Origin of the sequence: Paenibacillus sp. GCM10027630 (genome assembly GCF_042676305.1) — a bacterium.
GTDB lineage: Bacteria > Bacillota > Bacilli > Paenibacillales > NBRC-103111 > Paenibacillus_S.
On record NZ_JBHTGY010000015.1, the window covers coordinates 173,015 to 230,685 of the forward strand.

The window sequence follows — 57,671 nt, forward strand, 5'->3', positions numbered from 1 at the left end:
CGCTTCATATGCACCTTCCTGGGCTGCTTGTCTCTGTAGCGTTTGAACTGCTTGAGCCGGGAAAAGCTCCGCATTGGAGGGAAGCAATCGCTCTGCGGACGCACGCCGCCTCACAGACCCACGTTGTTCTGCGCCCTCTCTGCCTCCCACCATGTGAGAGCTGCTCCCAAACGCTGCTTCTTCAGCGCCTATAGTCTTTCTTACGGCTGCGTTCGGTTCCGTCAGCCCAAGCTTCCTAATGCGTGTAGGAGAATCACCGTGTTCATCTTGCCGCTTCTTCTGACTCAGCGGTGCCCTCGCTCGCTCCACTGTGTGCTGCTGCTGCCATGTCCTAAGCAGCATTAATGCTAGAGGGGAAGCCCCCGCAATCATCCCTTGAGCCGCAAGCAGGTTTAGAGTCCCTGCCCCTTGGCGATGCTCACTGCTTCTTTGCGTAAGCTTCGTTCCTGTTGAATCAAGTGGAGCTATAGGCTGCACCATTGAACTACTCTGCTTCAAAGCATAACGTCTAATTCCATTCGTCCTGTTTGGTTGTCCTATGGTATTATTTTCAACGGCCATACTGCTTTTGGGAACTGTTCTAAATAAAGAAAAATCAGCATCCTGTCGATCATTTCTTAAATCCGTGCCAGGTAATATACTTCTTTGAATATAAGCTCCGGGCTGTTCCTCCCGCACTAATTCTTTACGTTCAAGCAACAACTCCCGGTAAGTCCCAGAGGTACGAAAGTCTCTATTATCCATTGCTTGCTTGGACTGTACGCTGTTATGAAAATGAACTCGTGAAGCAAGCCCGCCCTTCAGCTTCTTTTGCATCAGCAAGCGGCCAAACCTGCCCTCGGGGAACTTCCCTTGCAGAACCTTCCCACTTACCGACTCGATATCGAACGTAAGCTTCTGTGAAGGCACATTGGTAATACTTTTATACATATCTGATAAACGTTTAATCCATTGCAGGTTATATTCAAGCCGGCTCGACGGCACCCGTGCTTGCCGCACTCCAAGCAGGTCATCGTCTTCCGATGTACGTTGCTTTTGCTCTGGCTGCCGGTTTATTTTCGTCGCGCCTGCATTATGCTCATGTTTCAAAGGTACTTGCTCAATAACTGGCTTATCCCAGTCTATTTGACGTCTCTCAGGTACTGCAATTGCTTGTTCATTGCTTTTCATTCCATTGATGCCTTGCTCGCTTATCCGATTGTTCAGTTGTTCGTTGATGGCTTCAGCGCGTTTGGCCTGCAGCTGCATGACTTCGGTATGTAACGATGCGCCCCTGCTAAAAGGCAAAAGATTAGCAAACTGGCGCTGAACAATCAAACTCTTTGAAGATCGTGGAAACAAGGTGCTTCCTCTGGCTTCCTGTCGTTCTGCTATTCCGTGATTGTCATCGAAATCTAACATTTTAAGCCTAGGTATCCTAAGTTGATCCGCTTTCTTTGAACCATCATTCCATATCTGATCACTATACCAGCTTAGTTTGGACATGCCGCTCTTCACTCTAGATGATTCACTTTGTTTCCAGTAAACCCGACCCTGTGACATTGTATCAGCTTGTTCGGTTTGTTTCGTATCCTTAATACTTCCATTCCTGACTCGCTTCGGTAGTGATTCTTCCTCGGCCAATCCTTGAACTATTGGTCCATTTCGCCGGAATGTTAGCAACATACGGTTAGTGTGATGCTTATTAGAAGCCCACCGCAGTAAACCCTTTGCTCCTGCATTGCTTAGCCCAGGAAACGGTTCTTCTTGCATCATTTCAACTTGCTCTTGTTCTTGCTCTTGCCCTTGCCCTTGTTCTTGCTCTTGCATTAGCTTCTGCTCTCGCTCTTGCTCTTGCTCTTGCCCTTGCTTCTGCACTTGCTCATGCTCTTGCTTTTGCCCTTGCTCTTGTTCTTGCTTTTGCCCTTGCTCTTGTTCTTGCTTTTGCCCTTGCTCTTGTTCTTGCTTTTGCTTCTGCTCTTGTTCTTGCTTTTGCTTCTGCTCTTGTTCTTGCTTTTGCTTCTGCTCTTGTTCTTGCTTTTGCTTCTGCACTTGCTCTTGCACTTGCTCTTGCACTTGCTCTTGCACTTGCTCTTGCACTTGCTCTTGCACTTGCTCTTGCACTTGCTCTTGCACTTGCTCTTGCACTTGCTTCTGCACTAGCTCCTGCTTCTGCTCTTGCCTTTGCTCTTGCTTCTGCTCTTGCTCATGCTTCTGCTCTTGCCCTTGCTTCTGCACAAGCTCCTGCTCTTGCTTTTGCTCCTGCCTTTGCTCTTGCCCTTGCTTCTGCACTAGCTCTTGCTCTTGCTCTTGCCTTTGCCTCTGCTCTTGCCTCTGCTCTTGCTCTTGCTTCTGCACTAGCTCCTGCTCTTGTCCTTGCTTCTGCTCTTGCCTATGCACTAGCTCTTGCTTCTGCACAAGCTCCTGCTCTCGCCTTGGCTCTAGCCCTTGCTTCTGCCCTTGCTTCCGCTCCTGTACTTGCCCCTGCAAAAGCTCCCACGCATGTACATGGTCCTTCGCTACCCCTTGCTGCGTTCCTTGGCCAGGATTGCTTTTACCCAAGTTCTGCTCAACCTTTAGCACCAATTGCGGGTTTATTCTGCTGACTGATGCTGCAGCCCTTGAATCGTCTGTTCTAAGCTGAACGTGCGATGAGGATTGTAAAGAGCCAAGTCCACCTGCTGTTATACCGGCAGCTTCAATCCGGGTATTGCGATCCGAGCTTTTCCGCCCTTCCGCAGCTCCACCGTACTGCTGAATCCATTTCTCCAAACGGTATATGGTTTCACTATGCGTTACTGTATGCTTCGTATTTACACGACGCAGCTGATCAAGCTGAGTTTGCAGCTGGGCTACCCTTTGCCGCCATTCAGCATCCTTATTGGTCTGATCTTCTCCCGACAGTGCATCAAGCTCACGAAAGATCAATGAAATCCGGCCTAAATAATCATGGCGCCGAAAACCGTACTTACCCATAATACCATCCGCAAACTGCCTGTTGTGCAGCGCTGTATGGTTCATGTTCTGCTTAACCGTATGGGGGATATGCTTTTGTCGTAATCTCATGCTAGTCCCCCTGCCGATTATTTTTTGAAGATTGTCTTCAAGCCTTTATGTACGATTTCGATAGCTTCTATAGCAACGCCCGTGCTGGAGGCATTCATCTCTGGGCCGATCCATTTCACCGGGTACGACTCAAAAAAATTCCATCGGCAAATTTCTTTGCCCGCAGGGTTGTTTAAAATAATCGACCCGCTTTTTCGCTTGATTTTCCCGCTAATAACGCCTTCGTACCAATCCCACAGTTCGCTAGCCTGGGTGATTCCCCGCTTCAGCACAATGCGCTGATACTTGGTTTGCTTCGGCAGATAATGAACATAGTCGTTCACGCCGCCTTCATTATACGGCATCACTTCTGTTTCCGCTTGCAGCCCCGTTACCTCCGAGAAGCCACCGACAAGCAAGCCATCCAATTCCACTATAAAGCGGAATGCCGGGCTGACTGCGTATTTTTTAGACGGTATACTCATCTGCTTGCTCACCTCTTATTAAATACGTCGAACGGATTATCTCTGGGCTTATCTTCATTCATACTGCGGTTAATCCGTGAGATTTCCTCACACCACTTCCGGCGCTCCCGATGCTCCATCAACATGATTTCATCATGAGGCCAGTGAAAATAATAAGCGATGAACCCGGCCTCCTCGTAAATCTTATCAATGGGATAACCTGCTACGCCTCCTCCATCCCGGCGATAAAAGAAACATCCACATCGAATTCATGCTCGCATTTAGGGCAAGATGTGTGAACCTTCGGCACTTCCATTTCATTGATTTCGCGATAAAAATTTTGCATGAAAGCCAGATCAGCCGTAAACATTTTTTCGATAACTCTGGTATCAATAGCACGCAGGTCTCCCAGCTTCGTAATAACGCGAGTCAATAAAATAATGGTTAAATAACCCGGGTTCTGCTGTACACGTTGGTCACGCATAGGCAAAATTTCATCGGCTGCCGTTGCCAAACGCATTACGCCTCTTTTATGCAATGTGCCACTATCATCCACATATCCTCTTGGAAGCTCGAATTCGTATTCTGTTTTGAAAGCCATAAAGTATCCTCCTAATTATCGCATAAGCAGGAAAACAAGAGACAAGAAGAGCGTCAACCGCCTCATTCCTTCTCTTGTTTCCCCGATGCAATTGTTACTTCGTGCGGGTCATGCCTTCATGCGCCAGTTCCAAAAACTCAATAGCCACTTCAGAGCCTGTACCATTGAAATTAGGAGCCGTGTACTTGGAAGGCCACGCCTCTATAACTTGCCATGTTGCTACGTCTGCGCCTTCTTCGTCTATTGCAATAATTGTGACTGTTTTACGAGCAATTTTACCTTCAATCGATTCCTGCATCCAGTTGTACATATCCATCGAATCGGTAACGCCCCATTTCAGGGTGATGTTACCATACTTCGCCAACCCCGGCAGCTTGCGAGGTGTAATTGTCTCATTGCCTTCACGATATTCAATAATAGCCAAGGATGCATCGAAGCCCGATACCTCACTGAAGCCAGCCTGTTGAATACCTTCTACCTCAACCCTAAATCTAAAATTTCTGTATGGATCGTTACGTTCGCCCGGCATAATTTACCGCGTCCCCTTTCGTTCTGATTGTTGCCCGTCTCTTACTCAACGACTAGTGAGAACCTATTCTTCTCTCGTTTTCTGAGTAATCCGGAAGATGACGAATTCCGCCGGTTTCACAGGCGCAACCCCAATAATACATATCAAACGGCCGTTATCAATATCGTCTTGCGTCATCGTGCTGCGGCCGATATTAACGTAGAATGCCTCGCTTGGGCTACCGCCCATCAGAGCGCCGTCTCTCCATACGCGGGTAAGGAACGCTTCAATGGTACGCTGTACACGAGCCCATAGCTGCTCATCATTCGGTTCGAACACAACCCAGTTGGTGCCATTCTTAATCGATTCCTCGATGAAGATGAACAACCTTCTGACATTGACGTATTTCCACAGACCGTTCGAGGAGCATGTACGTGCGCCCCAAACACGAATACCTTGACCGGCGAAATGACGGATCAGGTTAACGCCCTGCGGGTTTAAAATATCCTGCTCGCCTTTATTGTATTGGCAATCAAGGCCTACGGCACCGCGAACAACTTCGTTGGCAGGAGCTTTTTGAACACCACGGGTTTGGTCGGAGCGTGAATAAATACCCGCCATTGAACCGGACGGCGGAATGTAAATATTGCGTTTGTCTAACGGATCAAACACTTGTAGCCAAGGGTTGTACATCGCCGCATAGTTGCTGTCGAAAATATTGCGGTGTGTCATGACATCGGCCACTTTAGTTTTCTCACGCGGGACATCGAGAATGGCGAAGCGGCTTCCAAGATTTTCACAATGCGCCACCAAGGACAGCTGTACATTCGGATCGGTTACACCAGGAATGGACATGATGCTCACGACATCATTGTCGATAAACGATTGAATCCCTGTTCTTTTACCAGGTCCGCGGTCTACACCCATGAAATCGGAAGCTGCTAAATTCGCTATAGAACCGTCGCTGCCGCCAAATAGGGAGATTTGGAACTTGCCTGCTTCTTCATTCTCGCCGGACAGCGATTCGAATGGAGCAACAGCGCCCAAATCCGTACCCAAGCTAATGTCTTTAACTATAATGATATTAGAGCGAGACAAAATTTTCTCTACATGATTGGCAGCAGATACGTTTAGTGACACCTTCTCGAATGATTCCGCTTCATCCCCATAAAATACATGCATCGTAAACTCACTAGTAGTGAGAACCTTCACTGGCAGCAAATTGGTGTCAATGACATCCTCTTCACCGTCAAGCACGGATTCCAGCTCGATGATGTTATCAAGCGATGAAACGATGCGATTGTACTGCTTGCTGCCGCCATTCTGGAAGGCTACGATATCGCCTACATTGAAACCGGCATTGTTCTTCACACGGTATTGCACCGATTCGCCCGGCGTCCCGATAATGTCAAGAATTTGCGTCTTGGCTTTACTTGCAGGAACAACTACGATGCGCACTTGGTTACCCCATGTACCCGGGTTTTTGGATGTGATTTGCAGCACTTTCGCCTCTTTATTAGCACTTCCCTGGTTCGTTGCAAGCTTGGCGTCCGATGGTGCCACACGCATCACGTAACCGCGAGAGCCTCCATTCAAGAAAAAGTGCTCAACTGCATAAGACAAAAAGCGGTAATCTCCGAAAGCATTCTCGGATAAATAGCTGCCGAAATTACGATGAAAATCAGCTACGCTGGTAATCAGTAGAGGGACACCTTCGATCTCCCCCCTTTGTGCCAGACCAATAAAGCCCGCCGTGCTCGTACTTGCACCTTCGAGCGGCTGCGCGCCGCTATCGAATTCTTCTACGTAGACTCCAGGTGATAAATACTCAGCCATTGTTCCCCAGTTTCATCCATCTGCATCGATCCGTTGCAAAATATGAAACCAGTTCTCTCCTTTCTGCTTGTGGTTTATAGAAGATGGAAGAATCCGATCTACTAACAAAGTTATGTACAGCCTGTCTAGCCAAAAGCCTGCTTCTGTAATCAGTTCCCGCCTTATAGCTGCTAATCGAAGTTAGAATTGCAGTTTACCTGCAAGCGTAGTTCCGCCCTCTGCGAGGTTCACCTCCTTCGAAAGCGAGCGGCCGCTGTGCATAATATCAAGCTTGATGTCGAAACGGTTAGCTCTGCAGTTGGCAAAAGCGATTACCGCCTCGCCTCGCTCATCAGACTGCGTCTGAACAACAGGGAGCAGCAATGCCCCCCTTGCATAGCTATGGGTCAACGGCCGGTCCAGCCTAATCCTGCGCTGATATTCCAGCACCTCTTCAACCAAGCAAAGCTCTTCCGCGACTTGAGTACTACTGCGGCTTCGAATAAGGTACCTGTCTCCGACAACAATTTTGCCGGTAACCGAGCTGACTGTCAGTTGGTCCATACCTGCCTCTGCCTTATCCTGAGCTAGTCTCGCCCTAGCACTGTCATCCGATTGCACCACTGCAACTAAAAGAGCCCTGGAATACGGCTGACCATGTTCATTGCTAACGCTCGCACGCAAGAGAGTATCCTTTTCCTTAAAAGGATATGACGGACGGGGCGACAGTGTAACATGAACCAGTGTATTCTCAAGGCCCACTTCTATATCACGGTACTCTTCGAAATAATACTGCGCGTTCACGCACAGCCGATAGGCACCTGCTTGTAAATCATTAAATATGTATGTTCCTTTTGATGTAACGACAGGTTTGGATAGCGTTCCTTCAAGTACAATAGATGCGTTTAATCCAAGGGGAGAACTCGAGGTATAGGAATCCAGAAGACAAACTACTAACGAAACCTTCGTATTCAGCTTAGTTACTCTGACACTTTCCAAGTCGAATCCTCCTATCCTTGAATTCGAAAATCACGTTCTGTAACCCGTTTTGTAGTTTTTATCCGAGTAGAATCAATATTAATCGGACCAGCTACATAACCAACTGAGAGCCGGTAGGGGACATCTCCGAAATTCCACATACGAGTCAATGTATCTCCAGTGAGTGTATCCATAACAATCCGCACTTCCTCACCCCGATCGGCCAATGATCCGACGAGTGCGGGTCCGCGTAAAATCGAGTTGTCGTACAACACTTGTATAGCTCTGCCAAGAATTCTATGTTCGTCTAAGACACGTGATTGCAGTTCAGCTGTCGAATAAGCTGTTATCAGGTAATAAAGATCCACAGTTTCAGGCGGGAATTGAATTTCTCCCGTTCCCCTTGCTATCATTCGGGTCTGTCGATTGTCGCCGCTTTCTTTGATGTTATACAAATATAAGGAAAGGTAGAGATCTCCTTTATCGGCGGGTGAAGCTATCCCTATTAGCTCAGGCTGAGGAATAGGCTCCGGCGTCATTTGCTCTTGCAATAATTTCAGCAGAGATGCGCCAACATCAGCAATAACCGTATAATCGCCTATAGGTAATCACTCCTACCTTCTTCTTGTCGATATGCTGACGAATCATGTTAACAGCACGTTATGTATGTCGTATAAATGGATCTTTTTCTATTATAGTTGTAATTTTAAGGGTTGACTATATATTTATATGAGTCTATTTTCCTATCTTTGTTGAAAACTGCCGTTTTTGTGAATTATATAACAAACTACGCGATCCATTCATTTCGAATCGACAAAAAGAGGCTGTCCCAAAAGGGGTTCAGTGAATGAATCAGTCCCAAAGGATGTACAAAGACGCCTCCAAAACCACCATGTAAGCGGAAATGGAAGCGTCTTTTTTGTAGGGAAATTCCCATCAGAGTGGGGGTTCAAAAATCCAAAAATGAGTCCGGCCGCTTTTTGGATGTTACTTAAGTGATGGGGCGGCTGCTTTCAATCTAGAGGAGACCATGATTTGTCGGGGCCGCTGCGGAAGGAAAGAAAATAGATGGAAATTGTAACGCTAATCCAGCGTGGATATCGCCTAAAATCAATCTAACTGAAAAACTAACTCTAATAGAGGTGAAATGGTGGATATCAGCCAAAATACGTAGAATTAGCAGGAGGAATTCCAGCTATAAGACTTGGAACGCTATTTTCGGAGTAACTAACTTGACATTTTCCTGATAATTGCACAGAGTGAGCAAGACTGCCATGCAATGCCGTAACCGAACCCCGAACCACGAGCCACGAACCCGATACCCGCGATGAGTACACGCTGGAAAGCGACCTCATCTTATTCATCACTAAGAATACACAAGAATATGCAAAAAAGCCTTCAACTATTAAAGTGGAATTGAGGGCTCTTTTGCTACCATCTATTCAGGATAAAATGGTGGAGGGGTTGTCTCAAAATGACTTTTGGGACACCCCCCCTAAGTTCAAAACCTTAGTTTTAAACTTGAAACTTAATTATCAGCTTTTGCAGATCCAGAGAAACGCCGGACAGCATACCGGCAGACGCTGTTATCTCTTGTGTAGAAGCCAGCTGTTCTTCTGTGGTTGCAGCTACGGTCTGAGCCAAGCCGGCACTTTGCTGCGCGATCTGTCCCATACTGGTTACAGTTGCAGCCACCTCCTCGGAGCTTGCTGACATTTGCTGCGCTGCAGCCGCAGCCTCCTGAATTTTGCGAGACACCTCTTCGGTTGATTTGACTATCAATCCAAAGGTTTCCTCCGCTCGACCAACTGCATGCAAGCCGCCATTCACTTCCGACAGCCCTTCGTTCATAGTCTCCACTGCCTGTGCCGTATTAAGTTGAATACCATTGATGACTCCATTGATTTCTTGAATGGAATCGGCCGTCTGTGTCGCCAGCTTACGTATTTCATCAGCTACCACCGCGAAACCTCTACCGTTCTCACCGGCTCTCGCAGCTTCAATAGCTGCATTAAGAGACAACAGGTTAGTCTGATTGGCAATGTCCCCGATGAGCTGGGATATCCGCCCAATGTCCTGAGAGTGATCTTCCAGCTTCTTAATAATTTCTCCTGCTTTCTCTACCGTAGAGCTAACCGCTTGAATCTTCGAGGAAGCTGTTCTCATAACCGTTGTTCCTTGTTCTGCATGACGGGCAGCTTCATCCGACAGCTCTGACACTTCCGATGTTGTCTCCGCAATCCGCTGTATGCCTATGGCCATTTCATCCATAGCTCTGCTGCATTCCATGGCGCTTGAGGCTTGATTCTCCGACCCGGAAGCTACTTCTTGAACGGATTCAGCAACATGCTGGGCAGCCATGGAGTTTTGCTCCGAGCTTGCGGTCAACTGCTGGGCCGAGGCCGCTACCTGATTGGAAGCATCCTGCATTTGCAGGACAGAATCCTTCAGCGAGCTCGATACTCTGTTCACAGCACCGACTAACATACCGATTTCATCCTTGGATTTTATATGTATAGTTTCGGCCGTCAAATTACCATGAGAAATCATTTCCAGGGATTGAGCCACCTTCAGAATCGGACGGGAAATGATCCGTGTCACTGCGTAGGCAATGAGCACAATAAACAAGATCGCAATAACAATCATTGCACTAATCTGTATGATGCTGTTACGATAAACCGCTTGACCTTCCTCCTCTGCTCTTGTCGCTCCCTGGTGGTTAAAATTGATAATGACCGCGACGCCTTCCCTTACTTCCTGGAACGTTCGAGACACTTGATCGTTTGCCTTCGAATTTCCCTTAACTTGGCCTTGGCTGCCGGATTGGGCATTTGCTTCTCTGAATGCTTTCCATTTTTGAGCTAATTGGGCTGCATTGCGTTCATCCTCCGCATCGGCCAATGAGTCCTTATATTCTTCCAGCTTTTTATCGACAGAATTGAAAGTATCTTCCAGTTGCTTATTGATATCCGCTTTTTTCGTCGTATCCGGCTCGACCATCATCTGATAATAGAGGACCATAATATGCTCCAATGAAAAATTAACCTGATTGGCAATTTCAATTCCCGTTAACCAGACTTGAGAAATTTCCTTCGTGTTTTTTTGCATTTGGTTCATACTTTTTAAATTCAACCCACTCACTAATCCCATAATTACCAGTATGATTACATAAGACATAACCAGCTTTCTGCCTACGGTCCATTTCATTTTTCATTTCCCCTTCATGGCTATTCTCATGTTCATATGATCTAAGAACCTCATTTGTCCTTATGATACTAAGAAATCATTAAAAGTTTTCCGATATATATATTTAGTTTTGTTGAACTTCTCTAACAATTTGTAAACAATTGACCTTAGGGGGATACAATGGCAAACTCCTTGCGTATCAAATGGGTATTATTGCTAGTGGCCATTACTACGATCTGTCTGAGCATTGTCGGTGCGGTGAATTATTCATTAGCGAAAGAAAAGATGATCTCATACATTCAACAGCAGAACCTGACAGCGGTACAGGATAGCTCCAAGCGACTGAACGATTGGTTGAACCTCCGCTATGCTGAAGCCAAAGTTATTAGCCGCACCAATATTATGAAAAAAGGCACTCTTGAAGAAAAGCTCGACTATCTTCGTCAGGAAGTCGTCTACTCCGATAATATTTATTTTTCAGCGGGTATTTCCGACTTACAAGGCAACCTGAATTTAACGAATGGGGATACCGTTAATATAGCCGGCGACATTAATTTTCAAATTGCCCGCAACGGGCAAGGGAAAATTTCCGATCCCTTTTTCCGAAAGACTACACATGAATACATCTTTACTATTCTTTTACCTGTGTGGGATGACTCTGGCAATATGATCTGTTTAATGGAGATTGTTCTGGATGCTCAGAATGTGTTTAGCGAGCAGTTGAAAACGGATGATCCTAACCTGAAAGACAGAGTTACCTTGATGCATACGGACTCAACTGTACTGTACAGTGGAAATAAGGAGCTTGTGTTGAAAAGGAACTACCTTCGGGACTTCCCAGAGCTGGGTCCGGCATATAAAGAAATCATCGATAAGGGGTCAGGCTTCCAGACCATTAGTTTCGAAGGAATACCCTTGCTGTTATTTTATTCTAAGGTGGCTAATTCCCCTTGGTATCTATTGCTCAACATCCCGCAATCCAGCTTGAATAAGCCTCTTGAATCCCTGTTCTTCTCAACGGTCGGGCTAATCGCCTTGATGGAGCTTGTTCTGGCAAGCTTAATTTATTATGTTTTCAACTATATGATCATCAGGCGAATTCACGAGCTGCTGATTGTAACGGAGGCCGTAGCCGGAGGAAATCTGTCCGTGGCCGCCATAGAAACCAAAAGCAGAGATGAACTCGGCCTGCTGTCCCTGTCTGTTAACGAAATGACTCAAAACTTACGAGATTTATTCGAACCGTTCGAATCCTTTGTAGAGACGAATCAATTGGCTATGATTGTTTTGGACAAGGAGTTTCAGGTAATTTCCTTAAATGCTACGGCAGAGAAAATGCTCGGTTATCGAGCGCGTGAGGTGGTCCAGCAGGAGACCCCTCTGCTCTGGCATGATCCGGTTCAATTAAGAGAACGAGCTGCCGCTTACTCCGTTGATTTGGGTATACCTGTGGAGCCGGATTGTTCAGTGCTTGCCGCAAAGCCGCTGCGTAAAATAGAGATGGATCAAGACTGGACCTTCATCCGATCCAATGGGTCGCGCCTTCCTGTTTCCCTGAATGTGAGCCTCATGACGCATCCCGACGGATCGCTCAAAGGTTTTGTTATGCTTGCCCGTGACATGAGCCCATTTATTCAAGCGACGGAAACGAGCAACCGGCTTTTGCATATTTTGGATGCAGCCCAGGATTTTATCGCCTCCTTTGATCTTAAAGGCAATATGTTCTACATCAATGCAGCCGGTAAACGTCTTCTTGGAATCGAGATTTTGGACGAGGATTCTCGCTTGATCGGCAATTATTTACAAACGGAGATGTCGATTCAGCTTGCAGAGGGATTGGTTATTGCCCAAAAGCTCGGACACTGGGAAGGCGAAACGGAGTTTGTGACCCAAAGCGGCGGCTGCATCATAACCTCCCAGGTTATTGTAGCCCACAAGCCTTCCGATGGCGGGGATGTATTCTTTTCGACTATCGTGCGGGATATTATGGAGCAAAAGCATATCCAATCCGAACTGCTTCAAGCCAAGGAAGCTGCAGATAGCGCCAACCAAGCCAAAAGCATGTTCCTTGCCAGTATGAGCCATGAAATCAGAACCCCGCTCAACGGTATTACGGGGCTTTCTTACTTGATGCAGCAAACGAAGCTCACTGATATACAGCGGGATTATCAAAGTAAAATTTCCAGCTCCGCCCAAACGCTGCTGCAAGTCATCAATGACATTTTGGATTTCTCCAAGATTGAAGCGAATAAGCTTACTTTGGAAAAAGCCAGCTTCCAGCTGGATGAATCGATTCGCAAGCTCAACAGCACGTTAAGCGTCCTGCTCGGCCACAAGCCGATAGATATGATAATTCGAATAGAAGGCGAGATGCCGGCTGTTCTAATCGGGGATACACTTCGCCTGGAGCAAATTTTATTAAACCTGATTAGCAATGCGATCAAGTTTACGGACAGCGGGCACGTTGCCCTGCTTATTAGAATTGTTGAGCATAAAGATGGGGAGGCAGCAATTCGTTTCTCGGTTACTGACACCGGTATCGGCATGACACCCGAGCAAATGAAGCTGCTGCTTCAACCTTTCATGCAGGCAGACCAATCGACAAGCCGTAAATTCGGGGGGACAGGGCTTGGATTAATCATTTCCAAAAATATGATTGAAATGATGGGAGGCACCCTGTCCATTGAGAGTGAACCGGGTATCGGAAGCAGCTTCACCTTTACAATTCGATTCATTAGTCCCAATCCGAGCCGTAAACATATATTCCCACTTGCGAAAAATCAGGATGATTTTCGCGTTCTCATCGTAGAAGACTCACAAGAGCTTAGGACAAGTCTTTCCATGATGGTCAGCAGTCTCTCATTACAAGCAGAGTCCTCTGCTAGCTGGACCCATGCGCTAAACCGTCTGGAATGGGAGCCTTCGCCTGTTCACGCCTTGCTGTTGGATATGGAAGCCGGGGATATGTATGGGGAGGAAACATGGCTGCAGATGAAACAGGCCGCTAATCGTCGCGAGGCACTCACGATCATATATACGACCCTTGCAGGGCGTGATGCGCTGCAGCGTTTGCCGGACAATCAAAGACCTGACGCTATTCTTGTCAAACCGGTAAGCCGCTTGGAGCTGTATCATTCAATCGCCGCCCTTCAGGTCCGTTACAAAGAGGGAAGTCCTGTACAACCTAAGCTGCCCGGACCCTTAAGACCACTCACTGGCCATATTCTGCTCATAGAAGATCAGGCTATTAACCAAACAGTGGCCATAGCCATGCTGGAAGCACTAGGAGTTTCCGTTACGGTAGCCAGTCACGGCTTGGAAGCTCTCGAATTGCTGCCTGTGCATAATTTTGATCTGATTTTGACCGATATTCATATGCCTGAGCTGGACGGGATAGCGACAACAGAACAAATACGTCTGAATGAGCGGTATGCGCATACGCCGATTATTGCGTTAACAGCCGATGTCACGAACGCTCAGCATGAGCAATGCCTCCGCGTTGGCATGAACGGCGTTCTAACCAAGCCGCTGGAGCTGGATTTGCTTGCAGCCGCTTTGTCCGAATGGCTGCCACAGCAGCCTTCTCCCTCGGCTGCTCCGATAGAAGCCAATTACGACAGTTTGCCGGAGTTGAAAGGTATTGATATTCAGGAAGCGGTCCGGAGATTGGATGGCAGGATAGAGATCATCGTGAAGCTGCTGGCTCTTTTTCGTAAGGAGCATGACCAGACTGCCTCCAAATTGTTGCACTACATTAACGAAGGGCAATTAATCGAAGCTAAACGATTGTCCCACTCCCTACGAGGAGCGGCCAGCAATCTTGGCATGAAAAAAGTATTTGCCACAGCCAGTGCACTGGAATTGTCTATAGACGAGGCAGACTCCTTGCATTTTGTTCCATTGTGCAATGAATTAGAAATTCGACTTCATGAGGTTTTCTCAAGTATCGACAAGAAAACATCCATCGAAGCACTGCGAGGATGGGCTCTCTCCAAGTCTTAACAACCTGGCTATCAAATGTTTGCTAATACTTTCCAAATATTCTAACAAAATGGCTTATAGACGTACTCAAATCTGCACGATATAATACTTTTAGGTATATAGACACGGTAAATATTAGCAAAATATTAGCGTTTCAGACCATTGTATAGAATACTCAAATCCGCACTCAAGAGGTGTCTGAACATGCAGAAAGTGTTAATTATAGAAGATGATACAATTATTGGAGAAATGCTGAAGCTTTATTTGAGCGAAGAAAATTTCAACGTACAGCGGGTAGAGACGGGGCAGGAGAGCTTCGATGCTTTGGAAACCTTTGTTCCTGATGTGATTTTGCTGGATCTCATTCTTCCAGATATGGATGGTGCTGACCTATGCAAGCTGCTTCGCCATCAGACTCATGTTCCCATTCTGGTTATTTCTATGAAAACCAAGGTCACAGATCGAATTCAAGCCTTATCCTCTGGAGCTGATGACTACTTATGCAAGCCATTCAGCATGCAGGAGCTAAAAGCTAGAATCATCGCTCAGCTAAGGCGTTCCTCACCGCAGACGGCATTTGCACCGGCATTCATAGCAGCAGCTTCATCAAGCCCAACGGCAACAATAAGCTCCAACGCGCAGTGGCTGCAGCTTGACTTGGAGCGCCGGGCACTAATCGTCAATGATGAGGTCGTCGAAATCACTTTCTCCGAGTTTGAGATTATGAAACTATTTTACAGCTTTCCTGGCAAAGTATTTAGCCGCGACGAATTAATCAATGCCATCCGCGGGATTGATTCCTATGTGAATGAGCGCTCGATTGATGTTCATATCACGAACCTTCGAAAGAAAATTGAGTATAACCCCAGACAACCCCAGCATATCAAAACGGTTTGGGGAGTCGGCTACAAATTCGAGCTATTGCCTTAAGATGCATCGATTCATTCAACAGCCTTGTCTTCTCCTCTTATCAAGAGGGCGGACAAGGCTGTTCTTATGTCCGGCTCCCGGTCCGTTAATTATTTGAAAGATTAATACTCCATAAAAAGAAATCACTTAACTTTGCTCATACTTTCAACCCATAATCTGAAGAAGAAAATATCATACGATCATTGTTCCTTTACGGATCAGGAGGTTTGAACCCCATGTCTTGGCTGCAAATCATTACAAGCTTGGCGCGAAATTTTAGCGATATGTCTAAGTCCAACACCAGAACATCGGCTGAAAAGCTCCAGAGCTACATGAACAACTCTGAAAAAACAGCCATTTGCATTATTCATATCATTAATTTCCAGCATAGCTATCCCTTCGGTCAGGATCTGATAAAAAGTGTGTGCACACGGATCAATAGCCTCATTCCCCAATGTTTTATCACTCATTTACGAGAGAATGAAATCATATGCAGCCTTGCGACGTCGGGGGATTCCGAGCACATCCTCGCAGAAGCTGCGAGGATCCGCAATAAATTATGCGAGCCCATCGCGGTTCGAAATCGTACCATGCATCTTACTGTGAATTTAGGGATAGCTGTGCAGAAGGACGTGGAGACAGCCGAAGTACTTATACATCATGCGGATATAGCTCTCCGTTGTACCAAAGAACAAGGACAGCCACCCGTAATGATGTACGACGTAAATCTGCTGCAGAAGCAGATTTACCGTACAAAGCTGGAAGAAGGACTGCTGCAAGCTGTATCGAACAATGAGCTCGAGCTTCACTTTCAACCCCAATTTAATATACAAACGGGCAAAGTTCGTGGCTTCGAAGCGCTTCTTCGCTGGCAGCATCCCAAGCTAGGTGCTGTTTCTCCCGGGGATTTCATACCTGTTGCCGAAGAAAACGGGACTATTCTACCCATCGGATTATGGGTACTGCGGCGCGCTTGCGAGTCGTATCAAGCATTGCTAATGAGCCCTTTTCCTGACGCAGTAATAAGTGTCAACATATCCGCATTACAGCTTAGCGATAGTTATTTCCCTAAGCATGTCTCACAAATATTGTCGGAAACTGGCTTGCCGCCACATCTACTTGAGCTTGAAATTACTGAAAGCATGCTTATTACATCCATAGATGCTGCAAACATTCGGTTGATGGAGCTAACACAACTCGGTGTACGTATCGCTTTGGACGATTTTGGAACCGGATATTCTTCACTTCATTATTTGAACCGGCTGCCGCTCCATCTGGTGAAGCTGGATAAATCATTTATTCGTGATATTGGTAAAAATAATGAAGGGAGGATTACCAAATCGATTATACGACTTGTTCAAGATCTCGATATTCAAACCGTTGCGGAAGGCATAGAATCTTACGATCAATTGTATCTGCTCAAAACATGGAAATGCGATATCGTTCAAGGCTTTCTACTTAGCAAGCCACTTCGGGAGCAAGAAATTGCTGCATTTATTACCAAACACACATCTGTAACTGAGAATGCTTTTTCAGCGTCTTCTCCTTCATAGCCTGATTTCAGAGGTTTCAAATTCCAAGTTTATTTAGAAAAAATCCAGCTCATCTCTGGTCATTAGCTTTCCGGTTTTCAAAAGCTCGTGTTTTACTGCTAGAAGAAGATGCTTCATTAGAATCGGTGTTCCTGCATCAGCCGCCAAGAAAGCAGCTGAAACTGCAATATTTTTAATACCGCCACCGGCAATGGAAAATTTACTGGCTATCAGCTTGAAATCAACATCATCCCCGATAGGCGCTTCCTTCGGAAACATAGAACGCCATATTTTCTCCCGATAATCCGCATCAGGGAATGGAAACTTGATGATGTAATTAATACGTCGAATGAAGGCTTCATCAATATTGCCCAACAAGTTGGTGGCAAGTACCGATATGCCGTCGTACTCCTCCATCTTTTGAAGCAAATAGGCCGTTTCAATGTTCGCATATTTATCGTGAGAATCCTTGACTTCAGAGCGTTTACCGAATAAGGCATCCGTCTCATCGAAGAACAGTATGGCATTGCTAAGACGGGCTTCATGAAATATTTCATGGAGATTTTTTTCCGTTTCCCCAATATATTTGCTTATAACTTGCGACAAGTCGATTTTGTAGAGCTCCAGCTGCAGCTCTTGGGCCACCACCTGTGCGGACATCGTCTTCCCCGTCCCAGGAGGACCGGCAAACAGCATGCTTAGGCCTTTACCATAAGCCAGCTTGCGCTCAAACCCCCATTGTCCGTAAACGACACTGCGGTATTTCATTTGGTTACACGCATTGCGGAGCTGCTCCTTTTGCTCCCCTGGCAGTATTACATCCTCCCAAGTGTACTTCGCTTGGATACGAGAAGCTTTCTTCTCCAAGCGGTGCTGCACCTGCATGAAGCAAGCCTTATACAGTGCCTGCTCATCAATGTCGCTATACGCCTCAGAATTCACAGCAGCTAACCTGCCTGCACGGGTCCATTCCGTAAAGCTCTGCGCAAGCGAGATCGCCCGCTTAATTTGCCCCGCAGTGAACCGGAACTTATCGCCGATCACCCGCCAATCTACAGAATCGGAGAAGATTCTGGCTTCAGCGGCGAAGCTCTTCCATAGAGCTTCACGCTCCTCGGTCTCAGGCACCTTCAGCTCCAAATCAATCACCCAGCGGTCCTTCATATCCGCCGAAAGCTTAATCTGTTTGTCAGCGAGCAGGAAAAGAAGCCCGCCATAGCTATTCAAGCTGTGCAAAAACGAGCGCAGCTTATGCCGGGCAGCCGCATCCGGCTCCTCCGGAAACAGTGCTTCCATATGCGTGAAGCAAAGCACTGCCTGCTGCAGGATAGCTTCACGCAGCACATCATCGAGCAGCTCCGCAAACGGCCGCTCCGCAAGCAGCATGCCGGCCACATCGGCTATTAGCGCCGATTTGCCAAAGGCATGGCAGCAATGCTTCGCGTGCAGCGTCTTCCCGGAGCCCGACGGGCCCCAGATGTGGAACGCAAGCCGCTTGCGCGTTGCCCTCTCAGGCGTGTACATGCCGCGCACGAACGTCTGAAGCTGCTCCTGAAGCGCCTCATCAACGCGTAGAGGCTCTAACGGGCTGCCGCTGTTGAAACGCTGCGTTACGCGCTTAACGGAGTCTGACGGCTCAGAGGCGATGCCGTCAAGCAATAAGCGCACCATCCGCCGATTAAGCACAATCGGCTGGGAGAGGAATGATTTCGCAGTATCCGCCTCATCCTTATACAGAAAATATTTCGACAATGGGCTCGACATCGCAAGCGCGTCCCTTACTTCAAGCATGTCTGCGGCATTTCGACAATATAACTGAATCAGTAAACCGGCATTGGGATGCTTGCAGGTCAAATCATCTTGCAGAAACCCGAAAACCCGTTCATACTTACGATCCAGTTCAACCGCCAACGCAACCATTAAGAAGTCCCGCTCCTGTGCACGCAGTCCAAATGTGTGTGCAACCGTTTGAAGCGGCAAATTAACGCCAGCGTTAACGCTAACAGCTATTCTGTGTGCAATCGCCCTCTCCAAATCTTCCAGCTGCTCCAGCAACGCCGCTGCCTCAGGATCGTTTGCCCAATCATTTTCCATCCCTGCTATTAAGCCCAGGAATTCCTCCTCCGACACGAACATCCCCTGATACGGATCATCTCTCCAAGCATCCATGCGCTTTTTTCTGCTGTAATACAGCCTTTGAAGCCTATAATCAAGAAGCCGCAATTCATCTGCGTAGTGCTCCCAACCATTAGCATAGCCTTGTCCATCCCACTGTTTTTCATCCTCAGCTGTGATCATTCCGCTCAATCTTTCGCTATTCATATAACTCCTCTAAAGTTAGAATGTGGGTAAAATCGGTTAAAAACAACGTATACTACCATTTCCTTCATCTTATCAGACATTCATACATCAGAGAAGACAGGCTTTTCCATTCATTATCTGCAGTCCCCTCTGCCAAAATAATCCGTAATCTCTTACATTGCATCTTCTACTTCTTATAAGGAAACGCTACAAGTACTGACAGGAGGAAATTAGCTATGGAAATTTCACAAGGCTCTGAAGCCGTCTCAAAAGGATCTGAAACGAAGCGTGGACTGTTGATCACAGGTTTAATTATTGCCATGCTATTCGCAGCGTTAGACGGGACCATCGTAGGTACCGCCATGCCGCGGATTGTTGGAGAATTGGGTGGATTGAGCGTCATGGCTTGGCTAACGACCGCCTACATGCTAAGTTCAACCACGGTAGTTCCTATTGCAGGTAAGCTGGCCGATTTATTAGGACGAAGAGTGGTCTATATGACCGGACTTATAGTATTTATGCTGGCCTCAGCGCTTTGCGGTATGTCCCAAACCATAACACAGTTAATTTGGTACCGTACCCTTCAGGGTGTGGGGGGCGGAATTATGATGCCAATGGCCATGATTATTATAGGTGACTTATTTACCGGTAAACAGCGTGCGAAATGGCAAGGGGTTTTTGGGGCAATCTACGGTTTAGCTTCCGTCATTGGACCTCAGGTGGGAGGTTGGATTGTAGACTCACTTAATTGGCGGTGGGTGTTTTATATTAATCTTCCGGTAGGGCTTCTAGCCGTTGTTTTTATTGCCCTTGGTTTAAAAAGCATACGGGCAACGGGCCCGATCCGTTTCGACTTCAGCGGGATGATTACCATGATCCTGGGTGTGGTGCCCTTGCTGTTAGCTCTAACCTTCGGAGGCAAGCAGTACGCTTGGGGCTCTTGGCAAATCCTTGGCATGATAGGGGTTTCCATAATTTCTATAATTGCTTTCATTCGCATTGAATCCAGAGCTAGCGAAGCGATCTTACCTATGCGTTTATTCAAAAACCGTACCTTCTCCATCATCAACGGCATTGGATTTCTAATGGCTGTCGGGATGTTCGGAGCGATCATGTTTGTTCCGTTGTTTATGCAAGGGATCGTTGGTATTAGTGCATCGGCTTCCGGAACCGTCATGACGCCTATGATGGTTACCATGATTATAGCCAGCGTAATAGGCGGTCAGATTGTACAAAAGATAGGCGTTCGTTTCCAAATGACGTTGGGTATGATCATAATGGCAGCGGGCTTTGTTCTTTTGGGTACATTAAGCATGAATACGACTAAACTGACTGCATCCTCTTATATGATGGTTATAGGGTTAGGTATTGGGCTTGTTATGCCAATTCTTACTTTAGCGCTTCAAGAAAGCTTTCCCAAAACCGAGCTCGGCGTCGTAACGTCTTCCAGCCAGTTTTTTCGGCAAATCGGCGGGACGTTCGGCATGACTATCCTTGGGACCGTTATGAATTACCGATCTGATCATGAGCTGAGCGACAAGCTTGTTCCGGTACTGCAGCAATTGCCAGCCGAAGCGCGCGGCTTTGCCGACAAAATGACTTCGATGATTCACTCCGATCCGCAAGGCCTCTACTCGTTGCTGCTCAACCCAGCTTCATTGGCAGAATTACCGCAAGCCATTGTTCAGAAGATCGTACCTATTCTAAAAATTTCATTAGTGGATTCTCTTCACAGCGTCTTTCAGATCGCCTTGGTCTTCGTCATATTAGGTGCTCTGCTAACCCCATTTCTAGGCCGAATTCAGCTAACGGATCACAAAAAAACAGAGAAAGCCGTTGAATAGGAATTGCGGCTGCCTCCCTTTGATTCCTGGGACGGCCACGCGGTCGTCCTTTTCCATTCCACTGACATTAACTAACTTGCACCTTTAATTGCCAATCGCTCGCTGATCCTTTTCAGCTTGCTGTGATAGATAAGCAGATCCTGCTTGGCTGCCTCTGACTCACTGCGGCTTGGCTGAAGCTTTTCAATCGCCCAGAATTGAATTAAATAATCGAAGACTTGGTTAAAATAAGATACAGGCCCATAATTAGCCTCTTTTGATATCATTTCCATCCGCTCTTTGAACTGTGGCATCTCTTTGCCAGGCATAGCAAAACTCGTCATCGCCTTATGTATATAATAAACGAAGTTATGATCTACCCCGAGATACCCCTTTACAGCGTCGCGATAAAAAGCAAAATGCAGCGTTTCATCCTTCGCAATTCTTCTAAGAAGTTTGGCCAGCCGTGGATCATACGGAGTAGCTGCTTTTGCTACATTATTGTAAAACACCATCGTAGCCAGCTCCTGGATCGCGGTATAAACCATCGTTTCCATTGCGGTGTCAAAATCAGGCACAAACCCTGCTTCCACAACTCCTTTACGGAGACGGTGAAGCTCATGAGGATCTGCATTTCGTGTAATAATCAAGTAAGTTTCCAGCAAAGACGAATGCTGGTCCTCTTCCGAAACCCAGGTATGGACAAAATCCTGCAAAACCTGCAAAGAGCCTTTAAAGGTGACGGCTAAATGGTGGTAAAAGAAGGGAAGGTTGACTTCTGTCAGAAGGGAGGTTTCTACTGCGGTATAAATGGATAAGGGGAGTTTCCGCTGCTCCGGGGCCCATGGCTCATCTATAAAACTGCGTCCCAATTCCCACGGGATAAACTCATGATAGCTCCAATCGATACTTGCTGCCCGCTCACGATGTTGTCTATATAATTCCGTTAAAAAAGGCTCTAATTTAGGATCAAATACGTTCAATTTGTAGTTTTCTGTCGGCATTAGCGGCCTCCTTTAATCGCTTAACATTACAGGTAAAATTAAGCCAAGTCAAATGTTAATTTGTTGTGATAACTTGTAAAATGTGGTATCATTACGTTATACACATTCGTATTTGAATTCACATATTAGAAAGGGTTATCAATTCGATTTTTGGGGTAATCTTTCTAATGTGTGAATTTTTTGTTCATGCATATAAAAATGAGTAAAAGCTATTGGAGGTTTTTAAGAAGATGGAAACAGGTACAGTGAAATGGTTTAATGCAGAAAAGGGTTTCGGTTTTATTGAAGTTGAAGGCGGCAAAGATGTATTCGTACACTTTAGCGCAATTACAGGGGACGGATACAAATCCCTTGAAGAAGGACAACGCGTACAATTTAACGTTGTTCAAGGCAATCGCGGACCACAAGCTGAAAACGTTGTGAAACTGTAAGGTTTCATCAGAGGGAGAGAACTGCTCGTCCGGGCAGTTCTTTTTCAGTGACAAGTAACGTATATATAAAGGGCTCCGCTTTACCTCGATAAACGAGAACGTCCCTTTTAAGGAACGTTTCATCCGCTATCTTGCTCTTGACCATCGCTAAAAATCCTTACAATGGAATTCGCACCGCACAAACCGAAGGAGGGTTCATCTTGTATTTTTCTAAGAAAACCATGGAACCGGTTCAGGAAGAACAGACATCCGTTTGGATGTGCAGTAAAGAAGGATGCTCATGCTGGATGCGTGAAAACTTCTCACTTGAGAAAAGTCCGCTATGTCCTATATGTCATTCCGAGATGGTCAAGGATACAAAGATGCTTCCCTTACTTTTCAATCATCACAAAACCCATTAAAATGCCGCAGCTTTCGGGCTGCGACCATACAAGGATAAACGGCTGCGCCGTCCTCTCCAGGACGAGCGCGTTTGTCATAGTTGAGCGAATCCGCTCGACTGGAAAAAGCACTAACCGCAGGCGGCTAGTGCTTTTTTTTTCGTACAAACCGTAAGTATACTTCCGGCCGCTTCTGTCAATGCTTATTAGTAGATTGATAGATTTGAAACCGGGGGATAATTACTATGAATCGGATGACCAAATACAGTCTACTCATCTTACTTGCAATAGGAACAGCTGTAAGTCTATGGACTATACACGCGGATGCAGCTAATCAAGATCTCGAACGCTTGCTTCCTTTATCCAAGCAAATTATCGCCTCCTCCGATAGAAAAGTGATCATCAAGCATACAGACAGTTACCAATCATTCACTAATAAAGAAAGCTTTGCTCAAATTGGCCGAAAGGTTAGCACACAACTAAATATTCCTGTCAGCAGCGAGATCATTGAGGAACGGGATCATCTACTCTATCAGGCTAAAACTACCGATTTGGAAGGAATCGAAACAACTCTTCTATTTATTGGCTTCCCCAACGGATCCACCGAACTCATAATAAGTGCAGAAACGAGCCGCCCGCAGGATACGGTTCCCATCATGAAGGTTCAAAAGCAATTAACGGAAAAACTTACAGCTATCGGGATTAAGCCTAACTGGAATATCATGATTCAAGGCTCTGCAGTCATAAGCTCGTCAATCAAGGAACAAGAAGCATCGCTGGAGCCCTCATTCGCCAAACAACTGCAAGCTCAAAAGGTTACTAGGTATGAGGATGCCGGAAGCCTCAGTATTTCTTATTACTCCCCCAAAATAAGCCATTCCACAGCAGAGGGAGACAAAGAAAAGATGAACCTCCAAGTGGCGGTTCACCGAAATTCGATTACGCAGCAGCAGCGGATTACCATTGGCTCTCCTGCGATTTCGATAGAATATTAATAGGCTATTATTTCTTCAGAATAGCCTCGATAGAAGCTAATTCCTCTGCGCTAAAGTCAAGCCCGCTAATTGCGGCGACTGCATCTTCAATCTGGCTCACTCTGCTGGCTCCAATTAATGCGGAAGTCACTCTACCGCCACGCAGGACCCAAGCTAAAGCCATCTGCGAAAGCTTTTGACCACGTTTCTCAGCTATATCAGTTAAGCTGCGGATTTTCGCCATAACTTCGTCGGTTAAATCCTCCGGCTTCAAGAATACGCTCTGTCCTCCAGCCCTGGAATCCTTTGGAATTCCGTGTAAATAACGGTCGGTCAGCATGCCTTTGGCAAGCGGAGAGAAAGCAATACTTCCCACGCCTTCCTCGTCCAGCACATCCAACAGGCCATTCTCAACCCATCTATCGAGCATCGAATATCTTGGTTGATGGATCAAGCAAGGTGTCCCCAGCTGCTTCAAGATACGGACGGCATCTTTAGTCTGCTCTGCACTGTAGTTAGAGAGTCCCACATAGAGCGCTTTCCCTTGACGAACTACCAAGTCCAGCGCTCCCATGGTTTCTTCGAGTGGTGTATTCGGATCAGGACGGTGATGATAGAAAATATCAACATAATCGAGCTTCATCCGCTTAAGACTTTGATCCAAGCTAGAGATCAGATATTTCTTGGAGCCCCATTCCCCGTAGGGTCCTGGCCACATGTAATATCCCGCTTTGGAAGATATAATAATTTCATCCCGGTATGGAGCGAAATCATCCTGAATAATTTTGCCAAACATCTCCTCAGCACTTCCAGGAGGGGGTCCGTAGTTATTGGCCAAGTCGAAATGAGTTATTCCCAAATCGAAGGCCCGGCGCACCATCGCTCTGCCGTTCTCAAACACATCCACACCACCGAAGTTATGCCACAATCCCAACGATATGGCCGGAAGCTTCAATCCGCTGCGGCCGCAATGACGGAACTTCATTTCCTCATATCTTTGACTGTTTGCTGTATAAGTCATGTCTTCTCGATCCTCCTTAGCCAAACTAATGTCTAAATCAAGCCCTGCCTCTAAATCTTATAAGTGCTGCTTAATTTTGCTAATAACTTCTTCATATTCTGCATCAGTAAGCTGCTTATTATCCGCAGGGCTCATCTCAAACATCTTGCCCCATGCCGCTCCATCTTTATATTTAGGAACTATGTGAAAATGCACATGCGGCATCGTATCACCAAATGCACCATAGTTGATTTTGTCCGGCGAGAATGCCTGTTCAATCGCTTTCGCAACTTGTGCAACATCCCGCATATAGGCGTCCTGTTTGTCCTGGGACAGGTGGAAAAATTCAGTTTGGTGATCATTTAATGCTACGATACAGCGCCCCCTGTAGGTTTGCTCCCTAAATAAAAACAACGTAGAAACTCTTAGCCTGCCAATTTCAATCATAATCTTTTCTTGTCTCTCATCCTGAGCGCAGTAAATACAATCTTGGGACATTGATTATCTCTCCTGTCAAATAGGTTTTGTACTGCTATGTAGGGCCAATTCACCGCAATGGATCTCATACTCCATACTAGTCAACTACTGCTATTTTGTCCATAACATACTTTTTAGCCAAATAAATAGATTTAATTTTCTGACTATTTGATCTATAATAGAGTTAGTACTAGAGTTACTCTTCACATTTAAAACTAGGAGGGGTTCTCATGAACGGAAATTTTGAAAACGGTACCATTTTTGTATTTGTAGGCACCAGCGGTTCCGGCAGAAAAACAATTGCCCACCAGATCGGCAAAGAATTAGGCTTCCAGTTCGTGATATCCCATACTACAAGAGATCCTCGCCCCAGAGAAACACATGGGAAAGATTATTACTTTACTTCCAGGAAGGAATTTATTGAAGCCGATATTCGTGGGGAGTTCATACAGACGGTCGAGCTCGATAATCATTTCTATGGCATTAAAAAAGCAGATATCACAGCAGCGTTGAAAGCGAGCCCGGTTATCTACGTAATTGTTAATCGATCTGGAGCCAACAAACTAAAGTATGAATTCGGAGATAAAGCTATTCGACTATTCATTTATGTTAACAAACAATTGATCCAGGAAAGACTGCAAGCCAAGGCTGTATCTGATGAAATCATCAGGCACTATATGGACCATTATATTGAAGAGGTCTCTTACCGTAAAGACTGTGAGCATGTGTTCGAAAACCTCGATTTGGATGAAACCAAAGCACGTATTAAACATTCGATCCTTGCTCATTTACCGGCAACGACGAGTTAATGAAGTATCGGAGCTCCCCTCCTAGAAACTTTCAGGGGCAGCTCCTTTTTTGCGTACAAAATATCCCCACAAAGTGGGGTTTTGCTTCGAAGTTGATCAGATACTTTGCGGGGAGCCCCTAACATACAACAAAACCGCTTTCCGTCTAATACTGGAACAAGCGGTTATCAGGTCAGCGGCTACAGAATCTGCACGCCTTTCTTAATCGATTTCAAATCGCGGTTTGTGTTGACAAGAAGCGGAAGCATCTTCACGCTGCTCTCCATCAAGGAATTACATTGATGACAAGTAGGCACGTATTCGAATGCAAAGTTATCCCGCATCCATCCGTTGCAACCTTCTTTCGAGCATGACCAAATGGCAGTATTCTCCTCCGGAAGATCCTCTAACGATTTTCTTCGATAGTACATGGTTAGCCTCCCTTTTGATTGCACAACCAAAAAAGAAAAAACTGCCCTCAACGCATGTTAAGGGCAGTCGGTTTCTACTGTAATATTACAGTTTTACAACGTTCTCAGCTTGAGGTCCGCGGTTGCCTTGAACCACGTTGAATTGAACGCGTTGACCTTCGTCCAAGGATTTGAAGCCTTCGCCAGTGATTGCGCTGAAATGTACGAATACGTCATTTCCGCCTTCAACTTCGATAAAACCAAATCCTTTTTCTGCGTTAAACCATTTCACTGTTCCTGTTTGCATTGTAAATACCTCCAAAATTAAATTAACATGATCCTTTTATTTTCAAAATAAAAATTCACACATTGCAAAAGGTTCCATCGTTCTAATGATAACCCTTAACAATATGTGAATTCAGGTCTCACGTTTTTTGATTAATTACATCTTACCATGCCAGGGATTAAAAAGCAAATGAATCGAACCACAATTGGGTGGAAACATTTTGAAAATAAAGGAAAAAGGGAATGTGTTTTGGACATCCCCTTTTTACCTTTATTTGGTTAACTTAAGTTTGCAGGAAGAGCGCCTTTTACATACTTTTGCAATAAGCGTACTGCTATTTGAGCAGCTTCCGCTCTTGTCATTTTACCCTTCGGGTTAAAATTAATTAATGGTTTGTTTTTGGTAGGAATAGGAGAAATCACCGGACTGCCCACCATAACTTTAGCGGAATTCATAGCTTCAATAGCTGGAAGTGCATAAACGTCCATGCTCGCAATGTCTGCAAATGCCTTCTCAACTTTGGCCTTCAATTTATCATCATTCATCGCCAAAGTGACATTCATTGCACGAGAGAGCATAACCGCTGCCTGCTCACGTGTTATCGGCCTGTCCGCTCCGAAAATTTGAGCCTCGAAGCCTTGGACAATACCAGCTCTGGCCGCCGTCTCTATTTCCTCATACGTCCAAGCCGCAGAGTTACTTCCAGGCAATATATCGCCGAATGTATTGTTGTCATCCGAGTTAATCTTCATACCTAGCGAGCGAACCATCAGACCTGCAAATTCACCGCGCGTCACGCTGTCATCGGCTCCAAATTCATTTCCAAACAAAGCTGGCATATAGCCCTTGGACAATAGAGCCTGCAAAATATCTCGTGCCCAAATGTGGTTGGAAATATCGTCATAGCCGTATTTCAGTTTAGCGACCATATAGTATCCAAACTGGTCAAACGGTACGGTAACAGTCTTAGCTTTCGCATCAACTTTACCTCCGATATTTTTCCATTCTCCTTTATCATCCAAAAGGAATACAGTTACTTCTGCTGCAGCCTGGGATACAACACTATCATCATATTTAATAGTAAGTACACCTCGCTCACTCGGCACTACTTTTCTTCTGTCATCATAACGGGTAAAAGTACCTTCAGTGGAATACGGCGCCAATCCGCCAGTAACAGGCTTATAGTCGGAAGCTCCTACTTTGGATGCTTCACCCATACCTGCTGAAATCCAATAATAATCGGAAACTCTCATAAAATGTCTAGGCCCGAGACCTGGATCAAAGCTGCTTGAAAGTGAGCTGTCAATCGGGATTCGCGTCTGAGTCGGAGTGCTCGGCGTTCTAGAGTCAATGTCCGTTCCGACTTTTTGATTATAGTCGTTGACTAACTCTGTGTTACCATTCTCAGGATCTGCAATACCGAATAACAAGTCTACTTTGGGCTCAATCTTACCATCAATCTCACGCCGTAGAACATTGTTCTTAGGGAATGTAAGCTGCAATGCTTTATTAAACACATTGTGCTTGTCGCTCATCGGCTCCATAAACATGGTGCCTTTGTCAGGATTGGAAACGTACGTGACCGTGATTGTCTCTTTCACGTCCGCACTTCCACCTTTTATAACCAAATTGATTTTATTGTCCGTATCCGGTTTAAGACCGGTTAAAGTGTACATATAGCGGTTAGGCATATCTTTGCGCAGCTTGGCGGAATTGCCGTTAATTTGTACATCCTTTGCTCCAACTGCTTCGATATCAAACAACACGAAGTTTTTATTAACAATGATTTTATCGCCTGTATTCGGAACCGGTGAGAGTACACGGTAAGGAACATTTTGGCTTTGCACCGTTAGCGTTGAAGTAGCTGCAGCACCATTCGTATTATTGGTAAATACAATCGTATAAGTATGAGAACCGGCCGGAATTAATACATCATCCAATCGAAGCTTGAAGGCGCTCCGGCTTCCTTCAAAGTCAGCTCTCGAATAATAAGCATTAGGCGCCGGAACCGTAGCACTAGGGTTCATTTTAAAGATTTCTGTTGCCCCTTCTCTAATCGTTATATCATCTGCTCCGGAACCTTCAACGAATAAGTCGAATTTAGAAAGGGTAGTTACATACGCACCGTTAATTAATTGAAGCTCCGGAGAAGGCGGCAAATAATTCGCTCTAATCGGATCTGTCAGAGGTACCCTTGTTGATGTTGGCGGCGTTAATGGTCTAATATCGCTAATCACCGGTAAATTTTTATCGACAATATAGAACTTAACCTCTTTTACATAACTACGCAAAATGGTGGTTGCACCATCGGTATAATCAACCGTTATCTTGATTTTATTTTCGCCTATGAACAATGGCCCCGAGGCTGAAATACCGAGGGTCATCGGAATAATATTACGAATCGTGTTATCGGTAGCATCTTCTACGGAAAATGGACTCGTTGTTTTATTTACATTGTTAACGAGCAATTTCTCGTTTTTCACTCTGGCGTCAGGACCGAATCCAATATATTTCCCTGATAGAACTATATTATTTGTCAAGACTGATGTATCTTTCTCAATAACTTGACCTTCATATAGATTATCCAGCTCAATATATAGCTTAGAAACATAAGTTACTCTCGCCGTATATGAAACAGGATTGGTGCCAACTGCAAAAGCAATGGTTTGAGCACCCTCCGGCAGGTTGGAAATTTTATAAACCTGACCAATGTTAACTGTTGCACCAGCTGGCGAAGCAACACCAGTTTGTGTAGCTGTAATCGTTGTATTACCTAGTGGTTGCAACCCAACCGTTAAATAATTGGTTATAGTTGGATCTGCTGGATTCGCTACCGCTAAAGGTGATGTAGCGTCCACAATGATATAGAAATCCTGCGTTTTTACTTCTTGACCGTTTAAAGGAGCACTTAGTGTTGCATCCGTAATTGGAGAAACGCCATCGTATCCCTGCAACAATCTTGCACCTCTAATCAATGTTTGACCCGAGGCAAGCTTAAACTGAAACTTATCAATGATCGTCCATGGCGTACCACCAATGGATGGTATATAACTGATTGCAATGTTTACAGGTTGATTCGGGAGCAGCGTCCCGGCTGAGTCTTCTACCAACGGGTAAAAAGCAGCAGGAACCGTTACATTCACCAGTTTGAACGCAGGCGAACCATATGTATTGGTGATGACAGTTTCAGTCGCTTTCGGGTTAGTCCCGGCTGCAGTAATATTCACAGGAGTACCCGCGTTAATAGTAATGGTAGAATTCCCATTAAAAGGTGCACTATCAAAAGGTACTAAAAATTGCAAGTCTAAATCAGCGCTATGTGTTGTACCCGTAAAAGAAGGAGGAGTTGAAGCTAGCAAGCTTTGCTTAACACCATCCTGTGTTACATCAACAATGGTAAATGGCTTATCTTTATCATAGTAGTAAGCTTGACGCTTAACTGTAATCGTATCGGTATTGTTAGCTATTGTAATTTCAAACTTGTTTAATCCGGGCTGCAAATTCATAGCCGGCCCATAGAACAAGCCGTTATCCAATACGGAAGCTTTTTCGCCGTTAATCGTCATTTTATTAGCATTATCAACGGTACCTTGAATATAAGCAACGCCTTTTGTCAGGACAAGGCTCGCTCCTTCGTTCAAATCCAAAAGCTCACTGTTTGAGTTAATTTGCATTTTCTTAATCAAAGGAGCCGCATCGTATAGTACATAGAAAACATCTTTTTTTGTAGCTGCTCCTTGCGAGCCTATGAATGTCAAGCGGTTGTAACCCTGAAAAAGATCTACATCGCTAACCTGAAAACGGTTGTTAACAGCTCCAACTGTTGTAACAGAGCTTTTATTAGCCTGTTTAACCCATTCGGCGCCAACTAGTGAAATTTGTTCTACTTCAAGCGTCAAAGTAGAACCGGTTACTTGTTGAAAAGTCCCTCCTATGGAAATTTTCCCGGAGTTCGATAGTTTGGCTGTGTTGCGGGTTAAGTTGCCGGACGTTCCAGACTTCAAAATTTCCATGTTGGCCGTTGCTTTCAACTCGCCGTCATCCGGGAAAAAGTAGTTAGGAACAAGCGGCGGGCAAGTTACTACCGAAGGGTCTGCTTGCAAACACGGCGGTGGCGGTGCCGCTGCTGCAAACTGAGCCGGTATGATCGAGAACAACAGCGCGAACAACAGCATATAGTTAACTATTTTTTTCATTGATGTCAATTGTATCTCTCCTTAATTCGATAAATTTCAAACCAATCAAACCTTGTACAAAACCATTCCTTACAATAAAATCACCGTCCTATTCATGCGTTCCCCGGAAATGATAGTGTCTACGATTTGCTATAAAGCTTATATCGGTTTTACTGACAAAAAATTTTAACTCTACTTGGAAAATAATCAAATCAGCCCGATATTTGTTGCATTTTGACAAAATACAAAGAATATTAACCCATTAAAATCCTATTATTACATTGTACTTGTCTTTTGTATATTACGAGTTTTCATCAAATTTCGTTCCAAATGTTAACAATCGATCTGTATTAGCCGATATAAGGATAGAGATTGGAGGGTATTGAAGATGAGAAAAATTCAAGGCAAAATAAGCAAATGGTGTACATTATTACTTACAGCAGCGCTGATTCTTCCCGGACCCTCAGCCACTGCTGCCGTTACTTTCAGCGATGTTAACCCTCAGCAAAACAGTTGGGCTCTAAGTTCGATCAGCTTAATGGCCGAAAACCAAATTTTGACAGGCTATCCGGACGGAACCTTCCTGCCGAATGAAACCGTTACTAAAGCGGAATGGACTGTGATGGTGTATCGTCTATTCGATACGTACAGACCTAATCTATATGCTTCCGGCACAAATAAAATCGAACAGTTCTCCGATGTCCCCCCTGAGCATTGGGCATACAAGCAAATCTCAGATATTTACGACAACTCCTTTCAATGGGGCATATACGGACTGAGCCAGTATGGCCAGCTCACTTTCCGGCCCGATACACAATTAAACCGCCTCCAGCTGGCTAATATGCTGTATTCGTTTTTTGACACCCGGATGATAGACCGCCGGATAACACCGAATGATGTTTGTTCCATCGTATCCAAATTCAAAGATGTTCCCTCTAAAATATTTAAAACTCAAGATGAATACGACAAAGCCGTTCAAGCCGATGGACGCTTAGACTCCGCCAATACTCAAATTTCCACAAGTAACGGCGTGTTCCCTTCGTTGTTTATGGGTACTGGAGCTGGCGATTGCCAATTTGGTTCGGACGGGTTCTCCAATGCGCAGGCCAGTGTTCTGGCAAGCCTTCAGTCCTCCGGTATCATGACTGCGAATAATGAATGGTATTTCCGCCCATTAGACAAAGTTACACGAGCTGAAGCCGTTACAATACTGAACCGGATTTATAATTATCTTAAAAAGAGTTATTGGCTTGTCGATTACTCTACAATTGATTTAAAGCAGACGGGTACTGGAATCGGAGGAGCAGCAGGGGGAGGCACCGGCAGCGGTACCGGCTCGAACTCAGGGGTTTCCGATCCTTGGAACGATCCTAAAGGCAGCGGCCCTTCCAGCCAAACTGCTACCAATGTTCGCGACTTCTTTAAAACGCAGGGCAATAATGGCGAGTCGGGTACCATTACGAAAAACATTCGAAAAGCAGGCGAAATTGAAACCGCCGTTTTCCCGTCAGGGTATAGTTACTTAACTATTGATCTGGTTAGTCAGGATAAAACGGAATTCGTAGATATGTATGTAATTTCAGACGGCAAGAGCACCTTAGTGAAGCAGGAATCGTTTCCAATGACCGTTTCCGTAAACGGTGTAAGAGAAGTAGGATTACGGACGGTGCTGCGCGATACGAATCCTTTGAAGAAGGGCGGCAACGTCATCCTTTCCGTCAGGCTGAGTAAGGAGAATCCCGCGGCGAATAAATAGCCTTCTTGTATTTGACATGGATACTCCGACACCTATTCAACAAACATAGAAGCCTCCAACACCACTGCCTAGTGGGTTGGAGGCTTCTGTTCTTTTATAATATCAGACTATAAGTTTTCAGCGGAGCTGAAGAAGTCTGATATTGCAAGAAAAGCCACCGCTAAGACACGAATGTATCTTCATCGAATGGGCTTCGATCAGAAGCTTTTCTTATAGATACATCCCCCCTCCGTTTCACTCGGGAGGATAACATAACACAACTTTCAGCTTGTCAGCGCCATCGCTGTTCCATGACAACGCATTCAAACCTGCCGGCATAAAAATTTCGTCAGACTGGTTAATAGACATCTCTCCATCAGCCCAACTTACGGAGCCTGACCCGGAAATGACAATAGCGATTCCAAATACGCCGCTGCCTTCCGTTGCAAAACGGCCAGTGACTTCGATTGTATGCATGCGGAAGCGGTCTGTGCTTTCTTTTCCGATCAGAACCAGCTCCTTGCCGTCTTCGCTCTCTCTCAGCAATGCAGGTGACTTCTTCCATTTGCTTCTGGCGTTCTCGTAGGAGTGCGATTCATAGTGGAAGCAATCGAGCATGCGTTCGAATCCAATACCTTGATGACAAGCCAAGTCTGGAACACTATTGCCCTTGGGCGTAGTTCTTTCTACACGTAGAGTAAGGTCCGTAGGCTCCTGGATCTCGATTAGAAAGCAGCCGCTTCCAATAGCATGAGGAATGCCGCCCTCAACCAGAAACACATCGCCTTCCTGCACAGGGATACGATGGAGCGCGTCGATCATACCGTCAATATCCTGTCGTTCAAATAGCTCCCGCCAGCTTTCTTTCGTCACTCCAGGCTTGAATCCGAATAAAACATAAGGCTCCTCACCGTCTATAGCTCTTCCACCCATTACATACCATGCTTCTGTTTTACCGAACTGAGATTCAAACTGCTCCATGGCAAATGCTCTATCCGGGTGTACCTGTATCGTCAGTCTCTCAGAAGCGTCCAGCACTTTGACCAGCAATGCCGTTTGCGCGCCGTATTTAGCAACATGTAATTTACCCAGAAAGCCTTCGGGTTCAGATAAAATTAAATCAAGCAGCGGCATGGTCTCCCCATTATCCAAGCTTACTAGGCTCAAACCTTCCTTAATGTGCTCCCTGCCCACATTCTTGGCTACTACAGTGGATGCCACCCACTCCTCCGGGAAGCTCGTATCCTCTGCTTGCAGTGTACCCTGCCACTCTTCCAGAAATTTACCTCCAGAGTAGGTTCTCCACACCCTATTTTTGAGCAATTTAAAGGGTTCTCCACTTAATGGACGGCCGCTGGAACTCATACAATACTTCACCGCTCTCTTTTAAAATAAAAAAATAAATGATTACGTGAATAACAGAACAATCTTCTCCACTACTATACCTCGATTGAAAATAAAATTACCAGTTAAAAAACATATAGTAGCAGCGTTTTACTGGTTATTGTATAGGTTCCGGCTGAGCGGATTGATCAGCGATGGATCCGACGGTAAGTGCCTTGTACTGCCAGAGTACCTTGCACACCTCCAAATGTTTGGCAGTGGCGCATCGGATAATTACAGTTACTTCGGGAAGTTTGCTTGCCTTTAAGCGCTTTTTTTGACTCCTCGGTACAATAATTAAACGATAGATGCCGAAGCCCGCTCCAAATCCACCTACTGCAGCCATAAGTCCCCAGATAAGCGGCCCCCATTCCAAAATGAATCCATAGGTCGACCCCAAAACACTACATGCTGTAGCGCAAGCCATTCCAACTTCAAATGCTTTATGAGCTTGTTCCGATGCCTCAGAGGCAAAAGCAAATGATTTGTTCGGAAAAGCATCCATAGGAACAGCCAAAATATGACCGCTATCGATGCCATTCTTCTCAAGAACAGCCAGGGCCTGCTCCAATTCAACGGAATGCTCGAAGGTGCTTACGATTAACATAATAATCTTCCTGCCTTAATGAAAAATTGTACTGCTATCGGCGAATCCATAACGTTCGGCAAGAAATTGTCTCTGCTCGATGCGGAACAAACGATTGTGTTCGACTGCACTTATATATGCATGGTAGATTGAACCCCCGACTATTGAAGGCATGAAAAGCAGCCAGTGAGGATGTAAAATAGCTGTTGATTCACGGATTCGGCCATGCATCATTATAATCACCGCCTCATGCGAATGAGACAGCCCTATATATATGCAGTACGAGAACATCGCATAAAAAGCCAGCCCAAACCGGTGATTATAGAGCTGACCAAGCCCGGGGAAAAAAAAAGAACTGAACGCTGCGGATAGCGGACTTTTCTTCTCCAAATATTGAATACCCAAAGGCCGTATGATAAATCCATCGATTCGCGCATTCTCCATTTCAGCTAATTCGCAAAGCTTATTCGCTTCAACCGTTGAACGGTAGCTGTCCCAAATTGAAAATAAGTAAATTAGCATATAAGCGAATACCCATTGGGGATTAATAATAGCCTTTGCCATTTTAAAATCACCGCAAAATGAATACAGCATAGCCTCATTAATATGGGCAAACGAATTGATAAACAGTTCCCATAGTGTCAATAAGCAAGCACGTGCATATTGGTTAAGCAGAAAGTGCCCAAAACCAGGAAATGCGGCTGACCACCATGCGACCATCAAAGGATTTTTACGGTAAAGATGCGTTACACCATATTGGCTAAGATGGGATAAAGGTCTGCGTGGTACAGAAGACTCTCGTTTACGTCTGTTCAGAATCAACGGCTCCTTCCACCTATACAGCTGCCGATCAGAAAGTGAAGTAAAGCTGCTAGCGGTCCTTATTTTGTCCTCTTTGCTGGTCCACCATTTTTGATTAGTATGGCGATAATTTACCTAATTGATGCATATATTCCCAGCGGGCCGAAGCAACTCTTGGATGCTTACATAAAGCAACATTGCCCCAAAAGAGCGATACAACCTCAGCTGCTTAATCTGATTATGTTAAGGTAAACCGATACATCTACGAATGTCTTGAGTCGCCAAAATCATAGATAACAAAAAAAGCGCCTTGCGGCGTCCTTGGTGTACCCTTTACGTTTGTGCGTTTTGAAGGGATGGATGTGGGATTCCGGCCGCTGTTGAAGCCGTGTACCTTTGAATTTATGTTTTAAAGCGGTAGGAACACGAACTTCTAAGGTAGGTAGCATACCCGAGCAGTCACCGGAGGTGACGACCATGCGGACGCTATCGCTCCTCCATCCCACACCCATGCCCTCTTCCTGTTCTACTCTCTGCTTTGCGCTGCTTCCTTACCCCCTAACCGATCTTCGATCCGGTATTCATAGAACTCATAGACCTATTCCCCATGGTAGTATTTCACATGTACCTTTAAAGCTAAAGCGGTGAAGTGTCCTCATCCCCTTTAGCGCTGCCAATCATTCACTTAAGGAAGTGAGGTGCGCTATTTCCTTGTTTAAGCGTTATTAATCGAGTGAAACGGAACTAGGATCACTTATTTATTTAAAATATCGCATTTCCGTCTATTAAAGTCGGAATAACGAATCGTAGTTCCGCAACTTCATGAAATGGGATGGGTTTTCAATCAATAGAGCATTGACGTTCCGTTAGGCAACGGTTTTCATGTTATATTGATTCCATATGTTGGATGAAAATGACATATAAATTCTCTGCCCAAAAAAAGACTGTCGCAGAATAATCCATTCCGACAGTCCTTGTATATGAATGAAATGTCCACACCAACTATGTACGATTTCAATAGTCCCTTACTAAGCTCTCACTAGGATACATTGGCATCTTCAGAAGCAGCCGGGCGCAAATAATTGCTTTTGTTATCGCTAATCATATGCAGCGGATAACGGTACACTTGTGGATCACGATCGCATATCCGCTTCCAAGCATCTACGCAGGCTGAATCAAAATGAGTATTGCTATGCTCGTTAAGAAAGTCGATGGCTTCCGCATGCGTCCAAGCCTTACGATACGAACGAGTAGAAGTGAGGGCATCGTACACATCCGATACGGCCACGATTCTTGCCAACAAGGGGATTTGCTCCCCCTTTAGACGATCAGGATAGCCCGTGCCATCCCATTTTTCGTGATGTGAACGAATAATCTCAAGCTCTTCTTTCATAAATCCGAGCGTCCTGCACATTTCGTAGCCCTTGCGCGGGTGCTGCTCAATAATCGCCCGTTCATCCGGCATAAGCCGTCCCGGTTTATTAAGAATCGCGTCCGGGATATTGATTTTACCAACATCATGTACAATGGTGCCTTGTGATAGTGCGCGAAGCTGTTCGGGTGACAGCTGCATTTCTTCCCCCAGCCTCAAGGCATACAAAGTGACTCTCAGGTTATGACCCGCGGTATAGGTATCCTTCACCTCAGTTGCTAAGACCAAGGCTCTCACACTTGGGGACAGGCAGCTGGTAATTCGCTCTAACGGATCATTGGTGAATAAGGCTCGGACAGACATGGTTAAAGACCGGCTCACCCCATACTGCTTCCATAACCCGGCCAGCATTACGATCATAGATGCCAGTAAGAGCAGGTGGTAAAGCCACCAGCTGAGCCGCCAGGTTTCACCCAAGACAATAATGAACTGAGCAACAATAAGCCATCCACAGCTATAAATAATAGCGGTTTGAAGTGGGAAGCGAGAGAATCGATAGGATTGAAAATACCGATACATCGTCATCGAATTGAGCACAACAATAACTCCGGTAGCTACCCATCTCAAGGGATTACGATCCAGAGGAATTAAATCGAGCATATGAGGGAACAGCAGTCCAGTGATACCAATAAGACCAAGAGCAACAGTCCAAACCGGTATTAAATTGCCTTTCCAGCGGGATAACCACAAAATTAACAACGAATCGGATGATAAAGAAGACATCCATAACCAGAAGGTAGCAAGCAAAAGGCTTACCTGTGAGGCAACACCCGGCAAATGGGATGCATGTATTAGAAAGTTTGGAGTGGATAACCCGTGAACGGAGAATACTTCAGCCAACGAAATGAATGCCAGCGATAAAAAGCATACTTTGATGTTTCGCACACGGTTTCCCGATATCCCTACAGCAATAGCAATTATAGTAGACAGAATGGCAACCAAGCTGACAATGTAAAAATGCCCTCTAGGCAGCGATAGCAGAATATCAAGATTAGGATGCGCTTTCAAATATTCAAATAAAAGATAAGGTGCTACAATTGCTGCTGCTGGGCCTATCACATCTCCAATTTTCATAAATACAACGCGCCTCCCTATTTATGAACGTGCCTTCTATCGTTTTGATTAAACAAAACCAGCTTCGTTGCTGTGGATTCTAAACAAGAATGGGCCATAAGCCCCAAATCCTTTTCAGTGTACCACATAATAGGGATGCAGAAAATGAAGGTATTTTTTATTAATGGATAAAATAATGTCGTATATTACGAATGAGCGGACTCAGCCGCCTTAACAGGAAGCTCCCGACCTCTCGGCTTCAACGTTCCAATCACAATACCAACTGTCGTAAGCGTAAAAGCTGCCACATGAATCCAGCCGATTCGCTCATTCAGAAAAATAACTCCTCCAACCATACTTGCAAAAGGCATAGCATTAATAAACATCGCGGTGCGGTTAGCTCCTAGGCGTTTGATACCATGATTCCAGCCTAATGTACCGAGTGAGGAAGCCCCCCAGGCTGACAGAAGCATAACTAGCCATGCTGCCGTCGTAAACTGCACATCTGCATACGAAGCAGGTCCCATAACTGCAACAGTGCCCAGATTCAGCATGATTCCCCCAATGATAGTAGAATAAGCAGTGACTACAAGGGTTGGAATCGTAGAGGAGGAAATTTTCTTAATAAGCAGACCCCCTACCACGTAGGCCAGCATCGAAAGAAACATGATCATATCTCCCCAACCGGAAACAGCAAGCGAGCTGTCTGCGGACTTGGAAGTGACCACCAATATCACACCCGAAAAACCAAACAATATACCTATACCTAATTTATAATTGAACTTTTCACCGACAAAAATAGATGCCAACAGCGCTGTCGTAAGCGGATTTAATCCAAGTATGAGGGAAGCATTAGTTGCCGTAGTCGTAGTAACGCCATATGCCAAAAAGAGCTGATGAAAAAAAATCGATGTGACGCCTATCAAAGACAGCATTAGCCATTCCTTGGCATTCGGCTTATAGAAGCCGTACTTTTTCCATACAAATGGAAGCAGTGCAAGGCCCGCCAAGGGCATCCTTATAGCGGCGACCATCATAGGTGAGATGGATGCTGTAAGATACTTGACCATTACGATATTTAAGCCCCAAGAGATTACGACCAGAGCTAAAATTAAATAAATTGTTTTTTCCGACTTGATCAAGCTTATGCACTCCCATATTCTTGTTGTCTATGACACAAATCCCTATCATACCACGCTGCAGGAAATTTCGGTAGGGCAGTAATTGTAATTCAATTTTTTGCGAGCCTCCACTCATCCGCATCTTCTACAAGTGGAAGCATTGACTACATCTCGCAACATACATTTCGATCTCAGAAGCTGAATCCGCAAGGAAATCAGGTGTGCTGGTGAGTAGCAGAGCTGCATCTACGAAATGAAGGACAATAGCGAAAGTACTTGTTCCTCTATCACCTGAAAAGCACAAAAAACAGAGGTATAACGGAACAGCTAGTTCCTTTATGCCCTCTGTTTTTGTGCTTAATGCTCTTACTAACCCAAAATAACGGCATTCCAACTTCCGCTATCGCCTTAAAATTGGGGTCGCAGATCGAATAAAGGAACTCACAGCGTGGCTTTTTCTTACATTTTAATTGTTAATATAACGTTCAAACACAAAACCAAAGTCCTTGACATGGTATTGCTTCCGAGTATCCGTAAGCCAAGAGAACGTAGCTTGATTCAATTCCTTGAACTGCTCCGTTATATTGCCTTGATATTTAGTGATTTGGCTCAGTACTCCAGAAGCGGTATCCAAGCTTTCCTTAGCGTGGGCTAAGCTAATTTCATTTTCACGGGATATTTCGGCAATTTTGATGAGCGCTTTATACAGGTCCTTGATTTCTTCCAAATGTTTTTTGTGAACATCGATGGAATACGCAATCGAGCCTAATGTAAATTTAATTTCCACATCCAAGTCGATGGTGCCTGCAGTCTCAAGGCTTACATCCGAAAGATGGTAGGAGCTGTAGCTGTAACGGCGAAGCGAACGCTTTTTACTAATAGCACTCGTACCATCCAGATGAATCAGAGCTTGGTTGGTGAAGCAATATTCATCCGATTTAGACTTAATGAGGAAAAAAATCTTCTCTCCATCTTCATGCATAACGTAATCATCAGAATCTACCTTGTCGTAATTTTCCCGTTTAATCACACTGCCTAAATCACTCAATCCTAAAATATCCGCCGCCACTTTGCCAAACATGGTATCATCCCTCTCATGACATTTAGCATTCTCCTATATTCTACCATGTCAAGGGCGTCCCACAACTAAAATTTCTGATTACTGAGGCATCCGATTAGCAGCGGCAAAATATTCCGGCTCTGACCCGTCCGTAAAGCGAACAGCCCTCTCCGCCTTGGAGAAATCATTTCCGACTACAAACAATTGGTCAGGATTTACCTGCTCCAATGACAGGAAGGTGCCTGTCCCTTCTTCAGCTTTGCAGCCTTCTACAGATAGCTCCCTGACTTCTTTTAATTCGACTGCCGAGCTGCCAGGCTTTGCAGGTCCACCGCGGAAACCCTTAAGCGATAACCGATCAATGCTATCTCCAGAAAAAGCATGAGACCAATGCTGATTCGGCGCACCAGCCCAGACAACCTCGATACCATCGAACGACACATTTTTGGCATACCGGCAAAACACAGCCGGAACGTCGTGCTTAAATACTCCGCGGATCGACGGCTGAGTATCGAATAAACCTCCCGGGTATCCGCTTTTACGGCGCATGATCAGCTTGAGACCGCGAATAGAAATGTCCTCGATAACACTGTCCTCGGACCCCTCCAGATAAATGCCGCCTTCACTTTCCACGCTCAAATGATCAATCCGGATGTTTCGAATGGTTCCCGGGGCCGCATGCTGCTCACTACGCCGTTCGGCGGTAATAAATATCGGCTCGCTTTTGCCCCACCATCTCAGCGGCCTTGCAATCTCAGCTTCATCACTGAACAGCCTCGTTTCAATCACAATGTTCGAGAATAAAATGTTCTCAACGGTCGCGCCATCCCGGACCCATATTCCAAGTCCCCGGTTGGAATCGCGAATGACACAATTTTGCACCACTATATTGCGGATATCCGCATGAGTTTCAGTACCAATCTTCACAGCGGAATCATGGGTGGTCAATGTACAGTTGGTTACCGTAATGTTCTCGCAGGACCCGTAGCGTTCGGCACCATACCGGGTCGTTTTCACTACAATGCAGTCGTCTCCGGTCTCGATGTGGCAATCCGAAATATGGACGTCCTTGCAGCAGTCGGGATCAATACCGTCATTATTGGGGGCACGCAGCTGGCCCATAATCTTAATCCCTTGAATCGTAACTCGTTGGCATCCCGTCAAATGAAGCCCCCACGAGGAAGCTCTATGAAGAGTAACATCCCGGAACAGCACATCGGTACAGCCTTCAAAATCAATCATTTTAGGGCGAAAAGCCGATATCGGCAGCAGTACATAATCGCCATCCTGCTTCTCAGGCTCCAGGAACAATTCGCCTCGGCCGTTAATCATCCCCATCCCTGTAACGGAGATCCGCTCGGCATGCCGGGCGCAGAGCAGCGCGCTGCTTCCTTGACCTTCGCTAAGCGCCTGTCCATCGGAATCGACCGGTACGAAGTCCTGCTCCTCCAGGCTGCTCACGATGATAGCCGCTGCATCCAAACGAAGATTCACATTGGATTTTAACAGCAAAGTTCCGGATAAGAATTGGCCTTGCGGTATAAGTACGGTGCCCCCGCCTTGCAATGCACAGTGATCGATTGCAGCTTGAATGCTTTTTGTATCCTTGGTGACCGCATCCCCTACAGCTCCAAAATCGCGAATATTTATAAACAACGCTGGACATCTCCTTTTACACAAGCTTGCTTTCCCTATATTTCGGGTATTCCCTATGTAGCTGCCTATTTTTTCTTAATTCCTTCATCTCCACAATAAATCGTGAATATTGCATCAATCGGCTTAAAATACAAATGTCCGTCCTCCCATGGCTGGAAATGCAGATCCATCCTGGAGTCATTCCAATTCACCGGAGTGCCGGAGGTGCTCAGCTTCTTGGGAAGAACCGGGTCCTCAATAACTTTGGGAAACTCCTGATAGCCGAACAACACATTTTCATGCATCGCTATAATTTCATACTTATCCCCTAGAAATGCCCGCTCCTCCTGCAGCTGATAATGATAATAGATGTAGCTGCTGATCATCTCAGGCTTCAGATGAGCCACTCTACCCACACGTCGTTCAACCGATTCCTTACGAAGCCAGTGATCATAACCTGCCGGTTCGTTAAAATGAAATACGTCTGTCATAAGAATCCATTTTCTCATCTGCTGTGTCCCCGGCCAGTCCTCCAAATGCTCCTGCAAGCCGCCAAACATGTCCTCAGGGGCGATGTCCCGCCCGATACATTCATAATATAAAAACAGATTTCTCATCCACTTGTAGCAGCCGATGGTCATGATGACTCCATCACGAACAAGCTCGCGAGCATTCTCTTGCAATTCAGCAGCCAGCAGCAATAGACCTGCTTCTTCGTGCCCGTTTCTCAGCTGGGTCCGGAACATGAATCTTTTCATACTCGCGCTCTCCTTATTGGATCATTTCTTCATTTGTCCGAACATAATCCACTCTGCACGCGGGCGGAAGTCCTCCCACAAACGACTACAGCTCAATTTCCTCAGGCAGTACAAGACGCTGCCCAGAAGGCTTCATCGGAAGCGGCACAATGACTGGAGCTTCCTCCCCCGCCTCAGTCATACGGGAGATCAGACGCTCCCTAAGCCGTATTCTTACCGCTTCATGCGACTCCGAATCTACCAGGTTCGACAGCTCGTAAGGATCCGCCATGAGATCGTATAAGAATTCCTCCACATACTCAGAGGAGCCTGCATCTTTGATTGGATTCCGCTCAGGAGCCGTCACGCCGTACTTCCATCTGCCTGTACGGATGGCACGTGCCACCTGCGATTCGCTGATCTGCACGAACACCTCCCGCGGCCACTCTGTCTCCGCGGCGCCATTCAAGTTTCCGCCGCGAAGCAGCGGAAGCAGGGAACGCCCTTGCATCTGCTGCGGCACAGCAATGCCAGCAGCATCTAGCAGCGTGGGCGGAAGGTCGATGAGACTGACCAGCTCCCGCACGCTTCCTCCGCCGCTGAACCCGGGGCCGGTAAAGGCCAGCGGCACGCGAATGGAGCTTTCATGGCAGGAGCGCTTGTACTCGCTGTTGCGAGTTTTAAAGTGACATCCATGATCCGAGGTAAAGGCGATAATCGTATTATCAGCAAGATTAAGGCTTTTCAGCGCGTCCATCAAACGGCCGAGCGCTTCATCAAGGCGTTTGACCATCCCATAGTAGCCATCCAGATGCTGATGCGCCGTACCTCCTAGTGCAGCAAGATCGGGCGGTACATACCGACCCGCATAGCTGCCCCGATACGCATCCGGCGAAGGATAATCATCCCGATGATTCTGATGGTGAGGCTCCAAATAGGAAATAAACAGGAAAAACGGACGCTCTTTCCCGCGCTGATCTGCAACATACCGAATTGCCGCGTCAGTCAAGGCGTCAACTCGGTAGCCGGGCAGCTCTACCCGCTCATTCTCTTCGTTATACAGCACTGTCCGGTAAGCATCCGAGGTATGCTCCAGAGAATCGGCCGCAAGCCAGCGCTGGTAGCCTCCCCGCTTCTCTACCGGCACCGGCTCTGTCCGTGTATTCGCCAAATGCCATTTGCCCATATAGGCGGTCTCGTATCCTGACTCGTTAAAAGCGCGAGCAATAGTGCCCGCATCCTCGCGCATTGGAATTCCGTTGGTGAAGCAGCCCGTTTCCGTAGCATATAATCCGGTTTGCAGGCATGAACGCGCCGGACCGCAAACCGGCTGGCAGGTGAATGCATAAGGCACATGAGTTCCGTTCATGGCCATACGATCCAGGTTCGGGGTCAAATTCAGTGGATTGCCGTGAAGCCCCATCGTATCCCACCGCTGCTGGTCTGTAAAAAATACAATTACATTCGGCTGCTTCTTCATTTTTCCATTACTCATTATGTTTCACCTTTACCTTTCCCCAAATAATCCTGAGAAGTCTATTGCCCCTCAGACCCATCACCAATGCTCCTTATCCCTTAATACCTGTAGTTGCAATTCCTTCTACAAAATACCGCTGAGAGAAGAAAAACAGCAATACCGGCGGAAGTACAGCCAGAACCGACATCGCCATAATCTGATTCCACTCCACCGTGCCTCCCGTCGAGTCTATGGACATGCGCAGGGCAAGCGAAATCGGAAACTTTTTGACGCTGTTGATAAAAATTAACGAGTTAAAGAAATCATTCCATGTCCATATGAATTGAAAAATTGCGGCCGACATTAGTGCAGGAAAGCTTAACGGCAGCAAAATGCGGAACAAAATACCCGGAGGACTGCAGCCATCCATAACCGCCGATTCATCGAGCTCCTTAGGCAGCCCACGAAGAAACTGCACTAGCATAAAGATAAAGAAAGGAAAGCAGCCGAAGGCAGCCGGAACAATAAATGGTAAATAGCTGTCAAGCCAGTCCAGGTTGCGGAAGATCAAATACCTTGGAATTATGATAACCGAATGCGGCAGCATCAACGTTGATATCATTAGAATAAACATAAAGTTGCGCAGCGGAAATGTAAAGCGTGCGAAGCCATAAGCAACAAGCACACTGGATAAGACCGTAAAGAATGCGGTTGGCACAACAAGCAGAAACGTATTTTTAAAGAACGTCCCATATGAATACTGCCCCGTCCCCGCCCAACCTTTGGCGTAGGAATCCCATACGAAGTGTTGCGGCAGCAGCTGCAAGGAGCCGAACAGGTCGGCATTGGTTTTGAAGGAGCTGAAGAACAACCATATCAACGGATACACCATCACCCAGCCTAACAGCAGCAGGAACAGATGAGTCATCCACTTTTTATTCATAACTGTTTGTTTACGTTTCTTAGTTATCTCAGGGAAAGCTGAAGGTGTCGGCATGCTCATTAGTTTTTCCCTCCATCTTCATAGTGCACCCATGATCTGGCCGAACGGAATATCAGCAAAGTCAGCAATAGGATGATTGCGAATAAAAACCAGGATAATGCGGAAGCGTATCCCATCTTCATGTTGAGGAAAGCCTCATCGTATATTTTTAATCCGAGCAGGTAGGTCGCTTTCAACGGGCCGCCATTCGTTACAACGAAGGCAGCAGTAAATTCCTGCAGCGCATTAATTGTTTGCATCACTAAATTAAAAAGAATGATCGGAGTTAAGAGAGGTAGCGTGATCTGTCTGAACATTCGCAGCTTGCCTGCCCCATCAACCATGGCCGCCTCATAAAGCTCCCCTGGAATTTGCTTTAAACCTGCCAAGAAAAGGACCATAGAGGATCCGAACTGCCAAACCACCAGCAAGCTGATGGTGCCTAGAGCTACAGTCGGGCTTCCCAACCAGTTGATCGGCGGAATATGTAAATAACCAAGCACATTATTAACTACTCCTTCTTTCATAAACAGGAAACGCCATAGAATGGAGATGGCCACACTGCCGCCCAGAATTGAAGGCAAATAATAAACAGTACGGTAGAAATTGACCGCCTTGCTTTTCATATTTAAAATAACAGCAATTAGTAAGGCAAAAGCCAGCTTCGCTGGAACTGCAATAATCGAGTATATGAGCGTAACATTCAATGAAGGCAGAAAGTCCTTATCTGTCGTCAGCATTTTACTGTAGTTGGCCAAGCCGATAAACTTACCCGGCTTCACAACCGTGGCATCCGTAAAAGAGTAATAGAAAGAAAGCAAAAGCGGATAGAGCTGAAACCAAATAAAGCCAATAATCCACGGAGACACAAATAGCAAACCCCACCATGCATGCGCACTCGTTATCTTTTTCAAGTCGGTTTATCCTTTCCTTTACATCTTTTAAAAAGAGTGACGCCCGATTCAGGCGGCACTCTCTGTAACTTTTTCATCATGTACAATTACGATTTCAGTTCCTTCAGCTTCGCGTTGAACCCTTTGAGAATTTCGTCCGCTGCCTGCTCAGGCGTTGCTTTGTTATAGATCAGCTTCTGAATCGAGTCCTTCACAATCTGTGCCAGCTCTGCATTGGTGCTTATCACATTAGGCGCTACCGCCTTCTTCTTCGCTGCCAAATCCAAGCCCTTGGAAATGTCCGGATTCAGCTTGCCTGAATCCTCCAACGCTTTGCGGGCGGTTGACGAAGCCGGTATTCCACGTTGTGTGGTTAAAAGCATCGAAGCGTCTTTATCATTAATAAGCCAGTTTAAAAATTTCGCAGCTTCTTCCTTGTTCTTGCTATCTTTGGCAATGGCGAAGCCTGTTCCCGCCACCATCGGGTTGCCGGACTGCGCGGCTCCCGGATTTTCCGGGAAAGCTCCTACGCCAATCTTGGCGTTCGGTACCGCCTGCTTATATTTATCCAACGACTGCACATAATCGAGCAGCATGCCGATCTCACCTTTGACCCACTTCGGATTCTGCTCCATCTTGCCGACGAAAGCCGTACTGTCGCCGAACGGCTCCATCGCGCCGCTGCTGTACAGATTCGACAGGTAAGTCAGACCCTCTGTCAGTTGGGCTTTGTCAAAGCCTGCTGTAAAGTCATCGTTGACCCAGCCCTTACCGGATTTTTGCATGATATACGGTTGCAGAATAACTTTATTAATAACATCAATATCCGCTGTCAGCAGGTAGGCATTCTTATCCTTTTCATGAATCTTTTTGCCTTCCTCGATGATCTTATCCCAGGTCCAGACCGTATCGGCTGGGATACCAAACTTTTGAAGAAAGTCTTGATTCGTTATGGTTGTAGAAGCAAACATCCCTGCCGGAGCCATAATCTGCCGATCCTTATAGGAGCCGAATGCTTTCAGCGTATCAGCTGGCAGCGTGGACATATCCACAATATTTTTCACTGTATTCAAATCAAGCAAAAAGTCGCTCAAATCCAAGGTCCACTCATAGGTGTACTGGAACAAGTCAGGAGCTGTTTTACCCGCGAACTGGGTTGACAGCTTTTTGTTATATCCATCAAAGCCCATATATTCAGCTTCAATCTTCACATGTGGATTCAATTTCATATAGGCATCGATGGCGGCCAAGGTAGCCTTGTGCCTCGGATCATTCCCCCACCAGGCAAAACGGAGCGTCGTTTGTTTGGCTTCCGCCTTTGTATCCGTTTTCGTTTCTCCTGCTGTTGAGCTGTTTGTATTCCCCGCCGTACCCGAGCCTCCCGAGCAAGCAGTCAACCAAGCCATCGACAGCAGAAGCATTCCTGCTACTAAACGCGGTTTTTTTATCATCTTACATCCCCCAATACGTTTATTTTTACTGGCGCCTCTAACAAAGTAACACGATTCATCTATAGAAAAAAGGGTCGTTCCTTATGTAAAGCGCTTCCAGATTCCTGTTTATTTGGGAAAAGGTATCATTTCTTTAGAAAATACCTTTGTTTTCTCTTTTAAAAAGTCCGTTTACTTTTGTTTTTTGAATTTTGTATAATGATAGAGGGTGATAACTATGTATAAGCTATTGGTTGTTGATGATGAAGCAGAAACGAGGAGTACCTTGTGCAGCTGTTTTCCTTGGGAGCAGCTAGGTTTCAGGGTCGAGGCAGAACGCAGCAATGGAATGGAAGCACTTAAATATATCCTTCAGCAGCCTGTTGATGTATTGCTTTGTGATATTAAAATGCCTGTGATGAACGGAATCGAGCTGGCCAAAGAAATTGCGAACCGCAAGCTTCCCATCCGAATCGTTCTGCTCAGCGGTCTGCGCGATTTTGAATATGCACGTCAAGCTATCAACTGCGGCGTTAGCCACTATTTAGTAAAGCCTGCCAAATTTAATGATATTTTCACCGTCTTAACCGAATTGAAAATAGAGCTTGATCAGGAAGCCAAGCATTCAAACTCGGATAGGCCGCTCGAGCATAATGAGTTAATTCTGGAAGGACAGGATGATCCTGTTATCCAAAAAATAATCAGCTTCATCGAAATGGAATACCGGACCGTAACCTTGGAGGAGTCCGCCAAGCATGTGCATATGAATCCTACTTATGTCAGCGCCTACTTTAAGAAGATGACAGGCTGCAAATTTTCTGAATATGTCCAATCTGTCAAAATGAAAAAAGCAGCCGTTCTGTTAAAGGACCGCCGCTTTAAAGCCTTTGAGGTTAGTGAAATGGTGGGGTATGCGAATGCGAAAAATTTTATCCGGTCTTTCAAGCAGTTTTATGGCAAAACGCCGGGGCAATATCGGCATGAAGGGCACTTTCCAGCTTCCCCTCATTGATTCGGCTTTGCGGCGCAAGTTTTTCGTCAGTCATTTAATGAGGATTTTAATTCCTTGCTTTATCCCTTTGTTTATATTAGGGACCTTAACTATTGTTATTACTAATCAATATATCCGCTACAATGTAGAGCAGAGCAATGCTAACCAATTAAACCAATTAAACGAGCTTGCGCAGGTGATATCCTCGGAGCTGGATTCCTTAAGCCTTTCTTTTGATAAAGATCCTAAAATTACATTGAAGCTGAAAAGTCTTCTGTCAGCACCCTCCTTTTCTTATGAAGATATGGAAGCGCTATTCTACTTAAAAAACGTACTGGATGTGCCTGCCAACTCCAAGCCGTTTATTCACTCCATATCTGTGTATTATGAAAATCCGTATAACCGGGTGTTAAGCTCGCGCGATGGACTTACCCAAATTAATCGTTCCGATGATACCTCATGGTTTGAGCGATACAACGACCTCCGTTCCCGCAAGGAAGAGATGATTACTGAGGTCAGAAAAATCGATGCTTATGGGTTTGACCATCAATCCAATCATCTCGTGACTATTTACAAGCCGTTCTCCTACGGATATCCCGGTTATCATAAAGGGCTGATCATCATGAATGTTCTCCCTTCCTACTTCGAAGCATTGTTCGATTATTTCAACGAATTGCCTGGGCGGTATTTCTATATTGCAGACAAAGACGGAGAGCCCATTATGAAATCCAGCGGCTTCACCCAATATATTCCCCTTCCGCTAAGAGAGGGCAGCCAAGATGGGAATGCGTCACTTAGCCGATTTGAATATGCGGATAACCTGATTAACGTGAAGCAGGTTCCCCGTCTGCAGTGGAATCTGATATCTGTCGTGCCCAAGGATTCCCTGTACAGCTTGCCGCGCACGATCGTGTATATGACAGTCATCTTATCCTTGTTCTCACTGCTGCTAAGCTCCGTGTATGCTCTGTGGATCACTCGGAGAAATTATCGGCAAATTGTACAAATCGCAAGTATACTGGAATCTGCCGACCGTCCCGCTCAGCCCATGCCGGATATTCCATCCAAAATTAATGATGTATACGAGTGGATCATCAAATCGATTTTGGAAACATTTCTGGAGCACAAGTATGTGAAAATCCAGCTCTCCGAACGGAAAGCGAAGATGGAACTGCTGGAGCTTAAAGCTTTACAGTCGCAAATGAATCCGCATTTTCTTTATAACACTCTGCATTCTATATATTGGAAAACACTTCAACTGACAGGCGGCCCTAACGATGCTTGCCGAATGATCGAACAGCTAAGCGATCTTATGGAGTATGCCGTGCGTTCCAAAGATGACCTGGTTCCATTAAGCATGGAAATAGCTCATGTCCAAAGCTTCATCGACATTCAACACTCCCGGTTCCCAGGCAGGTTCGACGTACTATGGGATATTCAGGAGGGAGCGGAGGCTTGCCACGTAATTAAAATCAGTCTCCAGCCGCTTATTGAGAACAGTATCCACTATGGCTTGGAGAGCCGCGAATTCCTGCGGATTAAGGTGAAATGCCGCTTAAAAGGAAACAGCCTGCAAGTGACCATTCTTGACAACGGAATGGGTAACCGAAGGAGCGGCTTGAGCAAATCCGCGCATCCTTCCTGTCAGAGCCGATGCAGTCCGATCATGTCGGACTTTCTAACACGAGCAAGCGGCTATCCTTGCAGTACGGACCAGCTTCGCTGCTGCGCATCCTTAGCAAGCCCGGGTGCGCCACGGGCATCACTCTTACGTACCCACAGGCCATCGCGGCTAACGATGCAGTAAATTAAATAAACCTGACCCTATTAGCGGCCAGGTTTATTTATTAAGGAACGAGTAGTTGTCGGTCGATGGGAAGGTGCACAAAGAGGCCCATTGGAATTACTGGAATTAAACCTTTGGTTCGCACTAAAGCTCTCCTATCAGCTGCTCAAACTCCAGCCTGAGCGATCGCTTCTCATCGGCTTCCAGAAAGGAAGCTTCCACTCCATTCATTACGAGTGTAATAAGATCAGGCACGGTGAAGCCAAACTTTTCAGTAATAATCCTGTATTCCTCCGTAATATTCGTGCCGGATACAGTCGGATTGTCTGTATTAATAGTCAATACCAAGCCTTGGTCGAAGTATTGTCTAATTGGATAGGCATCCCAATCGCTCACTGCCTTCGTCTGTATATTACTGACCGGGCATAATTCGAGAGGGATTCTTCTCTCTTTAATAATATCCATAATAGCCGGATTCTCCTGTACTCTTACCCCATGTCCAATTCTCACGGCCCCTAGATGGGTGATCGCTTCGTATATATTGCCTGGGCCCGCCGCTTCTCCGGCATGGATCGTTATTGGAATTTCCAACCTCCTCGCCAGCGCAAAGGTATCGCGGAAATTTTCCGCAGGATAAGAAGCTTCATCTCCTGCCAAATCGACAGCTACGAGACCTTTGCCGATGTAATTCAACGCGGCTTCAATAACTTCCTTGTTAGCCTGCTCCGAATGGTTCCTCATGCATATGGCAATCACACGAGCTTTGACACCAAACCTCCGCTCCCCCTGCTTCAAGCCTTCAATGACCCAATAGATCGCTTCATCTACAGTCAGTCCTTTGTTTCTATGAAGCTGGGGTGCGAATCTCACCTCGATATACTTGCAATAGTGTCCGGCCGATTGCTCAACAGCCTCATAAGCAACCCTCCGCAAAGCATCAGCCGTTTGCAGGAATGGAACTGTAAAATCAAATTTACTTAAATACTGTGTAAGACTGCTGCAATTCTCAGCCACTTGCAAATAAGGAAGGAGCCGCTCCTTGTCACTTACCGGGAGCGAAATACCTTGCTCCTCTGCGAGGATCATAATCGTTTCGGGCTTCACACAGCCGTCCAGGTGTAAATGAAGATCAACCTTGGGGATTTTTTGCATAACATCTGTAATTCTGCCACGTAACATTGACTTCCCCTCCCTTAGTCATATCCAATTTGCGTTTGATCAGCATGCCTAAAATTATATTTCATCCACTGTACATTTATGTTATGTAAATGTCAATATAAATGACACGCAATTCACAAGTCGACCTTGAACAACCATTGGAAACATTTTAAAGAAGGAATTCACGCGCCTTTTGTTGAAATTTAGTGTATGTTTAAAGACGGGGGTCAATAAATAAGTGAGGAGATTAGATCAATGAACCGAGCCAGACGTTTGAGCCATTATTTGTTGCTGTTTCCATTAACGCTCCTGATTTGGTGCGCCAGCCTTGCACTTCCGGCACAACAAGCAGATGCGTTCTCTTATAGCTATGAGGGAGTTCCCAAACAAACCGTTGGCGTCACAAAGCCGACTCTTTCCTTCTATTTCAAAAGCGATACGAATACCCAGCCTTCATCGTACTCCATGTATTTGAACGGTCAAAGCGTGGCGGTATCCTATGATGCTGTAAATTCCATATTCACTCATACTCCATCCAAAGATCTGGCACCTGGTCCTTATACCGTTCGGATCGCTATCAAGTTTGCAGGTTATGAGACTTTAGAGAAATCATGGACCTTCAATGTCGCCAAGGATGCGATCAAGCAATTCGCTGCTGCCACACCTGATCAACTGAGTACACTTACTATAATTAATGATTACCGGGTCCTTCACGGACTCCCAGCCTTTACATTCAACGAACAGCTGAGCGCAAGTGCCACTGCTCATGCCAATTATTTGGACATTAACAAGGTTAAGCAGAGCCAAACAAGCCAAGAAAGTCTTCATACCCAAGACGCTGACAAAACCGCCTTTATTGGCATAACACCGCTGGAACGTGCTGCTTATTTTGGGTTTACTAAGGCAGTGGGTGAAGATGCAGCTTATATAACCGGTACTAATGATGAAGCTATCGATGCCTTATTCGATGCTCCTTATCATAGAAATCCTTTTTTGAACCCTTATATAAAAGAAGTGGGAATTGGTAAAACGGGCAATTATACGATCATAGAATTCGGGCTTGAGCCCGATGCAGGCCCACAGCTTGTCGTCTCTCCTGCGGAAGGAGACCGCTATGTACCAACAACCTTTGAGGGCAATGAATCTCCAGACCCGCTGAGTATTCATCCGAACGAAGCTTTCCCTGTCGGATATCCGATCATGGCCCAGTATTACGGCTCTTCAGTAAAAAATGTCAAGCTGATCAGCTCGGAGCTGCTGGATAGCAAGAAGCAACCTGTGGAAACTCTTGTGAATACGCCAGATAACGATAAAAATTTAGACAATGCCGTTATAATAATGCCGCGCAAGCCGCTCCTGGCCGATTCGAGGTATTATGTAAAGCTGAAGCTGCAGGTAACCAAGAAGGACGGCAGTACGGTAACTGAAGATAAAGAGTGGGATTTCTCAACAGAGCCCGCTTACCAGGTCGGCAAAAAGAAGCTGCATCAAAATGCGGCGAATTACAAAAAGTATTTCGTTACAGTAGCCCCTATGATGCGCACAGCCAGCTTCGGGCTCGACAGCAGCAGCTATCAGGTGGATGGCATTAGCTTCCCAATGAAAAGAACTCCTGTTATCACCGAAGGTTTCTCTTATCTGTATATCCGCGATCTCGCTGCGGCCCTGGGAGCCAGCGTGGATTGGGACGAAGCCCAACGCGCGGCTGTCTATACGAAAGGAAGCTTGAAGGTTACGCTGTATACAACGAAAGATGCGTATATGGTAAATGGGGAGGTTCGTTCAACAACAACGCCTGCCAGGCTGATTGAGGAAAATACGATGGTGCCGGTTCGTCTGCTAGCCGAAGTGCTGGGGGCAAAAGTGGATTATATCGAACCAACGCGTACGGTAAATATTACGTACTAATTAATAACAGCTACTATTCCTTAAGTTCTCTTTCAAGTCCCCAATGGGGACTTATTTTTTTACAGCGGCTTAACCTTCCCCGCTCCTTTTGTAAACCAGACATAAAACCAATACGAGCCTTGCAGGGTAAGCAGTACACTTGCCCATGTATACAACCAATTCCAATGAATGTATTCAACAAGATCCGTATAGGTTTCGATAATAATTTCCATACCCGTTAACACGCTGGCATACAAGAGAACATAGCCTAATCTTAACCCGGCTCCCCTGTTAGATGGATAATGCAAATTATAGATAATACTGATGACGGGCAACGCAAAAAATTCATAGGTAAAGCTAGTGTTCGTCCCATTTGCCATAAACCGGCTTGGGTACTCGATCAGCCCAAGCTGCACGACAAATAAACCTAGTAACCATGTAGGCAGCTGCATAAAAAAGAAGCTAATCCATGCTTCTCTGTATTTCTTCTTTGGAACAAAAAACAGGAGAAGTAAAGCAGAAACCACCCAAACCGCGGCTTCTAATAAACGATTAATATCCCGCATCGTCTAAACCCCTGTCTGGAAAATGCTGTTTGAACATCCAGGCCACAAACCATCTGCATGCAAGTAATCCAATGAATAATATCAAGAACTGCTTAACTGGATTCCAATTCAAATGATTCTCTATATTTGTATACGTGGACATTATATAATCCCAGAAAGCTGCAGTCCCAGCGTATGCGAATGCATAAAAAAACTGCTTCACCCTGCCAATGCGAGGAAAATATTGATTAAACAGAACGCTAAGAGATGGATAAATAAAATATCCTGTCACAAAGTTTTGGTGTGTCGCGCCGGGAAACAAGCGTACAGGATACTCCACCAGATGGGAATTCACCAGTGTAAGGCCAACGCTCCACGTGATCGTTTGCATAGCCAAAAAACCAACCCAAAACTTGCGAATATCCCGCCAATCTACGAATTTGTAGAGCAGCGATATCATTATTGCACACCATATGACGTTCCAGGCCCACACTGCCGCCATCCTGTTCACCCCGATTCTCCTTTAGAATTACCAAGTGACAGATGGCGTATTCCTTGCAACAAAAACTCGGCAACCGGATGAGTCTAATTAGGCACCCTAAAGCGAAAATAGGCGGCAATTAAGAAAAACCGTCAGGAATGAACTTCATGGTCCTTTTATGTGCAAACTCATACGTGTGTGCGTGAGAAATCCGGTGTGCGGTTCCAACTGAAGGATGTGAGGTGCGCTATTTCATTGTTTTAACGTTAGTATTCAATTGAAACGGAACTAGGATCTCTTATTTGCTTAAAATATGGTATTTCTGTCTATTAAAGTCGGAATAACGCATCGTAGTTCCGCGAATTTCATAAAATAGGATCGGTTTTCAAACAATAGAGCATTGACGTTCCGCTAGTCTATACCTCTACCTTACTGAAAATTAAAAAAAGGGGTAAGCTTCGCTCACCCCAAAACATATACATTCATAAATTAGGACAGCTTCCGAATCGGTGAACCGGATAAAAAAGCCTCTATATCCTCCACAGCTTCCCGATAATAAGTTTGATAGTTCGCTCGTGATACATATCCAAGATGCGGAGTGGTCAGAACATTAGGAAGCTGACGAAATGCACTATCCGCAGGCAATGGCTCTATCTCAAACACATCCAGACCTGCACCTGCTATCCACTGGTTTTGGAGAGCTTCTATAAGGGCCGTTTGATCCACAATCGGAGCGCGGGATGTATTGATCAAATAAGCGGATGGACGCATCCTGCGGAGCTCCTCCGCACCGAGCAAGCCTCTCGTACGTTCGCTGAGCACAAGATGAATGGAAACAATGTCGCTGCTCTCCAGCACCTCTTCTTTGGATGAAGCCAGCTGTACGCCAACTTCTTCCGCGCGCTCTTTGGTTAAATTTTGGCTCCAGGCTATTACTTCCATCCCGAAGGCCTGTCCAATACGCGCCACATTCCCGCCAAGCTTACCAAGCCCGAGCAATCCGAGCCGTTTGCCACGTAGGTCGGACCCGATTGAACTCTGCCACGGGCCGTTCGACCGAATCGCATTGTGCTCCTGCACAATATTGCGGCAAAGCCCCAAGATCAGAGCCCAGGTAAGCTCTGTGGTAGGATCGCCGCCGCCCGAAGTGCCGCATACGACCACTCCATGCGAAGCAGCCGCTGCCAGATCAATCGATGCATTTCGCATGCCCGTTGTGATAAGCAGCTTCAAACGAGGCAGGCGGGCAAGAAGCTGCGCCCGAAAAGGAGTTCGTTCACGCATGATTATAATGATGTCAAACTCATGGATCACGCCAACAAGCTCATCCTCATTATCCAGATGCTGATGAAAAGTCTCAATCTCTACCCTGTCAGAGATAGATGTCCAATCCGCCATGGTCTGAGCGGCATGCTGGTAGTCATCAAGAATTGCACAGCGAAGTTTCATACGCAATAACCTCCTTCAGATATTAGTAACCCTACAACTTTATCAGGGAACCTTTAGTCCAGATTACCATAATTAAGGTTAGGTTTTGCATATTAAATTTCGCGAAATTGGAATTACACTCCTAATGATAAATCCAACTTAAATCTTCAATCTGGTTAACTGTTTCGGAAACGAAGACGACACTTTCACTTCTCCATCCGGCCCTATATAAATATCATCTTCAATTCTTACTCCTCCCAATTGAGGGAGATAAATTCCCGGTACCTGGCTATCATTTGGTATCGTATCTCGTGATAAGGGGGAACCTGTACCCGCTTCCGCTGGGCACAGGTTAATCCCATTTAATCCGGCGATTGACCGGATGCAATCCGAAGCTGATTAGCCAGCCAGTGCAGATAATCCTTCTGCTCCTGATCTTTTGCTTCAAACCACGCCGGGGAAATCCACGTGTTGATAATCGTTTGGGCTACACCTGGATCAAGCATCGTATCCTCACCCCCTCCGTTATCCGAGCCAAGACTCCACCAGCCTTCACTGCCGTAAGACTCATCCAAGTCAACAGCGATTCCATTTACAGTTATGTCATTTTGGTATTGATAGATGTTTTTCACAGACGATTGTTTGCCTCCGCTCCACGCATACGTCTGCCAGAAGCGCGAGCAGGCGCGGGCGGAGCTCACAGCCTCAACAACCGCATAAGAGCCGTATACCCCTGTATTGTAAGCGGGAGTCGCCTCGCTGGCTGCCCGTACATATTCGATGACCGTTGACATCTGAGCAGAGGTGACATCAAAATCAACGGCAAAATAAATGGTACTGCCCTCAGGCTGCCCTATTTGTGCCGCCACCACCAGAGCAGTTGCTCCATCGGCCAGACCGGCCGCTCGTCCGCCAAGTGCTCGAGCCGCCGTTGTTTCAAACACGGAGACGATTTGGAGACCCTCTTGGCTAATTATGGTAACTTCATTGGATGTTAACCGCTTCGCCCCGCTAGGAACCAGGTAACGACAAACGAACTCATACCCATCAGCACGAAAAGCCGCTGCTGTTTGTGCCGTCAATGGAGTAGCACAATCAAAACCTTTTGCCACAGCAAACCACTCCTTTTTGTCTGAAGTTATCGATTATGAGTACTCTTATAGAAGTATTTCTTCTCCAGCCTATTCACAAACCTCACATTTGGAATGGTTTCTCGTCCACTATTCCCAAAAAATCCGCAGCAGCACAAACCTATTTTTTAAGTGGAGTTCATCTTATTTTCATATTAGCAGGTTACAATCCGGTTATAGGTTTTACTACTACATAACGAGAGCGCGGTCTATTACATATGGAGAACTACTCCTCATTTCCCACACTTACGACAAATCGGTTGTTATTAAGACAAATGACAGCAGATGATGCGGCTGATCTTTATGGGATCTATTCAGACCCTCAGCTCACCAAATATCTCGACTGGTACGGTCCGTCCTCTCCCAACCATGCGCAGGACTTGATTGCATCATGGAATCAACAATTTGAAAACAAGCAGCTTCTCCCATGGGGGATAACTCTGCATACAAACAATCATTTGATCGGCACTATCATGTACATGCCTATCCGCGGCACCTTCGCCAACAAACCACTTCTCCCCGTTAATATTGGATTTGAGCTATCCAGCAGATATTGGAACAGAGGCATCATGACAGAAGCTTTGGGAATTGTCACCCGGTTCGGCATTGAACAAATTGGAGCTCACAGAATTCAAGCTGAGGTAGCACCAGGCAATACGGCGTCTTTGAAAATTTTGGAGAAGCTGGGTTTTAAACAAGAGGGCTTATTAAAGCAGTACTTCATGCATGAGGTGACCAAAACATTTTTTGATGTCATTGTACTTTCCCTGCTGCCCCTATGACTTGCTCCCTTTTTCCTTGCAAAATCGGTTTGGCCGTCCTTCAGGGACAAGTCTGTTTTCATCTGCAGGAAAGGAGGGGAAGCAAACTGAAAGCAAACTATCCCCTTTTATTAAACAAAAAGGAACTTTAGC

46 protein-coding genes and 1 pseudogene (1 of these 47 cut by a window edge) are annotated in these 57,671 nt (G+C 45.8%); 13 read left to right on the forward strand and 34 right to left on the reverse strand.

The annotated features are described in order from the left end of the window. The 9 genes from ACFQ0C_RS08475 to ACFQ0C_RS08515 form a co-directional block, all read right to left on the reverse strand. Window positions 1-3,045, reverse strand: partial view of a hypothetical protein gene (locus ACFQ0C_RS08475; RefSeq protein WP_379365801.1) — the 5' portion only. Its footprint begins 2,835 nt before the window's first position; the window shows 3,045 of its 5,880 coding nt (coding positions 1-3,045); it begins with the start codon at window positions 3,043-3,045; the stop codon falls past the left edge of the window. A 17-nt stretch (window positions 3,046-3,062) separates the two neighbouring features. Continuing rightward, window positions 3,063-3,509: a phage tail protein gene (locus ACFQ0C_RS08480; protein WP_379365803.1), complete on the reverse strand. Its 447-nt coding sequence runs from the start codon at window positions 3,507-3,509 to the stop codon at window positions 3,063-3,065. 8 nt (window positions 3,510-3,517) lie between these two features. Then, window positions 3,518-3,757 (reverse strand): DUF6760 family protein, encoded by a 240-nt coding sequence (locus ACFQ0C_RS08485; protein ID WP_379365991.1) that lies wholly within the window; start codon window positions 3,755-3,757, stop codon window positions 3,518-3,520. Beyond that, window positions 3,712-4,089: a phage tail assembly protein gene (locus ACFQ0C_RS08490; protein ID WP_258215338.1), complete on the reverse strand. Its 378-nt coding sequence runs from the start codon at window positions 4,087-4,089 to the stop codon at window positions 3,712-3,714. Before ACFQ0C_RS08490 ends, ACFQ0C_RS08485 begins: the two co-directional genes overlap by 46 nt. A gap of 94 nt (window positions 4,090-4,183) precedes the next feature. After that, the gene (locus tag ACFQ0C_RS08495) at window positions 4,184-4,618 is read right to left on the reverse strand and encodes a phage tail protein (RefSeq protein ID WP_258215337.1); all 435 of its coding nucleotides are present in this window, start codon (window positions 4,616-4,618) and stop codon (window positions 4,184-4,186) included. Between the two features lie 63 nt (window positions 4,619-4,681). Continuing rightward, window positions 4,682-6,433 carry a phage tail sheath family protein gene (locus ACFQ0C_RS08500; protein WP_379365806.1) on the reverse strand — a complete coding sequence of 584 codons (1,752 nt, stop codon included), beginning with the start codon at window positions 6,431-6,433 and terminating at the stop codon, window positions 4,682-4,684. Between the two features lie 180 nt (window positions 6,434-6,613). Continuing rightward, window positions 6,614-7,411, reverse strand: coding sequence for a hypothetical protein (locus ACFQ0C_RS08505; RefSeq protein ID WP_379365808.1), 798 nt, complete (start codon window positions 7,409-7,411; stop codon window positions 6,614-6,616). Window positions 7,412-7,422: 11 nt separating this feature from the next. Then, window positions 7,423-7,992 carry a Pvc16 family protein gene (locus ACFQ0C_RS08510; protein WP_379365993.1) on the reverse strand — a complete coding sequence of 190 codons (570 nt, stop codon included), beginning with the start codon at window positions 7,990-7,992 and terminating at the stop codon, window positions 7,423-7,425. 913 nt (window positions 7,993-8,905) lie between these two features. After that, entirely contained in the window at window positions 8,906-10,597 is a 1,692-nt protein-coding gene (locus ACFQ0C_RS08515) for a methyl-accepting chemotaxis protein (RefSeq protein ID WP_258215334.1), read from the reverse strand. 159 nt (window positions 10,598-10,756) lie between these two features. Here ACFQ0C_RS08515 and ACFQ0C_RS08520 point away from each other — a divergent pair, with 159 nt between their 5' ends. The 3 genes from ACFQ0C_RS08520 (at window position 10,757) to ACFQ0C_RS08530 (ending at window position 17,019) form a co-directional block, all read left to right on the forward strand. Continuing rightward, the gene (locus tag ACFQ0C_RS08520) at window positions 10,757-14,578 is read left to right on the forward strand and encodes a response regulator (RefSeq protein WP_379365811.1); all 3,822 of its coding nucleotides are present in this window, start codon (window positions 10,757-10,759) and stop codon (window positions 14,576-14,578) included. 183 nt (window positions 14,579-14,761) lie between these two features. After that, window positions 14,762-15,487 (forward strand): response regulator transcription factor, encoded by a 726-nt coding sequence (locus ACFQ0C_RS08525; protein ID WP_258215332.1) that lies wholly within the window; start codon window positions 14,762-14,764, stop codon window positions 15,485-15,487. Window positions 15,488-15,702: 215 nt separating this feature from the next. After that, window positions 15,703-17,019, forward strand: coding sequence for a putative bifunctional diguanylate cyclase/phosphodiesterase (locus tag ACFQ0C_RS08530; protein WP_379365814.1), 1,317 nt, complete (start codon window positions 15,703-15,705; stop codon window positions 17,017-17,019). 33 nt (window positions 17,020-17,052) lie between these two features. Here ACFQ0C_RS08530 and ACFQ0C_RS08535 read toward each other — a convergent pair whose 3' ends face one another. Beyond that, a complete protein-coding gene (locus tag ACFQ0C_RS08535; protein ID WP_379365816.1) occupies window positions 17,053-19,320 on the reverse strand; it encodes an AAA family ATPase in 2,268 nt (755 codons plus the stop codon). Window positions 19,321-19,535: 215 nt separating this feature from the next. Between ACFQ0C_RS08535 and ACFQ0C_RS08540 the strand changes: the two genes are divergently transcribed. Next, window positions 19,536-21,143 carry an MDR family MFS transporter gene (locus ACFQ0C_RS08540; RefSeq protein WP_379365818.1) on the forward strand — a complete coding sequence of 536 codons (1,608 nt, stop codon included), beginning with the start codon at window positions 19,536-19,538 and terminating at the stop codon, window positions 21,141-21,143. 71 nt (window positions 21,144-21,214) lie between these two features. On the opposite strand, the gene ACFQ0C_RS08545 is transcribed toward ACFQ0C_RS08540, so the two are convergent. Further along, the gene (locus tag ACFQ0C_RS08545) at window positions 21,215-22,126 is read right to left on the reverse strand and encodes an acyl-ACP desaturase (RefSeq protein ID WP_258215328.1); all 912 of its coding nucleotides are present in this window, start codon (window positions 22,124-22,126) and stop codon (window positions 21,215-21,217) included. A 230-nt stretch (window positions 22,127-22,356) separates the two neighbouring features. Between ACFQ0C_RS08545 and cspD the strand changes: the two genes are divergently transcribed. The 3 genes from cspD (at window position 22,357) to ACFQ0C_RS08560 (ending at window position 23,932) form a co-directional block, all read left to right on the forward strand. Continuing rightward, a complete protein-coding gene (cspD, locus tag ACFQ0C_RS08550; protein ID WP_166152724.1) occupies window positions 22,357-22,557 on the forward strand; it encodes a cold-shock protein CspD in 201 nt (66 codons plus the stop codon). Window positions 22,558-22,757: 200 nt separating this feature from the next. Continuing rightward, window positions 22,758-22,958 (forward strand): cold-shock protein, encoded by a 201-nt coding sequence (locus tag ACFQ0C_RS08555; protein ID WP_171651966.1) that lies wholly within the window; start codon window positions 22,758-22,760, stop codon window positions 22,956-22,958. A gap of 224 nt (window positions 22,959-23,182) precedes the next feature. After that, the gene (locus tag ACFQ0C_RS08560; protein ID WP_379365822.1) at window positions 23,183-23,932 is read left to right on the forward strand and encodes a YwmB family TATA-box binding protein; all 750 of its coding nucleotides are present in this window, start codon (window positions 23,183-23,185) and stop codon (window positions 23,930-23,932) included. Window positions 23,933-23,939: 7 nt separating this feature from the next. On the opposite strand, the gene mgrA is transcribed toward ACFQ0C_RS08560, so the two are convergent. Further along, window positions 23,940-24,932, reverse strand: a complete 993-nt coding sequence (gene mgrA / locus ACFQ0C_RS08565) for an L-glyceraldehyde 3-phosphate reductase (protein ID WP_379365824.1) — start codon at window positions 24,930-24,932, stop codon at window positions 23,940-23,942. A 57-nt stretch (window positions 24,933-24,989) separates the two neighbouring features. Beyond that, entirely contained in the window at window positions 24,990-25,409 is a 420-nt protein-coding gene (locus ACFQ0C_RS08570; RefSeq protein ID WP_379365826.1) for an HIT family protein, read from the reverse strand. A gap of 209 nt (window positions 25,410-25,618) precedes the next feature. Here ACFQ0C_RS08570 and ACFQ0C_RS08575 point away from each other — a divergent pair, with 209 nt between their 5' ends. Further along, the gene (locus ACFQ0C_RS08575; RefSeq protein ID WP_258215324.1) at window positions 25,619-26,197 is read left to right on the forward strand and encodes a guanylate kinase; all 579 of its coding nucleotides are present in this window, start codon (window positions 25,619-25,621) and stop codon (window positions 26,195-26,197) included. A 179-nt stretch (window positions 26,198-26,376) separates the two neighbouring features. On the opposite strand, the gene ACFQ0C_RS08580 is transcribed toward ACFQ0C_RS08575, so the two are convergent. The 3 genes from ACFQ0C_RS08580 to ACFQ0C_RS08590 all read right to left on the reverse strand — a co-directional run bounded on the left by ACFQ0C_RS08580 (window position 26,377) and on the right by ACFQ0C_RS08590 (window position 31,068). Continuing rightward, a complete protein-coding gene (locus ACFQ0C_RS08580; protein ID WP_258215323.1) occupies window positions 26,377-26,607 on the reverse strand; it encodes a cold-shock protein in 231 nt (76 codons plus the stop codon). An 85-nt stretch (window positions 26,608-26,692) separates the two neighbouring features. After that, on the reverse strand, window positions 26,693-26,893 hold the full coding sequence (locus ACFQ0C_RS08585; protein ID WP_171651867.1) for a cold-shock protein: 201 nt from the start codon (window positions 26,891-26,893) through the stop codon (window positions 26,693-26,695). A gap of 257 nt (window positions 26,894-27,150) precedes the next feature. Continuing rightward, on the reverse strand, window positions 27,151-31,068 hold the full coding sequence (locus ACFQ0C_RS08590; RefSeq protein WP_379365995.1) for an S-layer homology domain-containing protein: 3,918 nt from the start codon (window positions 31,066-31,068) through the stop codon (window positions 27,151-27,153). A gap of 367 nt (window positions 31,069-31,435) precedes the next feature. Between ACFQ0C_RS08590 and ACFQ0C_RS08595 the strand changes: the two genes are divergently transcribed. After that, on the forward strand, window positions 31,436-32,803 hold the full coding sequence (locus tag ACFQ0C_RS08595) for an S-layer homology domain-containing protein (protein WP_379365829.1): 1,368 nt from the start codon (window positions 31,436-31,438) through the stop codon (window positions 32,801-32,803). Between the two features lie 234 nt (window positions 32,804-33,037). Here ACFQ0C_RS08595 and ACFQ0C_RS08600 read toward each other — a convergent pair whose 3' ends face one another. From ACFQ0C_RS08600 to ACFQ0C_RS08655, 12 genes are all read right to left on the reverse strand, one after another. Next, window positions 33,038-34,147 carry a type I phosphomannose isomerase catalytic subunit gene (locus tag ACFQ0C_RS08600; RefSeq protein WP_379365831.1) on the reverse strand — a complete coding sequence of 370 codons (1,110 nt, stop codon included), beginning with the start codon at window positions 34,145-34,147 and terminating at the stop codon, window positions 33,038-33,040. A gap of 136 nt (window positions 34,148-34,283) precedes the next feature. Beyond that, complete coding sequence (locus tag ACFQ0C_RS08605; RefSeq protein WP_379365833.1) at window positions 34,284-34,772, reverse strand: hypothetical protein; 489 nt, start codon at window positions 34,770-34,772, stop codon at window positions 34,284-34,286. 15 nt (window positions 34,773-34,787) lie between these two features. Beyond that, the gene (locus ACFQ0C_RS08610; protein ID WP_379365835.1) at window positions 34,788-35,573 is read right to left on the reverse strand and encodes a hypothetical protein; all 786 of its coding nucleotides are present in this window, start codon (window positions 35,571-35,573) and stop codon (window positions 34,788-34,790) included. Window positions 35,574-36,591: 1,018 nt separating this feature from the next. Then, entirely contained in the window at window positions 36,592-38,058 is a 1,467-nt protein-coding gene (locus tag ACFQ0C_RS08615) for an HD-GYP domain-containing protein (protein WP_379365837.1), read from the reverse strand. Between the two features lie 185 nt (window positions 38,059-38,243). Continuing rightward, window positions 38,244-39,179 (reverse strand): DMT family transporter, encoded by a 936-nt coding sequence (locus tag ACFQ0C_RS08620; RefSeq protein ID WP_379365839.1) that lies wholly within the window; start codon window positions 39,177-39,179, stop codon window positions 38,244-38,246. Between the two features lie 445 nt (window positions 39,180-39,624). Beyond that, the gene (locus ACFQ0C_RS08625; RefSeq protein ID WP_258215316.1) at window positions 39,625-40,239 is read right to left on the reverse strand and encodes a PH domain-containing protein; all 615 of its coding nucleotides are present in this window, start codon (window positions 40,237-40,239) and stop codon (window positions 39,625-39,627) included. A 78-nt stretch (window positions 40,240-40,317) separates the two neighbouring features. Next, on the reverse strand, window positions 40,318-41,874 hold the full coding sequence (locus ACFQ0C_RS08630) for a glycoside hydrolase family 28 protein (protein ID WP_379365842.1): 1,557 nt from the start codon (window positions 41,872-41,874) through the stop codon (window positions 40,318-40,320). 65 nt (window positions 41,875-41,939) lie between these two features. Beyond that, window positions 41,940-42,611 (reverse strand): hypothetical protein, encoded by a 672-nt coding sequence (locus tag ACFQ0C_RS08635; RefSeq protein WP_379365844.1) that lies wholly within the window; start codon window positions 42,609-42,611, stop codon window positions 41,940-41,942. 85 nt (window positions 42,612-42,696) lie between these two features. Beyond that, complete coding sequence (locus ACFQ0C_RS08640; protein ID WP_379365846.1) at window positions 42,697-44,085, reverse strand: sulfatase family protein; 1,389 nt, start codon at window positions 44,083-44,085, stop codon at window positions 42,697-42,699. 73 nt (window positions 44,086-44,158) lie between these two features. After that, on the reverse strand, window positions 44,159-45,049 hold the full coding sequence (locus tag ACFQ0C_RS08645) for a carbohydrate ABC transporter permease (protein ID WP_379365848.1): 891 nt from the start codon (window positions 45,047-45,049) through the stop codon (window positions 44,159-44,161). Beyond that, window positions 45,049-45,942: a carbohydrate ABC transporter permease gene (locus tag ACFQ0C_RS08650; protein ID WP_379365850.1), complete on the reverse strand. Its 894-nt coding sequence runs from the start codon at window positions 45,940-45,942 to the stop codon at window positions 45,049-45,051. The genes ACFQ0C_RS08645 and ACFQ0C_RS08650 overlap by 1 nt, the downstream gene beginning before the upstream one ends. 86 nt (window positions 45,943-46,028) lie before the next feature. Beyond that, window positions 46,029-47,372, reverse strand: a complete 1,344-nt coding sequence (locus ACFQ0C_RS08655) for an ABC transporter substrate-binding protein (protein WP_379365852.1) — start codon at window positions 47,370-47,372, stop codon at window positions 46,029-46,031. A gap of 217 nt (window positions 47,373-47,589) precedes the next feature. Between ACFQ0C_RS08655 and ACFQ0C_RS08660 the strand changes: the two genes are divergently transcribed. Then, window positions 47,590-48,363 (forward strand): response regulator transcription factor, encoded by a 774-nt coding sequence (locus ACFQ0C_RS08660; protein ID WP_379365854.1) that lies wholly within the window; start codon window positions 47,590-47,592, stop codon window positions 48,361-48,363. Further along, complete coding sequence (locus ACFQ0C_RS08665; RefSeq protein ID WP_379365856.1) at window positions 48,269-50,149, forward strand: sensor histidine kinase; 1,881 nt, start codon at window positions 48,269-48,271, stop codon at window positions 50,147-50,149. Before ACFQ0C_RS08660 ends, ACFQ0C_RS08665 begins: the two co-directional genes overlap by 95 nt. A gap of 123 nt (window positions 50,150-50,272) precedes the next feature. On the opposite strand, the gene add is transcribed toward ACFQ0C_RS08665, so the two are convergent. Beyond that, entirely contained in the window at window positions 50,273-51,307 is a 1,035-nt protein-coding gene (gene add / locus ACFQ0C_RS08670) for an adenosine deaminase (RefSeq protein ID WP_379365858.1), read from the reverse strand. 234 nt (window positions 51,308-51,541) lie between these two features. Between add and ACFQ0C_RS08675 the strand changes: the two genes are divergently transcribed. Continuing rightward, window positions 51,542-53,194, forward strand: coding sequence for a stalk domain-containing protein (locus ACFQ0C_RS08675; protein WP_379365860.1), 1,653 nt, complete (start codon window positions 51,542-51,544; stop codon window positions 53,192-53,194). A 59-nt stretch (window positions 53,195-53,253) separates the two neighbouring features. Here ACFQ0C_RS08675 and ACFQ0C_RS08680 read toward each other — a convergent pair whose 3' ends face one another. The 5 genes and pseudogenes from ACFQ0C_RS08680 to ACFQ0C_RS08700 form a co-directional block, all read right to left on the reverse strand. Next, window positions 53,254-53,739 carry a CBO0543 family protein gene (locus tag ACFQ0C_RS08680; RefSeq protein WP_379365862.1) on the reverse strand — a complete coding sequence of 162 codons (486 nt, stop codon included), beginning with the start codon at window positions 53,737-53,739 and terminating at the stop codon, window positions 53,254-53,256. Next, window positions 53,726-54,220, reverse strand: a complete 495-nt coding sequence (locus tag ACFQ0C_RS08685) for a CBO0543 family protein (RefSeq protein ID WP_379365997.1) — start codon at window positions 54,218-54,220, stop codon at window positions 53,726-53,728. The genes ACFQ0C_RS08680 and ACFQ0C_RS08685 overlap by 14 nt, the downstream gene beginning before the upstream one ends. A gap of 468 nt (window positions 54,221-54,688) precedes the next feature. Continuing rightward, window positions 54,689-55,648 (reverse strand): D-2-hydroxyacid dehydrogenase family protein, encoded by a 960-nt coding sequence (locus ACFQ0C_RS08690; RefSeq protein WP_379365864.1) that lies wholly within the window; start codon window positions 55,646-55,648, stop codon window positions 54,689-54,691. Between the two features lie 138 nt (window positions 55,649-55,786). Further along, window positions 55,787-55,909, reverse strand: a pseudogene (locus tag ACFQ0C_RS08695) (Xaa-Pro peptidase family protein); the annotation flags it as partial. Window positions 55,910-55,989: 80 nt separating this feature from the next. Then, window positions 55,990-56,739, reverse strand: a complete 750-nt coding sequence (locus ACFQ0C_RS08700; RefSeq protein ID WP_379365866.1) for a DUF1906 domain-containing protein — start codon at window positions 56,737-56,739, stop codon at window positions 55,990-55,992. A 236-nt stretch (window positions 56,740-56,975) separates the two neighbouring features. On the opposite strand from ACFQ0C_RS08700, the gene ACFQ0C_RS08705 reads away from it, so the two are divergent. Continuing rightward, window positions 56,976-57,539, forward strand: coding sequence for a GNAT family N-acetyltransferase (locus tag ACFQ0C_RS08705; protein ID WP_379365868.1), 564 nt, complete (start codon window positions 56,976-56,978; stop codon window positions 57,537-57,539). Window positions 57,540-57,671 lie beyond the last annotated feature (132 nt).

What these genes read in the sequence shown, in the direction of transcription:
- ACFQ0C_RS08480 (WP_379365803.1), bottom strand. Translation starts at nt 3,509, where the DNA reads ATGAGTATACCGTCTAAAAAATACGCAGTCAGCCCGGCATTCCGCTTT.
- ACFQ0C_RS08490 (WP_258215338.1), bottom strand. Translation starts at nt 4,089, where the DNA reads ATGGCTTTCAAAACAGAATACGAATTCGAGCTTCCAAGAGGATATGTG.
- ACFQ0C_RS08495 (WP_258215337.1), bottom strand. Translation starts at nt 4,618, where the DNA reads ATGCCGGGCGAACGTAACGATCCATACAGAAATTTTAGATTTAGGGTT.
- ACFQ0C_RS08500 (WP_379365806.1), bottom strand. Translation starts at nt 6,433, where the DNA reads ATGGCTGAGTATTTATCACCTGGAGTCTACGTAGAAGAATTCGATAGC.
- ACFQ0C_RS08515 (WP_258215334.1), bottom strand. Translation starts at nt 10,597, where the DNA reads ATGAAATGGACCGTAGGCAGAAAGCTGGTTATGTCTTATGTAATCATA.
- ACFQ0C_RS08520 (WP_379365811.1), top strand. Translation starts at nt 10,757, where the DNA reads ATGGCAAACTCCTTGCGTATCAAATGGGTATTATTGCTAGTGGCCATT.
- ACFQ0C_RS08525 (WP_258215332.1), top strand. Translation starts at nt 14,762, where the DNA reads ATGCAGAAAGTGTTAATTATAGAAGATGATACAATTATTGGAGAAATG.
- ACFQ0C_RS08530 (WP_379365814.1), top strand. Translation starts at nt 15,703, where the DNA reads ATGTCTTGGCTGCAAATCATTACAAGCTTGGCGCGAAATTTTAGCGAT.
- ACFQ0C_RS08535 (WP_379365816.1), bottom strand. Translation starts at nt 19,320, where the DNA reads ATGAATAGCGAAAGATTGAGCGGAATGATCACAGCTGAGGATGAAAAA.
- ACFQ0C_RS08540 (WP_379365818.1), top strand. Translation starts at nt 19,536, where the DNA reads ATGGAAATTTCACAAGGCTCTGAAGCCGTCTCAAAAGGATCTGAAACG.
- ACFQ0C_RS08545 (WP_258215328.1), bottom strand. Translation starts at nt 22,126, where the DNA reads ATGCCGACAGAAAACTACAAATTGAACGTATTTGATCCTAAATTAGAG.
- cspD (WP_166152724.1), top strand. Translation starts at nt 22,357, where the DNA reads ATGGAAACAGGTACAGTGAAATGGTTTAATGCAGAAAAGGGTTTCGGT.
- ACFQ0C_RS08560 (WP_379365822.1), top strand. Translation starts at nt 23,183, where the DNA reads ATGAATCGGATGACCAAATACAGTCTACTCATCTTACTTGCAATAGGA.
- mgrA (WP_379365824.1), bottom strand. Translation starts at nt 24,932, where the DNA reads ATGACTTATACAGCAAACAGTCAAAGATATGAGGAAATGAAGTTCCGT.
- ACFQ0C_RS08570 (WP_379365826.1), bottom strand. Translation starts at nt 25,409, where the DNA reads ATGTCCCAAGATTGTATTTACTGCGCTCAGGATGAGAGACAAGAAAAG.
- ACFQ0C_RS08575 (WP_258215324.1), top strand. Translation starts at nt 25,619, where the DNA reads ATGAACGGAAATTTTGAAAACGGTACCATTTTTGTATTTGTAGGCACC.
- ACFQ0C_RS08580 (WP_258215323.1), bottom strand. Translation starts at nt 26,607, where the DNA reads ATGTACTATCGAAGAAAATCGTTAGAGGATCTTCCGGAGGAGAATACT.
- ACFQ0C_RS08585 (WP_171651867.1), bottom strand. Translation starts at nt 26,893, where the DNA reads ATGCAAACAGGAACAGTGAAATGGTTTAACGCAGAAAAAGGATTTGGT.
- ACFQ0C_RS08590 (WP_379365995.1), bottom strand. Translation starts at nt 31,068, where the DNA reads ATGAAAAAAATAGTTAACTATATGCTGTTGTTCGCGCTGTTGTTCTCG.
- ACFQ0C_RS08595 (WP_379365829.1), top strand. Translation starts at nt 31,436, where the DNA reads ATGAGAAAAATTCAAGGCAAAATAAGCAAATGGTGTACATTATTACTT.
- ACFQ0C_RS08600 (WP_379365831.1), bottom strand. Translation starts at nt 34,147, where the DNA reads ATGAGTTCCAGCGGCCGTCCATTAAGTGGAGAACCCTTTAAATTGCTC.
- ACFQ0C_RS08605 (WP_379365833.1), bottom strand. Translation starts at nt 34,772, where the DNA reads ATGTTAATCGTAAGCACCTTCGAGCATTCCGTTGAATTGGAGCAGGCC.
- ACFQ0C_RS08615 (WP_379365837.1), bottom strand. Translation starts at nt 38,058, where the DNA reads ATGAAAATTGGAGATGTGATAGGCCCAGCAGCAGCAATTGTAGCACCT.
- ACFQ0C_RS08625 (WP_258215316.1), bottom strand. Translation starts at nt 40,239, where the DNA reads ATGTTTGGCAAAGTGGCGGCGGATATTTTAGGATTGAGTGATTTAGGC.
- ACFQ0C_RS08635 (WP_379365844.1), bottom strand. Translation starts at nt 42,611, where the DNA reads ATGAAAAGATTCATGTTCCGGACCCAGCTGAGAAACGGGCACGAAGAA.
- ACFQ0C_RS08640 (WP_379365846.1), bottom strand. Translation starts at nt 44,085, where the DNA reads ATGAGTAATGGAAAAATGAAGAAGCAGCCGAATGTAATTGTATTTTTT.
- ACFQ0C_RS08645 (WP_379365848.1), bottom strand. Translation starts at nt 45,049, where the DNA reads ATGAGCATGCCGACACCTTCAGCTTTCCCTGAGATAACTAAGAAACGT.
- ACFQ0C_RS08655 (WP_379365852.1), bottom strand. Translation starts at nt 47,372, where the DNA reads ATGATAAAAAAACCGCGTTTAGTAGCAGGAATGCTTCTGCTGTCGATG.
- ACFQ0C_RS08660 (WP_379365854.1), top strand. Translation starts at nt 47,590, where the DNA reads ATGTATAAGCTATTGGTTGTTGATGATGAAGCAGAAACGAGGAGTACC.
- ACFQ0C_RS08665 (WP_379365856.1), top strand. Translation starts at nt 48,269, where the DNA reads ATGCGAAAAATTTTATCCGGTCTTTCAAGCAGTTTTATGGCAAAACGC.
- add (WP_379365858.1), bottom strand. Translation starts at nt 51,307, where the DNA reads ATGTTACGTGGCAGAATTACAGATGTTATGCAAAAAATCCCCAAGGTT.
- ACFQ0C_RS08675 (WP_379365860.1), top strand. Translation starts at nt 51,542, where the DNA reads ATGAACCGAGCCAGACGTTTGAGCCATTATTTGTTGCTGTTTCCATTA.
- ACFQ0C_RS08680 (WP_379365862.1), bottom strand. Translation starts at nt 53,739, where the DNA reads ATGCGGGATATTAATCGTTTATTAGAAGCCGCGGTTTGGGTGGTTTCT.
- ACFQ0C_RS08685 (WP_379365997.1), bottom strand. Translation starts at nt 54,220, where the DNA reads ATGGCGGCAGTGTGGGCCTGGAACGTCATATGGTGTGCAATAATGATA.
- ACFQ0C_RS08690 (WP_379365864.1), bottom strand. Translation starts at nt 55,648, where the DNA reads ATGAAACTTCGCTGTGCAATTCTTGATGACTACCAGCATGCCGCTCAG.
- ACFQ0C_RS08705 (WP_379365868.1), top strand. Translation starts at nt 56,976, where the DNA reads ATGGAGAACTACTCCTCATTTCCCACACTTACGACAAATCGGTTGTTA.